We start from the raw sequence: 45,157 nt of genomic DNA on the forward strand, positions 1-45,157 counted from the left end.
CGGCACCGCAAGGCCCCCGACCGGCCCACCGTGCCGGGCTGGAAGTGGGCCATCTGCCCCAACCAGCAGTGCGGCTGGCAGGCAGACCGCGACCAAGGAGCCTGGCGGCGGATCGCCGCACGCGGCCTCGCCCACCAGACCAAGACCGTCGTAGACCGCGTCAGCGGCACCATGGTGATCCGCACCGTGGTGGACACGATGGAGGCCAAGGCCGTCATCACGGCCACCCCGAAGACCAGCCGGACGGACCGGTCCAAGACCGGTCCCACCCGGCCGCGAACCAACCGCCTCACGCCCAGGCGACGTGAGGTTCCCTCCCCAGTCAGGCCCAGCGGCCCGGCCGGCCAGCGTCCGGAGGGACACGCACCAACGGGCCGGACCCGGCTGCCCCGCGCTGCCCACCGGCACCAGGACGTGACCACGATCAGCACACCCACCACCCGCCGACACCGGCCACGCGGAGCAGCACTGGGCGCGGGATTCCATCTCCACGCTCACGCTGCCCCGCCCAGGTGGGAAGAACCCGCACCGGACCCTACGGTTCGCATGGGATCGCTTAGCTGATTAGAGACGCTCAAGGCAGTCGATGGTGGCCCGGGGTCACGGCGGCACCGCACGCAGGGCGCGCAGCACCGCCCAGACCACCGACACCAGCGGCACGGCCACGACGGCACCGATCACCCCGGCGATGATGCTGCCGGCGATCACCGACACCGCGACGACGAGCGGATGCAGCCGTACCGCCCAGCTCATCACCAGAGGATGCAGCACGTGCCCCTCCAGCTGGCCGATGACGACGATCAGGGCCAGCACGGCCAGAGCCGTCAGCGGCCCCCGCCCGGCCAGCGCGACGACGGTGGCGACGGCGAGCGCGACCGGCGAGCCCACCAGTGGCACGAACGCGGCGAAGAACTCCAGCAGCGTCAGCGGCAGCGCGAGCGGCACGCGCAGCACGAGCAGTGCGACACCGACGAGCACGGCGTTGGTCGCGGCCACGATGATGATGCCGCGGGTGTACCCGGCGAAGGCCCGCCAGGCGGCCCACCCCGCCCGGTCCCACGCAGGACGGGCGCCGATCGGCAACAGCTGGTCGCGCACCCAGCGCCACAGGCGCTCGCCGGAGTGGATGAAGAACGCCGAGGCGAACAGCGCGAGCGCGCCCCCGGTGACCAGCTCGACCAGCCGGCTCAGCCCGCTGACGGCACGGCTGAGCAGGCTGGACCGGTGTGCGGCCAGATAATGCGTCACCTGGTTCTCCAGCTCGGACAGCCGTCTAGGACTCAGCCGGAACGGCGGCCGCTGGAGCCATTGCTCGATGCGGTGCACCCCGCCCTGGAACTCGCCCGCCAGCCTGGCCGACTCGCCCGCCACGGCGTTGCCCACCAGGGCGAGCAGGGCCAGCAGGAGCAGGATGCTGCCCAGCAGCGCCACGGCGACGGACAGCGGCCGCGGCAGGAATCGGTTGAGCAGGTCCGTCAGCGGCCGCAGCACGGAGGTGACGACCAGCGCGAGGAACAGGGCCACGGCGATGAGCTGGAAGCTGCCGAGAATGCTGAAGACGCCGTAGACGACGACCCCGACGAGGATGAGCCGCCAGGCGTAGGCCGCCCCGACCCGCAGCCACGGCACCGTCCGCTCGGCCGCCGGCACCGGCTCGGTGCGCGGGACGGCCGGGAGCCGCACGGTGTACGCCGGCCGGCTGCCCAGCACCCGCCCCCCGCGGCGCCGGCCGTCCGGCCCGGCCGCCCGCCGACGCGCATCGCCCACCACCGCTCCGGCTCCTCTCCGTCACCCTTGATGACGGTCGGTCACTTGTAGAGAACCGTAAGCGGACGTCGCGAGAGGGGCGCGTGCAACGCGCCCGCGCGCGGGTTCCCCCGGACGGGGACGTTTCGCGGCCGGATCGTCGTCGTACGCGTGGCCGAGGAGCGGGACGGTCTCCGCGAGCGGCGTGCCCGGCTGCCCGACGGCGCGGCACCCTTGGCCGCCGCCTCCCTGCCGATCCCCGCCTCCACATGTCCTTCCTACGAACACCCGCTCGACACGGCGGCCCCACCTGCGCGCTCACACCACAGATCTCCGTGGTCGGCCGGCGCCGTCAGTACGCGCTCACAGGACATTCACAACCGCCGCGGATGGCCCGGCAGGGGCGGGGCACCCGGAGGGCGTCGTCGGCAGAAGGGATCAGCCAGTGATCACTGTCGCTGTTCTGCTGCTTCCCGTCCTCACGATCCTGTTGTTCGGCCTCGACCAGGTCGAGGACCGATGGATCCTGCGTCCCCCGACGGCCCGCCGCACCAAGCCCCGTCGGCACCGTCGTCTGAGGGCGGGCCGCCGCTGATCCGTTGCCGGCAGGCTCTTATCGGCCCGTCGCCGTGCCGTCGTCCAGGCCGGCGCACCGCCGGTAGCGGAGGATCGCCTTGCCGAGCTCGATCCGCTCTGGTTCGGGAAGGGTGCCGCCCTGCACGTAGTCCAGGATGTGCTCGGCGACCCTCCGCAGTTTGGTGTTGGTGCGCTGGGAGACGTCCCTGAGCGCCCGCCAGGCCTCTTCCGGGGCGATCTGTCCGACGACGACCACGGCTCCGATGGCCTGGTCGATCACCGCGTGCGAGGACACGGCGCGCTGCAACTGCTCGTTCTCGTTCACCAGCCGGTCGTACTCCGCGGCGAGCTCGGTCGAGGAGAGCAGGACCAGCGGCTGCTGCCGGGAGAGAGCGAAGAAGGCCATGGAGCACCTTTGCGGGGTCGGAAGCGTCACTGCCACGGCTGCCCTCGATGGGCGCTTGCACACCAATTGAACCAGCGGCGCGGGGCACCGTCACGCCGCTTGGTCCATGCCGCGGGGCGTGAACATCCGTGCGCCGGACCCGGCCCTGCCGCGCCGCTCGGGTGCTTGGGATTCCGGCCCGGCCGGCGCGCTTTCATCCCTCCCGGCCGATGCGGCCGCTCTCGGCCGCCCGGCCCACCGGCAGCAGGTCGCGGATGTCGGCGGGCAGGGCGCCGGCCATCCGCTCGGTCAGCTCCGGGGCCAGCGCGGCGTCGAGCACCTCCATCACCGCGGCGGCGTCCCGCAGGGCCGTGTCCTCGTCGGTGCCCGCCCGGTCGGCGATGCGTCCGGCGAAGACCGTCAGCCCGAACCGCTCGCCCGACACGCCGGAGTCTGCCCCGGCCGACGCGTCGGCCGCCTCCCGCATCGCCGCCGCCATGTCCGGCGGCAGCTGTGCGGCCACGTGCCGGGCCAGCCCGGACGGCAGCCGCTCCGACAGCGTGCTGACGACGGCGTGCGCGGCCCGTTCGGCCGAACCCCGGTCCGGCAGTTGGGCCAGCGCCTGCACCTTTCCGATCATCTCGTCGTGGTGCATGAGGCCGGTTCCTTCCTCACGAAGTCCTGACGGTGCCATGCCCCCTCGCCGCGGGCCGGGCAGCGGCCCGCTCCCGGCCGACGGCGCCGTCACCGGAGTCGGCCGGGCCTTCTACGGCCCCGGCCGAGTACCCCGGTCGCCGCGGCCGGTACCCGGCCCCAAAAGAGCGCCGGACTGCACAAGCACACCCTGGGCGGTGTCGCCGGCACGCTGATGACGGAGGTGTCCCAGCACGGGTTCACCGCGATGCTCGGGTTGCAGAACGTCTCCTTCGACCCTTTGCGTGTCGCGGCACAGATCGTCTCCGGCATCGGCTTCATCGGCGGCGGCCTGATCTTCGTACGGCGAGATGTTCGAGGCATGCCTGACCTACCGCACGGGGTCGGCGCTGCTGCCGCGGCTGAAGCAGACCCGCACGCGGCGCGGCTTGCGGATCACGCGGGTCACGGTGAACGGCTGCCCGGCCGCACGGACGACGCGGCCCGCGTGCTGCTGGAACTGGAGGGCGCCGAGGACCCGACGTGGCCGGCGGCGGGGCTGTTCCACGACGAGGGCGTGCACGACGTGGAGGTGAGCGCCGCCGCGGACGACGAACAGCGGGTTCAGCCGTCCGGCCCGCGCCGCCGGCTCAGCTCTCCGCGTTCTGCCGGGTCCACGTCCAGGCGTACTGCAGGCAGTCCGCGACCGTCAGCGCGCCGAGACCACCGCAGACCAGGCGGGTGAGCCGGGGTGCGGCCGCGTAGTTGCACACCAGGGCGCCGGCGGTCCAGGCGGAGGTACGGAACGGGCAGGAAAGCAGGTCACCGACGGCTCGCCGGAGCCCGTCGCCGCGCGGTTCTTCGACGACCTCGCTCGCCTCACCCTCGTCCGCTGCGGGTGAACGGCGCCCGCGGAAAGCTCGTGATCTTGTCCCTGGCCAGCAGCCTGGACACCTTGTACGTCGTCGCGTCCAGCAGCACGACGTCCCACGGCGGAAACTCCTGCGGCAGGCGGACACCCCGGCGGCGGGCCAGCACCGCGTACGCCCCGGCGCTCGCCGTGAAGACGGAGGCGAGAACGGCGTACCCGGCGAGAGGGACGTCGCCCTGGTCGTCGTACTGCCCTGCGTCCGCCATGCCCTGACCTCCGGTGCGTGTGCTGCCGTGGCCAGCAACGAGTTCCCCGGGGTCGGGGGCGACACGCGGCCAAGGGGCGGCGGGGCCGCGCGGCGTGGACGGCCGGCGTGGGGGATGCCACATATGACCTGGTTCGCACACCCTCCCTGTCCTGCCCGGTGTCCGGCTACCGTTGCGTCGATCCCCTGTTCCCCTTTCGCTACCCGGACGGCCCGGCTGTGCTCACTGATCTGTCCCCTCTCATCGCAGCGACGTCGCGCTGGCTGACGGTCGCCTATCCGTCGAGCGGCGGCGCGCTGGCCTCCGCGCTGTGCGAGGCGCAGGCCCGGCAGGCGGTGACCGTCGCCGCGTGGCTGCGCTACCCGACCGAGACCGACGCGGCACTGGTCACGATGGCCGGCCCCGGCGGCGCCGCCCGGCTGGACTGGGTCACGGGTGCCGAGCGCACCGGCGAGGAGGGCTCGGCGGAGGACTACGAGGACTGGGCCTGGCGGACCTGGGTGGACGAGGTCGTGGCCAGCTGGGCGGCCGGCCTGCTCACCGATCCCGAACTGGCAGGCCTGGCGGTCGCCGCACTCGCCGAAGGGGAGCACGGCCCGGGTTCGCCGGCCGAGTTCCGGCGCCTGCTCGCCCCGGACGACGGCGACCGGCGCGCCGCCGCCCTGCTGCGGCACCCAGACCTCCTCGCCCCCGTGGCCGAGCTCCACCTCGACCAGCTCCTGGACCGGCTCGGACCGGGCCGCACTCTCGCCGCCTGAGCTCGCGATCCGCCGGACAGGCCCGGTGTCGTATGCCCCCGCGGGGGTACTGCGGAGCTGATCCGGGGTCTGCGCACGGGCGGCCGGCTCCGGGCGCCGGCAGGGAGGAGAAGGCGATGCGCGTGCGAGTCGACGGCATGGCGGCCCATGCCCCAGCCGGGCCGTGGTCGAGATCGTCGGACGACGGCCCGGCGGCCCGTGGGCCGGTCCTGCCCACACCGGGGTGAGGCTCGGCCATGGCCTTCAAGAATCCCGTGCAACGCGGCGGGACGGGCCGCGGCCGGTTCGAGCAGTTCGCGGAGTACGCCTCCAACTTCACCAGCTCGCCGTTGTTCTTCCTCTTCTGCCTGCTCCTCGTAGGCTTCTTCGTCGCCGCGCACGTCGCGCACCTGCGGCTCGAACTGCTCCTGCTGGCGGGCGAGTCCATGACCGCGGTCACCCTGCTGCTCGTCGCCCTGCTGAAGAACGCCGAGATGCGGGCCGAGCACGCGGTCCAGCGCAAACTCGACGCGATCGCCGCTGCGCTGCTGGAGGCCCACGCCGGGGACGGGAGCCGGGCCTTCGAGGAACTGCGGAACGCGATCCGGATGGAGGAAGAGACCTGACGGAGGCGGACAAAAGGGCGCGGCGGTGCTTCACGGCACCTCTGCGAGGGACGACGATGCAGTGTCATGGACATTTTGCTCGTCGCCAGCGCGTTCAACAGCCTCACCCAGCGCGTGTACGCCGAACTGACGGACCACGGGCACCACGTGGACGTCGTCCTCGCCTCACAGGGCACCGAACCCGTCCGGGACGCCGTCCGGGAGCTGCGGCCGGACCTGGTCATCGCACCGATGCTCAGGACGGCGCTGCCCGAGGACGTGTGGCGCGAACACACCTGCCTGATCGTGCATCCGGGTCCGCCCGGTGACCGTGGCCCGTCCTCGCTGGACTGGGCCATCGCCGAGGGGGCGTGGGAGTGGGGCGTGACGGTCCTGCAGGCCGAGGCGGCGATGGACGCGGGCGCCATCTGGGCTGCGGAGTCGTTCCCGGTACCGCCCGTCGGCAAGAGCGACCTTTACCGCAACGAGGCCTCCGACGCCGCCGTCACCGCGGTCCTCACCGCCGTACAGCGCTACGCCGAAGGCGCCTACAAACCCCGGCCGCAGTCCGACGGCTCGGTCGGCGTGGTCTGGCGCGACGCCTTCCGGCAGCAGCGGCGCCGCATCGACTGGGAGCGGGACGACACCGAAACGGTTCTGTGCAAACTCCGCGGCGCCGACTCGCAGCCGGGCGTTCCGGACGAACTCCTCGGCCGGGAGGTGTTCCTGCACGGCGGGCACCCCGAGGACCGGCTGCGCGGCCGTCCCGGCGAACTCCTCGCGCAGCGGGCGGGCGCCGTCTGCCGGGCCACCCGTGACGGCGCGGTCTGGATCCCGGAACTCCGCCCCCGCAGGAACTCCGGCGACCCGGCGCCCTTCCGCCGCCCGGCCGCCTCCGTGCTCGCCGCCTGGCAGCCCTCCCTCGAACTCCCGGAAGCCGCCGTGCCGTTGGAGCTGCCGTCCGACCGGCGGACCTGGACCGACGTCCGCTACCGGCAGCGTGGCGACATCGGCTTCCTCGGCTTCTCCTTCCCGGGTGGCGCGATGAGCACCGACCAGTGCCGCCGGCTGCTCGCCGCCTACGAGCACGCGCTCGCCCGGCCCACTCGCGTCCTCGTACTCGGCGGGGACCGCGACTTCTTCTCCAACGGCATCCATCTGAACGTCATCGAGGCGGCCCCCGACCCGGCCCGGGAGTCGTGGATCAACCTCAACGCCATGGACGACCTGGTCGAGGCCGTGCTGCGCACCGACGACCGGCTGGTCGTGGCCGCGCTCGCCGGCAACGCGGCGGCCGGCGGCGCCATGCTCGCCCTCGCCGCCGACGAGGTGTGGTGCCGTACCGGCGTCGTCCTCAACCCGCACTACCGGCGCATGGGCCTGTACGGCTCGGAGTTCTGGACGTACACCCTGCCGCGTCGCGTCGGTGAGGAAGCCGCCCACCGGCTGACCACGGAGGCTCTGCCCGTCAGCGCCGCGTCCGCCGAGCGGCTGAGGCTCGTGGACCGACTCGTACCGGCAGCGCCCGGCGAATTTCCGGCCGCGGTCCGGCAGTTGGCTGCCGAACTCGCCTCCTCACCCTTCCTGGACGTGCGGATCGCCGCCAAGTCCGCCCGCGCCGCAAAGGACCATGAACGCCCGCTGGCCGGCTACCGCGAGGCCGAACTGGCCCGGATGCACACCATCTTCCACGACCCCGAGGCCCCCTACCACGCCCTGCGCTCCGCCTTCGTCCGCAAGACGCCGTCCGGCTCACCCCGGCCCCTGGCCGTGCCCGCCGGAGCCGTCCGGTGATGCCGCGGCTGCTGGTGGCGGGCGTCGGCAACATCTTCCTCGCCGACGACGCCTTCGGCCCCGAGGTGATCCGCGCCCTCGGCCGGCGCCCGCTGCCGCCCGTGGTGCGGGTCCACGACTACGGCATCCGCGGCATGGACCTCGCGTACGACCTGCTCGACGGGTACGACACCGCGGTCCTGGTGGACACCGCGCGGCGCGGTCACCACCCGGGCACCCTCTCCCTGATCGAGGCCGAACCGCCCGACGGCGGCGTCGTGCCCGAGGCCCACGGCATGGACCCGGTGAAGGTGCTCGCCCTCGCCACGCACCTCGGCGAGGAGCCCCTGCCCCGTGTCCTCGTCCTCGCCTGCGAGCCCGAGCTGCTGCCGACCGGCGACGAGGACCTCCTGCCGGGACTCAGCGAACCGGTCCGGGAAGCCGTCGGCCGGGCCGTGGACGCCCTGCACACCCTGATCCCGGCCCTGCTCGCCGACCCCGGCGCGCCGACGCCCCCGTTGGGCCGCCCGGTGGAATCCGGGCCCCCCCGCCCGGCTGCGCTGCCCGGCACGGCGGGCGGCTGAGCGGAAGATCGGTGGAGCCCGGGCCGCAAGGACGCGGACCGGGCTCCACCGCCGTATCCGAGGAGCAGCGCCCATGTGCCGGTCCGACGTCAAGCAGGCAGTCCTGGCGAAGAACGACGACCTGGCCGCGGAGCTGCGCGGCGATCTCGCCCGGCAGGGCGTGACCGTCGTGAACCTGCTCTCCAGCCCCGGCAGCGGCAAGACCGAACTCCTCGGCCGGGTCCTGGCCCGCGCGGTGCAGCGGGGGGTGTCGGTGGCGGCGCTGACCGCGGACCTGGCCACCGAGAACGACGCCGTCCGGCTCGCCCGGTCCGGCGCCCCCGTCCAGCAGTTGCTGACCGACGGGCTGTGCCACCTGGAGGCCCGTCAGGTGCGGGCCCGGCTGGCGGGCTGGCTGCCCGCGGACACCTCCGTGCTCTTCGTGGAGAACGTCGGCAACCTCGTCTGCCCGGCCGCGTACGACCTGGGCGAAACCCTGCGGGTCGTGCTGATGGCGGTCACCGAGGGCGAGGACAAGCCGCTGAAGTACCCGACCGCGTTCGGCTCCGCCCATCTCGTCGTGATCACCAAGACGGACCTCGCCGAGCCGGCCGGCTTCGACGAGACCGCCTTCCGGGCGAACGTGCACCGGGTCAACCCGGGCGTGGAGATCGTACGGTCCTGTGCCCGCACCGGCGTCGGTGTGGGCACCCTCCTGGACCGCGCCCTGGCCGCCCGGCACGGCGTCCCTCACCAGCCACCGCTCGCGCCGCACCCGCACGGCCACCACCACACCGCGCCCGCCCCCGCCGTATGACGGCCCCGGCGACCGGCCTGGTCCGCCGTCGGCTCACGGTGCGCGGCACCGTGCAGGGAGTCGGCTTCCGGCCGTACGTGCACCGCCTGGCCGCCGGCCTCGGCCTCGCCGGATTCGTCGGCAACACCGGCGACGGCGTGATCGTCGAGGTCGAGGGCCCGGCGGACGAGGTCGACCGCTTCTGCGCCGCGCTGGCCGAACAGCCGCCGCCCCTGGCCACCGTCAGCGGCATCGCCGGTGAGGACCTGCCCCCCACCGGCGACGCCGGCTCCTTCACCATCCGCTCCACCGAGCGGGCCAGCGGCCGCACCCAGCTGCCGCCCGACACCGCGACCTGCGCCGACTGCCTGCGTGAACTGGCCGATGCGGCTGACCGCCGGCACCGGCACCCGTTCGTCACCTGCACCCACTGCGGCCCCCGCTTCACCATCGCCACCGGGATGCCCTACGACCGGGCGGCCACGACCATGGCCGGCTTCCCGATGTGCCCCACCTGCGCCCACGAGTACGGCGCCCCCGCCGACCGGCGCTTCCACGCCCAGCCGGTCGCCTGCCCCGACTGCGGGCCGCGGCTCACCCTGATCCCGGCCCTCGGCGGCCTCCGCCCGGCCCGGGACCCGCATGCCCTCGCCACGGCACGGGCGCTGCTGGCCGCCGGGCGGATCGTCGCCGTCAAGGGCGTCGGCGGCTACCACCTGGCCTGCGACGCCACCGACGACCGGGCCGTGGCCGCCCTGCGCGACCGCAAGGAACGCGGCGGCAAGGCCTTCGCGGTGATGTGCGCCGATGTCGCCACCGCCGAGCGGATCGTGGTCCTCTCCGCTGCCGAACGGGCCGCGCTCACCAGCGCCCGCCGCCCCATCGTCCTGCTGCGCGGGCGAACTGCGCCGGACGGCCTCCGCCTCGCCGACCAGGTCTGCCCGGGCAGCCCGTACGTGGGCGTGATGCTGCCCTATACCCCGGTCCACACCCTGCTGTTCGGACTGCCCGGCGATCCGCCCGGCCCCCGGGTGCTGGTGATGACCAGCGGCAACCGCTCCGGCGAACCCATCGTCACCGACGACGCCGAGGCCCTGACCCGGCTCGCCGGTCTCGCCGACGCCTGGCTCGGCCACGACCGGCCCATCGCCTCGCCGTGCGACGACTCCCTGCTGAGGGTCCGCCCGGACGGCACCGAACAGGTCCTCAGACGGTCCCGCGGCTACGTCCCCCGCCCCGTGCGGCTCCCGGTGCCCGTACCGCCCGTGCTCGCGGTCGGCGGCGACCTGAAGAACGTCCTGTGCCTGGGCGAGGGCGACCAGGCGTGGTTCGGGCCGCACATCGGCGACATGGGCGAGCTGGCCACCCTGGAGGCGGCCGAGCGCGCCGAGCGGCACCTGACCCGCCTGACCGGAGTCACCCCGGCCGTGGTCGCGGCCGACCGGCACCCCGGCTACCACTCGACCCGCCGGGCCCGCCACCGTGCCTCCCGACTCGCGGGCGGCTTGCTGCGGCTGGTCCAGCACCACCACGCCCACATCGCCTCCGCGATGGCCGAACACGGGCTGGAGGGCACCACGCCGGTGATCGGAGTCGCGTTCGACGGCACCGGGTACGGCGACGACGGCACCGTGTGGGGCGGCGAGATCCTGCTCGCCGGTTACACCGGCTACCGGCGCTTCGCCCACCTCTCCCCGGCCTTGCTGCCCGGTGCAGACGCCGGTGTGGCCAACCCCTGCCGGCTGGCGCTGGCCCGGCTGTGGGCGGCCGGGCTGCCCTGGGCCCCGGACGTGCCGAGCGTCACCGCCTGCTCCGACGTGGAACTCGCCACGCTGAAGCGGCAGTTGGACCGTCAGGTGGCCTGTGTGCCGACGTCCAGCATGGGGCGGCTCTTCGACGCGGTGTCGTCGCTGGCGGGAGTGTGCCACCGGGCGGGATACGAGGCGCAGGCCGCGATGGAACTGGAGGCGGCGGCGCTGGAGGCCGGGGACGCGGACTCGGGGGCGTACCCCTTCGACGTCACCGGTACGGGCGTCCTCGCCTGCGACCCCGCGCCGATGCTCAGGGCGCTGCTCGCGGATCAGCGGCGCGGCACCCCCGCACCGGTCCTCGCGGCCCGCTTCCACCGGGGTGTCGCACGGGCCGTCGCCGAGATCTGTCGCCGCGCCCGCGCGGAGACCGGGCTGACCACGGTCGCCCTCACCGGAGGCGTCTTCGCCAACGCCCTGCTGGAGGGGGAGTGCACCGCACTGCTGGCCCAGGACGGCTTCACGGTGCTCCGGCACGGCGAAGTACCCCCGAACGACGGAGGGTTGGCGCTCGGTCAGCTCATGGTCGCGGGAACAGCAACCAACCACGAGACGGAGTGACCCATGTGTCTGGCAGTGCCCGGCAAGGTCGTGTCCATCGACCGGAGCGCCGACCCCCTGACCGGGCTGATCGACTTCGGCGGAGTGCGCAAACAGGCGTGTCTCGAGTACCTGCCCGATGTCCGGGTGGGGGAGTACGTCATCGTCCACGTCGGCTTCGCCCTGCAGCGCCTGGACGAGGAGTCGGCCCGGGCGTCCCTGGAGCTGTTCGAGCAACTGGGCCTGTTGGACGAGGAGTTCGGGGACGCCTGGGAGCAGGCGGCCCGGCAGGAGAGCGGGAGTGAGGCCCGGTGAAGTACATCGAAGAGTTCAACGACCCCGATCTGGCGCGCCGGCTGCTGGACGAGATCAGCGCCACGGTCACCCGGCCCTGGGCTCTGATGGAGGTCTGCGGCGGGCAGACCCACTCCATCATCCGCCACGGCATCGACCAACTGCTCCCGGAGCAGGTGGAGTTGATTCACGGCCCCGGCTGCCCGGTCTGCGTCACGCCGTTCGACGTCATCGACAAGGCCCTGGAGATCGCCGCCCGTCCCGAGGTGGTCTTCTGTTCCTTCGGAGACATGCTGCGCGTGCCCGGCACCGACCGGGACCTGTTCCGGGTCAAGGGCGAGGGAGGTGACGTACGCGTGGTGTACTCACCGCTGGACGCCCTCGACGTCGCCCGCAAGAACCCGGACCGCCAGGTCGTGTTCTTCGCCATCGGCTTCGAGACGACCGCCCCGGCCAACGCCATGGCCGTCCACCAGGCCCGCCGCCTGGGCATCGCCAACTTCAGCCTGCTGGTCTCCCACGTCCGGGTCCCACCCGCGATCGAGGCCATCATGACGGCACCGGAATGCCGGGTCCAGGGCTTCCTGGCCGCCGGTCACGTGTGCAGCGTGATGGGCACCGCCGAGTACCCCGACCTCGCCGAGAAGCACCGCGTACCCATCGTCGTCACCGGCTTCGAGCCGCTGGACATCCTCGAGGGCATCCGCCGTGCCGTCCACCAACTGGAGCGCGGCGAGCACCGGGTGGAGAACGCCTACCAGCGCGCCGTGCGCGAGCAGGGCAATCCGGCGGCCCTGCGCATGCTGGAGGAGGTCTTCGAGGTCACCGACCGCAACTGGCGCGGCATCGGACGCATCCCCGCCAGCGGCTGGCGGCTGTCCGACGCCTACCGCGCCTACGACGCCGAACACCGCTTCGACGTCGCCGGCATCCGCACCGAGGAGCCCGCCGTGTGCCGCGCCGGCGAGGTGCTGCAGGGGCTGATCAAGCCCACCGAGTGCGAGGCGTTCGGGAAGGCCTGCACCCCGCGCACCCCGCTCGGCGCCACCATGGTCTCCAGCGAGGGCGCCTGCGCGGCCTACTACCTGTACCGCCGCATGAACACCCCGACGACGCAAGGGTCGCGTATCCCGCAGGTCTCGCAGGAGGAGATGAACCCCGTTGGCTGACCTCGCCACACCCGAGGCGGCGGTCGTCGACCCCGCCGACTGGACCTGCCCCGCACCCCTGCGTGACCAGCCGGTCGTCGTCATGGGGCACGGCGGAGGCGGCGCCCTGTCCGCCGAGCTGATCGAGCAGGTCTTCGCCCCCGCCTACGGCAACCCCACCCTGGCCGCTCTCACCGACTCTGCCGTCCTCGACCTGGGCGGCGCCCGGCTGGCCTTCTCCACCGACTCCTACGTCGTACGGCCGCTGTTCTTCCCCGGTGGCAGCCTCGGCGACCTCGCCGTCAACGGCACGGTGAACGACCTGGCGATGAGCGGCGCCCGGCCCGCCTATCTGTCCACGGCCTTCGTGCTGGAGGAAGGCGTGGAACTGGACGTCGTCGGCCGGATCGCGCGGGCCATCGGCGCGGCGGCCGAGGCCGCGGGCGTCACCGTCGCCACCGGCGACACCAAGGTCGTGGAGTCCGGACACGGCGACGGCGTCTACGTCACCACCGCCGGCATCGGCCTCGTCCCCGACGGCGTCGACATCCGCCCGCAGCGCGCCCGGCCCGGCGACGCCGTCATCGTCAGCGGCCCGATCGGACTGCACGGCGTGGCCGTCATGAGCGTGCGCGAGGGCCTGGAGTTCGGCGTCGAGATCGCCTCGGACACCGCGCCCCTGGCGGACCTCGTGGCGACCATGCTGACGGTCACGAAGGACATCCATGCCCTGCGCGACCCGACCCGGGGCGGACTCGGCGCGTCCCTGAACGAGATCGCCCGCGCCTCCGGCACCGGAGTGCGGCTGCACGAGCGTGCCATCCCGGTCCCGGACGAGGTGGCGAACGCCTGTGGCTTCCTCGGTCTGGACCCGCTGTACGTCGCCAACGAGGGCCGACTGGTCGCCTTCGTGCCCCCGGAACACGCGGAGGCCGTCCTGGCGGTGATGCGGGCACATCCGCAGGGCACCGGTGCCGCCCTCATCGGCGAGTGCGTGGCGGAGCACCCGGGCATGGTCGTCGTCGCCACCGGCCTCGGCGGCACCCGGGTGGTGGACCTGCCGTTGGGGGAGCAGTTGCCCCGCATCTGCTGAGCGGACTCCCGGCCCCGCCGTCAGCGCGGGGCCGGGTCCGGTTCGACCTGAGTGATCTCCAACTCCCTCCCGCTGCGCAGCTCCTGCGAGGGCCGGTCGCAGCGCGGGCACCAGAAGAACGGCGGCATGCCCACCGCGAACTCCTCGGCGCACGGCGCGCAGTAGGCGTGTGCCGTGACCTGCTCGACGACCAGCTCGGCCGTCGCCAGCGCCGTACCCTCCCGGGCCACCTCGAAGGCGAAGTGCAGCGCGTCGGGCACGACACCGGCCAGCTCGCCCACGCGGACGGTCACCGCCGAGACGGCGTCCGCGCCGTCCGCGCGGGCGAGTTCGCCGGCCTGCTCCACGATCGCGGTCGCGATCGACAGCTCGTGCACGGCCGGCTCAGGGGTACCGGCGGTTGGCCCGCATGCCACCGGTCATCCGGTAGATGCGCAACTCGCGTACGATTCCCGGGAGTTCCTTGACGAACAGGGTCATGACCAGGCCACCGATCATGGCCGCCTGCACGACGAGCAGCTGACGTCCGGACATGCCGGACCGCGTGGTCCTTCTTCTCATGGCAACTTTCACGGCGCTCTCTTTCTGCTGTCTCATCCGGGCGAGATGTTCGGCATGTCCTGCACCAGGGCGTCATGCCGCTTCCAGTGGATACCGGTGGAGCGGCGCGCGTCGGAGCTGCCGTCCTTGTGGTGTCCGGTCTGGTCCTTGTACGGGCCCTTGTTGCCCTGGTGCAGCCCGCGCACGTGGCTCGGTGTGTCGGGCTTCGCCTGGGGGCGGCCCACTCGAATGCTGCCCATGTCGGTTCTCCTTCCGGGTCCTCAGGACCGTTCGGTCAGCTCCCTGAAGAACTGTTCTACGGCCGGCCAGACCCGGCCGCCACCGGAGAGGCCCCGCCACTCGCGGCGGACCAGGGCGATCATCCGGTAGCAGTCGTCGACCGGCACGATCCAGTGCTCGTCGAGACCGCGCACGGTGTTCACCAGCAGCGCCTCCACATCGGGTGCCATGGCGGCGAGCCGCGGAACCGTGGTGGCCAGCCGCTGCCAGGCCGCGGCATCCACCTCCCATCGCATGGCCCCGGCCGGGCTCGGCCCCTGCGCGGTGACCGTTCCGTCGGAGCGCGGCACGAAGAACACCAGACCCACCGGGACGCCGAGCACCGCCGTGTCGACCGGGGGCAGCCGCATCCGGCGCCGGGGCACGAGCCGGTAGCGGCCCTCGCCCGCCCCGTCGTCGGCGAACAGCACCGAGCAGGGGCCGCACACGCACCGCACCTCGGCGGCATCCGTGTCGTACAGGTGGGGATGTTCGACGGCCAGACGGGCGGCGCACAGCTCGCAGACCTCGGCCTCGGCCGTCGCCGCGCGGTCGGCCGTGGAGCGGATGACCCGGGCGAGTGCTCCGTCCATCCTCACCGCGCCTCCTCGGGCACGGCCCGTCGCTTGATCGTGCTCAGCGGTACGAACGCGGGTGCCGGCTTCCGCTCGGCGGCGTCCGGCACCGTCTCCACCGAGGTCAGCTCGGGAGCGACGGCCAGCACCGCTGCCCGGACCGCCTCGGTGACCTCCGACGAGCCCCCGCCACACCCGGAACCGCAGCCGCCGCCGGAGGACAGCCGCACCCGGGCCACCCGCCCGTCGACGCCGGCCCACTCCAGGTCGCCGCCGCGCTCGCGCACCGCCGGCCGCAGCTTCTCCACCGCGCGGGCGGCCCTGCGCTCCGGGGACTCCGGATGGACGTCGTGCAGCACCAGGAGATGCCCGAGCAGCTCGTCGCCGGCGAGCCGCTCCCGCAGCCCCTCGTCCGCGTGGTCCAGCACCCGGGCGAGGGCCTCGCCGTAGACCTCGGTCAGCAGCCGCACCGCCTCCAGCGCCGGGCCCGGAGCGGACTCCAGCCCGGCCAGCACCTCGTCGAGACGGGCGAGCCGCGCCTCCACCGCCGGGTCGGGCAGCCGTTGGGCGGTGTCAGCCATGGTTCGCTCCGTACGTGGGCGAGTGCACGGTGGTCAGGGTCTTGCCCTTGCCCATGTACATGTGGACACCACACGGCAGACAGGGGTCGAAGCTGCGCACGGTGCGCATGATGTCGACGCCCTTGAAGTCGTCGGGCCCGTTCTCCTCGAAGATCGGCTGGCCCTGGACGGCGTCCTCGTACGGGCCCGGGGTGCCGTAGCTGTCCCGAGGACTGGCGTTCCACGGGGTCGGCGGGTACGGGTGGTAGTTGGCGATCTTCTTGTCCCGGATCACCAGATGGTGGGAGAGGACCCCGCGCACCGCCTCGTGGAAGCCGCAGCCGATCGACTCGTCCGGCACCTCGAAGTTCTCGTACACCTTGGTGTCGCCGTTCCTGAGCATCCCCATGGCCTCCTCCAGGAACTGCAGGGCCATGGCGGCGGCGTAGGCGATGAAGTACGGCCGGGCGCGGTCCCGTTCGAGGGTGTTGCTCCACTTCGGGATGCGCCACTCCAGGGTCGTCTCCGGCAGCTTCTCGCCCTTGGGCAGGGTGATGCGGACGCTGCCGCCGGTGGCCTTGACGTACGGCGTGTCGACCAGGCCGCTGAGCGCGGTGGACCACAGCCGGGCCAGCGGCCCGCCGCCGGTGTCGAGCGCGAGATGGTCTCCGGTCTGCGGGTGGTGCCAGCGCGGGCTCATCACCCAGCTGTAGTTGCCGTCGAAGTCGCGCTTCTGCGGCACCGGGACCGTGGTCTGGTTCCACGGGTGGCGCATGTCGACCGGGTTGCCGAGCGGGTCGTGGGTGACGAACGGATCCTCGTTCACCCAGTCCTCGTAGAAGGAGCTGCCCAGCATGATGCGCAGCCCGAGATTGATGTCGATCAGGTTGTTGGTGACCAGCTTGCCGTCCACGATGATGCCCGGGGTGACGTACATCGCCCGGCCCCACTCGTTCATCGTGGCGTAGCGGTAGTCGACGACGTCCGGGTTCTGGAAGGCGCCCCAGCAGCCCAGCAGGATGCGGCGTTTGCCGACCTCCTCGTAGCCGGGCAGGGCCTCGTAGAAGAAGTCGAAGACGTCGTCGTTCATCGCCACCGCCTTCTTGATGAAGTCGATGACGCGCATCAGGCGGCTGAGGTAGTCGGTGAAGGTGTTCGGCTGCGGCATCGTGCCGACGCCGCCCGGGTACATCGTGGAGGGGTGCACGTGCCGCCCCTCCATCAGGCAGAACATCTCCCGGGTGATCCGGCTGACCTTCAGCGCTTCCTTGTAGACCTCGCCCTCGAAGGGGTTGAAGGCCTTCATGATGTCGGCGATCGTCCGGTATCCGTGGACGTCCCCGCGCGGTGCGTCGGTGCGCTCGGCGCGGGCCAGGACACCGGGGTTGGTGGCCTTGACCATCGCCTCGCAGAAGTCCACGAAGACCAGGTTGTCCTGGAAGATCGTGTGGTCGAAGATGTACTCCGCCGCCTCGCCCAGGTTGGTGATGTGCTCGGCCAGCTTGGGCGGCTTGACGCCGTAGGCCATCTGCTGGGCGTAGTTGGAGCAGGTGGTGTGGTTGTCGCCGCAGATGCCGCAGATCCGCGAGGTGATGAACCCGGCGTCACGCGGATCCTTGCCCTTCATGAACACCGAATAGCCGCGGAAGAGCGACGAGGTGCTGTGGCACTCGACGACTTCCCGGTTGGCGAAGTCGATCTTCGTGTAGATGCCCAGGTTGCCGATGATCCGGGTGATCGGATCCCAGGACATGTCGACGAGCTGGGCGGGTTTGCGTTCCGTGGGCCGGGACTCGGTGGTGGTCATCTGCGGTACTGCCCCTCGCTGTTCGGGTCGGGCGGTTGGGTGGCGGGACGGGGACGGACGGCGTCAGGCACGCCAGTGCGGGTCGTAACCGCTGGTCAGCTTGCGCTTGTTGTGGCGCCACTTGGGCTCGTGGTTCACGACGTCGTTGGTCAGGCCGCGCAGTCGGCGGACGACGGCTCCGTACGGCTTGACGAGCATCGTCGACAGCGTGCCGCCCGGGGGTTCGTCCATGAACGGCATGAAGGCGTCGGGGAAGCTGGGCATCGTGCAGCCGATGCAGATGCCGCCGACGTTCGGGCAGCCGCCGATGCCGGCCATCCAGCCGCGCTTGGGCACGTTGCAGTTGACGACCGGGCCCCAGCAGCCGACCTTCACCTGGCACTTGGGGGAGTTGTAGTCCCTCGCGAAGTCGGCCTGCTCGTAGTACGCGGCCCGGTCGCAGCCCTCGTGCACGGTCTTCCCGAACAGCCACTGCGGGCGCAGCATGTGGTCCAGCGGCGGCGGGGGAGCGGTACCGGCCGCGTGCTGGAGCACCCAGACGAGGGTCTCCATGAAGTTCTCCGGCTGGATGGGACAGCCGGGCACGTTGACGACCGGAAGCCCCGACCGCGCCTTGAACTCCCAGCCCAGGTAGTCCGCGAGACCCATGCAGCCGGTCGGGTTGCCGGCCATGGCGTGGATGCCGCCGAACGTGGCACAGGTCCCCGCCGCCACCACCGCCCAGGCCTTGGGCGCGAGCTGGTCGATCCACCAGTTCAGGGTCTGCGGCTCACCGGTGTCGGGGTCGTTGCCGAACGACGTCCAGTAGCCGTCGCCCCGGATGATGTTCTGGTTCGGGATCGAACCCTCGATGACGAGGATGAACGGCTCCAGCTCGCCGCGTGCCGCAGCACGGTAGGGAGCGAGGAAGTCCTCGCCGCCCAGGCTGGGCGAGAGCACCTTGTTGACGAGGTTCACCTTCGGCAGGCCCGGGATGAGGCCCAGCACGACGTCCTCGATGGACGGCTGTCCGGCGGCGGTCAGCGACACTGTGTCGCCGTCGCAGCTCATGCCCTCCGAGATCCAGAGGATGGTGATCTCGTCGAATCCCTTCCGCGCCTCGGCTCTGCTGGGCTCGCCGTGGACATCGGTGGTACCGCTCTGTGTGGTCATCGCTGCGACCTCCGTCGCTGCCGGTCTCGGAGTCGGTCGTAGGGGGTGGCCGGGGCCACGAGGGTCCGGGCCCGGGCGCGGCCGAGGGCGGCGGCGTGGTCGCGCGACAACCGCTCGGCCATGGGGTGGTCGTGCCGCGGCCCCTCACGGGCATCCATCGAACCGTCCCTCCTCCGGCCGGTCGGCCGGACGTTCGGGGGGCCGCGGGGGCTGCGGCCGGGGTGAGTGGACCGGACCCGGTCCGTCGGAGTCTCCGATCGGCTGGACCTCGTCGGGCCGGAAGTAGTGGAAACGGCCGTACCAGCCGTGCAGTTCGGCCGCGGGATCGTCGTCCACGGTGACGGCCAGGTGCGCGCTGCCGTCCACGTCGTGGCGGACGGCGGCGACCTGCGCGGTCCGTCCCTCCAGGAACATGTCCTGGGCGTCGGCGCCCCGGACGCGCGGACGCAGCCGGACCCGGCTGCCGCCGCCGACGGGCACGCCGTCCACGAGCACCGTGTCGGCCGCCGGGGACAGGCCGTCGTCGCCGCCCTCCTGCCACCAGGCGGGCCGCTCGGTGCCGGACCGGGTGTGTGCCGGGGTCAGGGAGCGGATGGCGCCGTGCAGTCGGGCGAAGACCTCCCGGGGCATGGTGTCGACCCGGTCGAGGATCTGTGCCGCCCGTGGATCGGTGGCCCGGGCCTCGGCCTTCTCCTCGTCGGTCAGCAGCATCGTGCGCAGGGTGAGGATCTCGTCGATCTCCGCCGCGTCGTGCAGATCGCCGGGACTCTCCGGCGCCACCTGGGGCCAGTCCGGCAGGATGATGGGAGCGGAGAGCATGACGGCGCCGGTCCTGCCCTGCTGGGGCGGGCCGGCGAGCACGGGGAACGTGAACGCGTTCCGGCAGCCCCGCGCGTGCCGCGCCAGGCCCTCGGGCGGATCGATCAGCGAGGCGAACTCCAGGCCGTCCCCGCCGACGAGGGTGTGCGTGGCGAGCAGCGCCTGCCGCAGAGCCTCGGTGCGCGGGGCCTGCGGGTCCGTCACCGCGCCGGTGTTCTCGGTGCGCACCCGCAACCGGTACAGCCCAGGCGCGAGCGGCTCGGCCTCGACCGTCGCCCCGGCCCGCAGCTCCCGGCGCCGCCGTACCGTCCGCCCGGTCCCGTCCGGCAGTTCCTCGGCATCCGTGCCGGCGGCCGCACCCACCAAGGCGGTACGACCGCCCAGCAGCAACTCCTGCAGCGGCAGCACCAGCTCGGTCTCGCGCGGCACCGCCTCCTCGAACGACAGATGCGTGGCGCCGTCGGCCGTCCGCAACGACTCGACCGGGCGGTACCGTCCGTCCGGGTCGGCGGCCTCGACCTGCTTGTCCTGCATCTGCAGACAGCGCACCCGCACCCGTACGACCGCGTCGGCGCGCGGTGCGCGCAGCAGGCACTCGGTCTGCTGGTACCAGGAGTCCGCGGAGCCGGCGATCCCCGGCGTGACCGGCACGTCCCGCTCGACCCAGTCGCGGGGCAGCAGCACGCCGAACTGCCAGCGGACCCGGTTCTTCGGCGAGGACCGGCGGTACGGGTAGAGCAGGTACCCCTCGTAGAGCACGGCGTCCGCGACCGAGCCGACCCGCTCGAAGACACCGCGGGACGTGCCGACGCCGTCCTCGTCCAACACGGCAGTGAGCCCCCCGCCGCCCACGCCGGCCCGGTCCGACATGCCGCCTCCTCGTCACCGGTTCAATCGCGCATTCCTTTCACCACCGTCACACCCGTCACGGCTTCGCGCTCGTCCGACGCACCGCCATTGCGCCGCCCAGGGGACGGCGAGCGGGTGGGCCCGCGAATCACCGGGGTCTCGCGCGCCGCGGTCGCCGCCCCGATGCTTCGAACACCGACCGGATCCGCCTTCCGCACCCCGGCGCGCGTGGGGATCATGGTCCGAAGGCGCGGAGAAGGCCGGCCCCAGAAGACCATGGAGGAGTTCGTCTCCGACAACGGGCAGGACAAGAACCGGGCGCGCGCCAAGAAGACCGCCATAGCCGCCGACGTCGCCCAGACGCTGCCGAAGGCGGGCAGGAAGCTGCCGACCACCGCCTCCGGCGGCAGCATCTCCGTCACGGTGAAGAACGACAGCCCGCACGACATCACCGTGCTCTACACCGGCCCGGTCACCGGCAGCTTCACCCTCAAGGGCTGCGGCGGCTGCGAGGCGTTCACGCCCGCCGACACCCTGATGACCGGCTTCAAGCCGTGCGGCGACAGCGGCAGGCACTACCCGCAGCGCACCATCAGCCTCCCGGCCGGCACCACCTACTTCGTGCACAAGTCGAACGGCAGCGGCACCGCCGCCCCGGCCTCCGACACGGCCGAGCTGCGGCCCGGCTACATCTACACGGAGTGCGCCTACACGACCCGGACGCTCGGGTCCGGTTACTGACCGGCGGCCGGGGCGAGCCGGTCGGTTCTCCCGCCGGCGGATCACCGCTGGCGACCGACGCCGGGTCAGGCGCTTTGTCCCGTCAGAGGAAAAAGTGTCGAGAGCTCGCGCGCAGCTTCTTCCCCAGGTTCGGCGGCCGCTGATACGTTCCCTGTCGAAAGCCCGATACTGGTAGCCGAAACTGACGGGGAGGGGCACGTGAGACGCATGACGGCTCGACCGGCGAACGCGCACCAGGCGCGCCTGCTGAAGCTGCTGCGTGACGGTGGCCCCAACTCCCGCGCCCAGCTCGGCGACCAGGTCGACCTGTCCCGGTCCAAGCTGGCCGTGGAGGTGGACCGGCTGCTGGAGACCGAACTGGTGGTGGCCGACGGACTCGCCGCCTCGCGCGGCGGCCGCCGTTCCCACAACGTCCGGCTCAACCCGGACCTCAGGTTCCTCGGCGTCGACATCGGCGCGACCTCGGTCGACGTCGCCGTCACCAATCCCGAACTGGAGATCCTCGGCCATCTCGACCAGCCGATGGACGTCCGTGAGGGCCCGGTCGCGGTCTTCGAGCAAGTCCTGGACATGGCAGGGAAGTTGAAGGCCGCAGGCCTTGCCGAGGGCTTCGACGGCGCCGGCATCGGTGTCCCCGGACCGGTCCGCTTCCCCGAGGGCGTACCGGTGGCCCCGCCCATCATGCCCGGCTGGGACGGCTTTCCCGTGCGGGAGGCGCTCAGCCAGGAGCTCGGCTGTCCGGTCATGGTCGACAACGACGTGAACCTCATGGCGATGGGGGAGCAGCACGCCGGAGTCGCCCGCACCACGGCCGACTTCCTGTGCGTCAAGATCGGCACCGGTATCGGCTGCGGCGTCGTCGTCGGTGGCCACGTCCACCGGGGCACCACGGGCAGCGCCGGCGACATCGGCCACATCCAGGCCGTGCCCGACGGACACCCCTGCGCCTGCGGCAACCGGGGCTGCCTCGAAGCCCACTTCAGCGGCGCCGCACTGGCCCGGGACGCGGTTCAGGCTGCCGCGCAGGGCCTGTCCGCCGAACTCGCCGCCCGGCTGGAGGCGAACGGCACGCTGACCGCCGTGGACGTCGCTGCCGCTGCCGCGGCCGGCGATGCCACCGCGCTCGAACTGATCCGTGAGGGTGGCACCCGAGTCGGTCAGGTCATCGCCGGACTGGTGTCCTTCTTCAACCCCGGACTGGTGGTGATCGGCGGCGGAGTGACCGGCCTCGGCCACACCCTGCTCGCTGCGATCCGCACCCAGGTCTACCGCCAGTCGCTGCCGCTCGCGACCGGCAACCTGCCCATCGTGCTCGGTGAGTTGGGCCCGAACGCCGGCGTGATCGGCGGAGCCCGGCTGATCAGCGATCACCTCTTCTCGCCCGCGTAGACCGACTCCGACCGGCTCGGGCCATGTCAGCGCGCAACCCGGCGGCCCTGCGCCGCCGACGGCCCTTATGACACGCGGGCCTCCCCGGTGTGTCCGGGGAGGCCCGCGCACGCCTGGGCGTTTCCCCGGGCGTTCGCCCTTGGGGCCGCTCCCCCGTTCCGTCTTCGGGCCCCGACTCCGCCACTGCGGCTCCTCCTGCGGGGACTTGTTGGCGGCGGTGTTCGCGTCCTGGTCGGAGACGCCGGAACCTTCCGCGTCCTTGCACAGCCGCGCCCTGCGGGTGTCGTGCTTCTTGCTGCCGGGTTCGGGCACGCCGATCACCTCCAGACCCGCCGGTCCCCAGCACTTCACGGAGGCAACAGGAGTTCCCCCACAGGGCCCGGCACCTCAGCCGGCCGCGTTGTCGACGCGCATGCGCACCTGCGCCTCCAGGCGCCGCAGACTGCCGTCGAGCGCGTCGAACACCGCCTGCTCGCCGGGATCGTCACCGGGGTCGAAGAACGACAGGTGCACGGTCACCTCGCTGGCCCCGCTGCCGATTCCGGAGACCTGCAGCCAGCCGGTGTAGCTGCCCTGCTCCCGGGTGCCCCACTCCAGGCGCATCTGGTCGGGACGGGCCCGCAGCAGGGCGGCCATGTCCTGGCCGGAGCGGTCCTCGTGCACCGTGACGGCGGGCGGTTCCTCGGCCTCCACATGCAGGGCGGCCGGTAGCCATGCGTCGAGCTGGCCCAGGTTGGACGCCTGGTCGAAGACCTGCTCGGGCTGTGCGGGCATCGTGCGGGACCATTCGTACTCGGTCATGGTGATACCGCCCTCCGCTCGGAAGTCGTACCCCGACCGCGTGCCCCTTCCGCGGCGACCGAAAAGCCCGCCACGGCCCGCGCTGCGATCCCGGCCTCACCGCCGTGAACTTGTCTGGTCAAGTTTGGTCGCGGTTCTTCCGTTGGACAGCGACGACCAGTACTCATATCCCGTTCGTTGTGCACAGTCAGGCCGTGCGGGCCCCGACCTGCACGGCACCCTCACCAACGGGACGAGGTACCACGTATGCGACTGCGCTGGAGATCCCTCGGCGGGCTTCTCGCCCTCCTCGGCGCACTGATCGTCGCCGCCCCTGCCCCCGCCGGGGCGGCCGGGAGCAGCGGCAATCTCATCGTCAACGGCGACGCGGAGAGCGGCGGCTCCTGCACCTCCGACTGGGCGGCCGCCACCACGGTCCCCGGCTGGACCACCGAGGCCGGCGGCCCGGACGTCATGTGCCACAGCGTCGCCTCCTTCGGGCTGCCGAGCGACGGCCGGACACCGGGCAAGGGGTTCTTCGGACCCGGCAACTTCGGCGACGGAGCGATGACGCAGACCGCCGACGTCTCCTCGGCCGCCTCGGCCATCGACGGCGGGGGAGTGCACTACAACCTCTCCGGCTGGCTCGGCGGCTGGACCACCTACAGCGGCTACGTCGCGGTCAGCCTGCACTTCCATGACGCGAACGGCCGCCCCGTCGGCGTCGCCGCCAAGCTGCCCACCGTCTCCGCGAGCGACCGGGGCCTGGCCACCACGTTCCTCTCGCGCAGCACCACCGGCGCGGTCCCGGCCGGCACCCGCTCCATCCAGGTCGAGGTGCAGTTCCTGTCGACGAACAGCGAGACCGGCTACCTCGACAACCTCTCCCTCACGCTGGACACCCCGGTCACCGCGCCCGCCCCGCTCGCCCCGCCCGTCTCCAAGGTCCCCGGCTATGACCATGTCTTCATGGTCATGATGGAGAACACGGACTACTCCGAGGTCATGAACGACCCGGCGGACACTCCGTACATGCACAGCCTCATGGGCCAGGGCGCCACGCTCACCGACTTCCACGGCGTCTACCACCCGAGCGACGAGAACTACCTCGCCATAGCCGGCGGCGACACCTACGCCAAGGGCGCCACCTACTTCCCGAACATCAACTCTCCCGAGCGCAACCTCGGTGACACCCTGGAGGCGGCCGGCAAGACCTGGAAGGCCTACGAGCAGGGCATGGGCACCCCCTGCAACACCAAGAACAACTACGACAGCTACTACGAGCCCGACGACGCGCCCTTCATCAACTACACCGACATCAGCGGTGACGCCCAGCGCTGCGCGGCCCACCTGGTCGACACCACGCAGCTCACCACCGACCTGAAGTCCGCGGCCACCACCCCGAACTTCTCCTGGATCGCCGCCGACGACTACTACGACGGCGAGGCCTCCGGCAACGGCAACACCACCAGCCTGAAGACCCAGGACGGCTGGCTGAAGCAGGCCCTCGCCCCGGTCCTCGCCTCCCCCGCCTGGACCCAGCAGCGCTCGCTGCTGATCCTGACCTGGGACGAGAGCCAGAACGAGGCCTACAACCACGTGGTCACCACGGTCGTCGGCTCCCAGGGCACCGTCCCGGCCGGCACCAGCAGCCCGCTCCACTACGACCACTATGGCATCGGCCGCACCATCGAGGCCGCCCTCGGCCTGCCCGGTCTCACGGCCAACGACACCTATGCGACACCGCTCGACGCCGCGTTCGCCCCGGCCACCGCGAGCACGCCGACCCTCACCGGCGACCTGAACGCGGTCTCCGGCGGCGGCAACGTCACCTTCCGCTACTCGGTGCCGTCGGCAGCCCAGGTGAACGCCAAGAACTGGATCGGCATCTACCCGGCGGGCGTCACCCCGGGCAAGCAGTCGTCGCTGACCTGGTCCTACGCCCCGAACGCCAGCGGCGCCCTGACCTTCTCGACCGGCAAGCTGAGCGGAGCGGGCAAGTACGACGTGTACTACCTCGCCAATGACGGTTACTCGGTCCTCGCCGGGCCGTTCTCCCTGACCGTCGGCTGACCGGCCACGACGGAAACGGGCCCACGCCTCATCGCCGCCCGGCGGAGCAGCCCACGGATCATCACCCCGTGGGCTGCTGCTTCCTCCGCCACCTCCACGCGGCCAGCGCGTGGGCCCGGTGGTCGTGCTCGAAACCCTCGCCCAGCGGCCCGACCCGGTCGACCGCCTCTTTGGCCTCCGGGTCCTCGCGCAGGACGAGACCGTGGGCGGCCTCCAGGCGCACGATCAGGTCGTCGTCCCCGCTCACTGACCGCAGAGCGGCGGCCCAGTGCCGCGCCAGGCCGAGCAGCCGCTCGCGGGCTTCCTGCGGAAGCCGCGGCCGGGGCTCCTTGGCCAGCACGGCGGAGAAGACTGCCGGAGAACCGCCGTCGACCGCACGCCACAGCGGAGTCGTGCCGTCCGGCAGGACCAGGTCGGGGTCCGCACCCGCCGTCCACCAGCGCCTCGGCGGCCAGCGTGTCGTACCGGGCCACGGCCTCGCACAGCACCGGAAGACCCCGCGCGTCCCGGGTTCCGGATCCGCCCCCTCCTCCAGCAGTTTCCGCACCGCCTGTGGGTCCCGCGCACTCACCGCCGCGATGAGCCGGCCCCCGAAGCCTCCCCGACGCGTGCCCCTTGATTCCCCCTGGCACCGGCCAACCCAGCGTTCCAGAAGCCGGCGCAGATGGCCCCTTGGGTCACAGGCCCATGGCGATGGCCACGCGGGTCATCTCGGCGGTGTTGGTGATGTTGAGCTTGGCCCGGATGCGGCGCAGGTAGGCGTCCACAGTGTGGGTGGAGAGGCCCATGTGGCGGGCGGTCTGGAGGTAGGTGCGGCCGGCGGCGATGTGCCGGAGCGTCTCCCGCTCGCGCGGAGCCAGCGCGGGGGCGGGGGCTTCGATGTGCGGAATGGCGAGGGTGGCGCTCATGGTGCTGTCCTCCGGCGAGGGATCTGACCGTTTAGGGCGATTTGCCCTTGTTTCTTCAGATTGCTCGCCGGACGTCATGGCCGTGTCCGCCGACTGTCACAGGCGCGTCACAGGGAAGGGGGAATGGTTTGAACCACTGGGAGGTGGCGGCGGGTGCGGGCTCCGGTGACGCCGAACGGGTGGACCGCGTCAGGCGAGACCGGCCCGGTGGGCGCACAGGGCGGCCTGGACCCGGTTCTCCAGGCCCAGCCCGGTCAGGATGCGGTTGACCCGGCTCTTCACCGTCGTCCGGCTCAGGCCCGGGTCCGCGGCGATCCGGGCGTTGGACAGGCCACGCGCGAGAAGCACCAGGACCTGGATCTCGCGCTCGGTCAGCGGGACGTCCGTCGGCACGGGCGTGGGTGCCGTCTGCAGCAGCGCGGGCTGCAGCGCGGTGACGGTGTCGAAGAGGCGCCGGGTGACGGTCGGGGCGAGGACCGACTCGCCGTCGGCCGCCGCGCGCAGGGCCTCGGCGAGCTGTTCGGGCCGGCTGTTCTTCATCTTCAGCAGGAAGCCGACGGCCCCGGCGCTCGGGGCGTCGCCGAGGGGCGTGTCCTCGCCACCTCGGACCACTTCACGACCGACCGGCAGACCATGGTGGCCGACATCCCCGTGCAGGACGTCACCACGGTCTACGACCGCGTCGGGGACACCTTCGCCTGTCTTTGCCTGGCCGCGCTCGTCTCACTCACGGTCACCGCGGTCGTCCGGCCCCGGCGCCCGGAGGACCGCTGGGGCGCTACGCGACGGCCTCGCGCGCCGTCCGCTCCACCAGGGAGACCCCGTCACTCATCGAGGCGCTGCCGTTCGACAGTACGGCCACGAGGTAGCGGTGTCCCTTCACGGTGACCTGGCCGACGCTGTTGACGTCCCAGAGACCGGTGGTGTTGCGCTGCAGCCAGCCGTTCTTCAGCGCCCGCGCGCCGCCGGAGCCGCCGACGGCCGAGACTCCCCAGGTCTGCTCGGCGATGACCTTGCCCATGAGGCCGCGGATGTAGGTCCGGGACTCCGCGTTCAGGGCGGACTTTGCGGTGGAGCCGGGCTTCGCCGTCGTGTCGCCGTCGAAAACGGCGCGCAACAGCCGTATCTGGTCGCTCGCGGTGGTCCGGGTCAGCCCCCACTTCACGCCCGGCCCGCCCGTCGTCGAGGTCAGTCCCAGCCGCTTGTTGGCCGCCGCCAGCCCGGAGGCCTGGCCGATCTCGCGCCAGAGCGCGTTGGCCGCCGTGTTGTCGCTGCGCTCGATCATCGGCTCGGCGCGGCCGCGCTCCTCGGCGGTGAGCCGCCGTCCCGCGTCCTGTGCTCGCAGCAGCAGCGCCGCCAGGATGTCGACCTTGACGATGCTGGCGGTGTCGTAGGCGCTGTCCTGCCCGTGCACCACGGGAGTGCGGCCGGTTCCGTCCAGGTCGAGCACGGCGGCCGTGGCGTGCGGGGAGGGGGTCGGAGCGGAGGCCGCCGCAGCCGGTGCCGGGTGCAGCGCGCCGACGGAGACGAGGGTCGCGACCGAGGCCAGCAGGGCGCCGGTCCGTATGCGTGCGGTGGTGGGGGAGGGGCGAGACGGCATGGCGCCGAACGTAGACAAAGCGTCCGCCGGGCGACGTGGCGGCCGTCACCTTCGGGCCCGTTCGCGGCGAATTGTGAGAAGAGCCACCAGCGCCGCCCAATGGAGCGCATCGCGACATCCGGGTCGGTCAGGTGGCGGCGTGTACGCGCGGGCCGTGCGCCCCGCTTGTCGTCGGCCAGACACCGACATCCGGAGTGATCATGGAACAAACGGATGAACTGGTCGGCGTGGCCGCGGGTGTGACGGTCGTCGCCCTCGGATGCGCCGTCCGGACGCCGCATCCGGCCGCGGCCGCCCGGTGCCGCCCTCGTGGTCGCGCTCGGTGCCGTCGCCGTGCTCGTCCTCGCCGGCGCCCAGTGGCTGAACCAGCCCGCCGTCCAGGCCTGGCGCACCGTGTGCCTCGCCATCACCGTCCAGGCACTCCCCTTCCTGCTCCTCGGCACCGCCCTGTCCGGCGCGATCAACTCCTTCGTGCCGGCCGACCTGTTCACCAAGGTCCTGCCGAAGCGGCCCGCCCTCGCCGTGCCCGTCGCCGGAGCAGCGGGCGCGGTGCTGCCCGGGTGCGAGTGCGCCTTCGTCCCGGTCGCCCACAGCCTGATCCGACGCGGTGTCACCCCGGCCGCCGCCTTCGCCTTCCTGCTCTCCGCGCCCGCCATCAACCCCGTCGTGCTGACCGCCACCGCCGTCGCCTTCCCGGGCACCCCGCGATGGTCGCCGCCCGGCTGCTCGCCTCCCTCGCCACGGCGGCGGTGATGGGCTGGCTCTGGCTCTGGCTGGGCAAGGAGCAGTGGCTGCGGCCGATCCTGCGGCACCGGCACACGGGCCACCGGCACGGCCGCAGCCGCATGCGCGAGTTCCGGATCGGCCTCCAGCACGACTTCCTGCACGCCGGCGGCTTCCTCGTCCTCGGCGCCATGGCCGCCGCCACCTTCAACGTCGCGGTGCCGCGCTCCGTCCTCGACGCCTTCTCCGGCTCACCCTGGCTCTTGGTGCTCTTCCTGGCCGGGCTCGCCGTACATCATCTTCACGTGCTGTGCGGCGGACTCGCAGACCGTCAAGATCCGCGTGCACGGAACCGAGGTCTCGCCCGCGAACACCTGGCTCGCGGTGACCGGCACCTGGAACCCCCAGGGCACCCTCGGCACCAGGACCGCGCGGGCGGCCCTCGACGTCAAGGAAACCCGCCCCATCGCCCAGCCGGTGAACGCCTACACCGATGACCAGCCGCTCACACCGTCCTAGCCCTCGTGCCGGAACGACCCGGCGTCCGGGGCGCCCGCCGCACGGAGCCCTTCGCGGGCCCGGCAGGTGTGTCGGTGAGGAGCACGCCCGTCACCAGAGAGGGGCGGATGCGTACGGCCTGGTCCATGCCCTCCTCCGGCGCCCAGGGGGCGAGCAGCGTCCGGACCCGGGCCAGGTCCGCGGGATCCGTGACAAGCCGGGCGTAGCCCGTGACCACCACGCTCCAGCCGAGATGCGTGTCCGGGTCGATCGCGTCGGCCTCGTAGGCGACCACCACGCCCTCGCCTCCGCCCTGCTGCGTGTGCGCGGTCAGCGCGGCGCCCTCGTGGGTGCGGATCACGATGTCGCCGCCGTCGAGGACGTGGTTGACCGGGCGGACGGTGGGCAGCGCCTGCCGGGTGAAGACGATCCGCCCGAGGGACACGCTGTCCAGCAGCCGCAACGCCTCCACGGGGTCGAGGTCGATGCGCCGGTGCGCCGGATTGCCGTTACGGATCATGGCTGGCTTCTTCGCGAGTGCGTGACACTCCCCGTCTCTCGCCGGCCCCCGGCGCGCGGCGGCGATCCCGGGGGCGGAGCGACACCGCGGGGGATCGGTGCCGCTCCTGACCCCCCACTCTCGCGCGTCCCACGCCGTCCACCCAGTGTCCTTCGGCCCACGGCGGGAGGGCCGGACGTCCCGATTCCGACGGTCGGCAGGGTGCGCCGCGAAGCCGTCACGAGCCTCTTTTCCTCTCACCCCGCCGACTTCCGGATTGAGGTGCACGATGGTGTGGTGACACTCGACGGCCGGGTCCGGGAGACCGCCCCGAGCCCGCTCGCCGCCCGCCCGGCGCGATCCTGCCCGGCGAGAGGTGCGTGGAGTGGGTGCGGCGAAGCCGACGGTGCGCGAGAGGAGGCGGTGACGATGAACCGGACACCTCCCACGACGGTCACCCAGGTACGGCTGTGGCGCTGGCGACGCAATCCGCTCAGGCGGCACAGCGATGTCGTCGAGGCCTGGATCGTCCTCGTGACCTGGGCGCTCGCCGTCCTCGGCGGAGTCGCCGCCGGCCTCGTGGCGGCCCAGACCGCCGGCGCGGCGTTCTCCGCCCGCGAGGCCCAGGTGCACGCCGTGTCCGCCGTGCTCACCGACGCCGGGGCGCGGACCCCGGCCTCGGGGACCGGCTACGACGACGGGCGGGTGTGGGCCACCGTGCGCTGGACGGACGCCCACGGAAGCGTGCACACCGACCGGGCGAAGGTCCTGCCGGGCGCCCCCACCGGATCCCAGGTGACCGTGTGGACCAACCGCGCGGGCCACGTGGTCTCCGCGCCCGTCACCGGCGCTGCCGCCGATCTGCAGGCGGCCCTCACCGGCGTCCTCGTCGCCCCGTCGGCAGGCGCGGCGGTCTGGGGCGCGGGCTGGGTGGTGCGCAGCCGGCTGATCAAGCGGCGCATGGCCGAGTGGGACGAGGAGTGGAAGCAGATCGGTCCCCGGTGGGGGAACCTCAGCGGCGGACGGGGCTGAGCACCCGACACCGAGCGCCGCCGTCGGCGCAGCGCTCCGAGCACCGGATTCACCGACCGCCTCCGCTGGCCGGGGACGCCAGGGGCCGGACCTCGCTCCAGGGCGTACCTGCGCACGGCCGCGGGACGGCCGGTGCGAGGAGACGGGACGACAGGGCGGGAAGGGCCATCCGCTTCTCGCGGATCCGGATTGCGCGGTGCACGGCTCCGGGCCGTTTCCCCGCGTCTGTTCTCGGTCCTTCCCGCCGCTACCAGCACACCACGGAAACCGCCGTCCCACCAGGCCCTGCAGCACTCCGCCTTCGCACTCCCGGTTCGCCCTGTCACCCGAAAGGGGTCGTTCCCGCACCTCACGGGCCTCCCGGCGCAGGACAGGACCCGCCGGTCACACATCGCTCAAAGAGACAGACTCCCGGCGACTCGCTCCCGGGTCCCCGCCCCCCGCTCGGCACGAGGTCGTGTTCACGGCGGACTTCGGCTCCGCCCGGCAATGGCCGGCGGGCCCTTCCTGGGCGTATCCGGACGGAGGCCCGGTGAACCCGGGCGACGACAAGCTGGACCACCTGGTACCCGACGCCTCCTACGCGCGCTCCGGTGTCTTCGGGGCCACCCGCCGGCCCGACGGCTAGCGGGACACCGGCCTGCTGACGACCGAGGGCGGCGAGGAGGCGTTCATGGTCCGCTCGGGAGACGTGCTGGAGGCCCGGGCACGGCTGCCCGGCGAGATCGGGGCGCGGCCGGCGATCTGGACCTGGCGCGACGGCGACCAGGAGAGCGACGTGTTCGAGTACCACCCGGACCTCCTGGAGTTCAGCAACCATGTCCGCGGTGCCGGCCACGGCTTTCGCGACGACGCGGTCCGCCCCGGCTCCTGGGTCGACCTGCGCACCGAGTTCGGGGCCCGCTCGGTCGTCTGGTCGGTGAACGGCGTTCAGGTCTTCGCGGACCGGCGTGGAGTGGGGCACCGCTGGCACGCCTTCCCCATCGTCAACCTCTCGGTCTGCGCGGGCCGCTATCACCCGGCGCCCGCCGCGCAGACGACCGAGATGTCCTTCGAGGTGAGCAGTCTCGTCGTACGACGCCCGGCTCCGCACGGACACCCACCGGGCGGGGCGGCTTCCGCTCCTCGGCGGGACTCTCGGGTCCCGCGTGCCCGTACGACCTCCGGGGCTTTCGAGTGTCCAGTACATGATCAGCCGGCCGGCAGGGCGCGGCATGCCCTGTGCCCCCGAGGAGAGACCCGTCGTGCGCCCAGCCTTCCGTCCCGCGGCGACCTGTGTGGCCGCCGCCGCGATCGGCATGGGCTTTCCGTGTTCGCCGCACCCGTGGCGCACGCCGAGGACCCGGCCCCCGATCTGGTGGTCTCGGGTACGTCGGGCGCGACTGCGACCGGCGGTTGCGCCGGCACCGGCGGCAGCCTCGCGGCCACGGGCAGCGACGCCATGCCGATGCCGGCCACGGGCGCGGTGGCCGCGACGGGCCGGCGCTGGTGGCCGTACGCCGCAGGCCCACCGGGAAGTGAGCCGGGCTCCCGCTCACGCCCTGTGCGGTACGACGGTTGAGGCCGCGCGCGGCACGACCGCTCAGGCCTTGCGCAGGACCACGAGGAGCACCAGCAGCACGGTGGCGCCGGCGGTCGTGCCGTGGGCGACCACGGCCGTGAGCGGGAAGTGTCGTTCGGCCGTGGCGTCCCCGTGGGAGTGGCGTCCGGAACTGGGCAGCCAGCGCAGCAGCATCATGAAGCCGAACGCGGCCACGATCAGCACGACCGCGCACGCGGTCCAGGCCGAACTCCGCACCCCTCCCACCACATAGGCGGTCCAGGCGGCGAGTCCCGCCACGGCGAGGGCCACATGCCCGAGCACGAGCCACAGCGGCAGCCGCGTCACCCCGGGCGTGCGCTGCCGCAGTCCGCCGTACCGGACCCACACCGTGCCGAGGTATCCGCCGAGCCCGGCGGTCAGCAGCCACGCGCACAGAACGAAGACTCCCATGCGTCCCGCTCCCCCCTGTCCTGGATACGGCCGGGCCCTGTGACGGCATCAGGGTTGCCGGCTCAGCACACCGCACAGGGCGGGCGGAGTCCGGACGTCCATCCACCGATTCACCCGTTGGGATGAAAAGGGGCCTGGCTGTCCCACGGGCCGCCCGAAGGGTGCAAGAGCGTGCGTGCCGTTCAGGCCACGGTGTCCCGCTGGGCGCGCGGCACTGCCGGTGCGGCGGCCGCAGCCGAGGCCTTCAGCGCCGGGATCAGGCCGGCGACCCGTTCGAGCTGCTCTCGCTGGGAGGCCAGGCCGAGAGTGCCCAGGCGGACGACGAGGTGCCGGGCGCCCGCCTCGACGAACCGGGTGAGCTGTGCGCGTACCTGCTCGGCGGAGCCGGTGACGACCGCCTGGATCCGTTCCAGCTCCGCCAGCGGCATGCCGTAGACGGCCCGCACGTACGCGTCCAGCTCGTGTCGGCCGCCGTCCGTGTCCTCGCCCTCCTCGGTGATCCGCAAGGAGACGAAGAGCGCCGGCGTGACGTCCTGCGCCAGGCGCCCGGCGCCGGTCGCCGCAGCGCGCACGTTCAGCAGCCCGGAGGCGTAGTCGGCCGGGTCGGGCGGGTACGGCAGCCAGCCGTCGTAGAGCCGGCCGGTACGGGCCTGCGCCGCCGGGGTCCCGCCGCCTAGCCAGACCGGCGGGCCGCCGGGACGGTACGGCGCGGTCGCCGGCGGGATGCCGTCGAACCGGAGGATCCCGCCATGGAAGGAGTCCGCGCCGGTCCACAGGGCCCGCCACAGCGCCACGGTCTCGTCCAGCCGGGCGAAGCGGCGCTCCCAGGGAACCTCGGACAGGTCGTAGAGGGGCCGTCCGAAGCGGCCGGGAAAACCCGCGCCGACGGCCACGGTGAGCCGGCCGCCGGACAGCAGGTCGAGGGAGGCCAGGGTCTGCGCTGTCTGCACCGGCCGGCGCAGGAACGGCATCAGGGCCGCCGTTCCCAGGGTCACGCTCTCGGTCGCCGGGGCCAGCGCGGCCAGCATGGTCAGTGCCTCGATGCGCGGACTGATCAGGGAGTCGTTGACGAAGAGGGAGGAGAAGCCCGAGCGTTCGGCCCGGCGGCCGAAGGCGACCAGCTCACGCGGGTCGTCGCCCGGACCCCACTGCGCGGTGCCGGTCGGAAGGAGTACGCCGATGTCCATGCCGACGATGCTCCGGTGCGGGCTCGCGGCGCGACAATTCCCCGCAGGGAATGGCCGGGACGCCACGCCGGGCGCTAGAACGGGCGCGTGGACTTCCCCCGCGCCCTGCGCGCCCGCCGTACCAGCCGTCGTCTCAGCCAGCTCGACCTCGCCCTGCGGGCGGGCACCACGCAGCGCCACCTGAGCTTCATCGAGTCCGGCAGATCCGCCCCCGGCCGCACCATGGTCGTACGCCTGGCCGAGTCGCTGGAACTGCCGTTGCGGGAACGCAACGAGCTGCTGCTGGCCGCCGGGTACGCGCCCGTCTACCCCGAGAGCTCCCTCGACGACCCCGAACTGGCCCCGGTGCGTACGGCGATCGACCACATCCTGCGCGGGCATCTGCCGTATCCGGCGCTGGTCGTGGACCGGCGCGGTGATCTGGTCGCCGCGAACGAGGCGTTCGGCGTGCTCACCGAGGGCGCGGCCCCCGAACTCGTCGGCCCCGGCACGAACGTCTACCGGCTCGCGCTGCACCCGCGGGGGCTGGCCCCGCGCATCGGCAATCTCGCCGAGTGGTCCCGGCACATCCTGGCCCGCCTCGGCCACCTGCCGGAACTGCGGGACGAACTCAGCGATTACACACCCGAGTTGGAGCCGTCCGCCGATCACCTCGGGTTCGCCGTCCCGTTGCACCTGCGCACCCCGTACGGGGAACTACGGCTGATGACGACCGTGACGACCTTCGCCACCGCCGTCGACGTGACCCTGGCCGAGCTGAGACTGGAGGCGTTCCTGCCGGCCGACCCGGCCACCCAGCAGGCCCTGACGACGCTCGCGGCGCACCGGGACGTCCAGGAGCCCGACCAGCCCGCCGCGGGCTTGTCCCCGGGGCGCCCCACCCACTTCAATGCTCCTACCTCCCACAGGAGAACACCTGTCCCACACACCCAGTGAAGGGGTTCTTCTTGACCGCTCTACGCGTCACCGCCGGCACCGCAGCGGCCTGCGCCACCGTGCTCGCCGTCGCGCTGCCCTCCTCCGCGATCAACTCGTACAACGCCACGCCCGCACCCGAACGCACCGAGGTAGGAGCGCTCGTGGCCACCTGGGACGCCGACAACGACCCGGCGACCCCGGACCGGGTCGACTGGGTGTGTTCGGGCACGATGATCGATGCCGACACCTTCCTGACCGCCGCGCACTGCACCAGCGACTGGCCGGCCGGCGTCCGGTTCTATGTCTCGCTCGACCAGGACGTCCAGGCCGGGCTCGACGCCGCCGCGAAGAAGTACCCGGGTGACCCGGCCGCCCAGGCGAACGCCGTGGCCGTCGAGGGTGTCGCGCACACCCACCCCGACTACCCGGGCCCCGCCTCCGACCCACACGACATGGCGGTGATCGAACTGCCCGCCGCCAAGGTCGCCTCCCGTTGGTCCTTCACTCCGGCCACCCTGCCGACCGAGAACCAACTCGGCGCGCTCGCCCCCCAGGGCCTGAACTCCACCGACTGGTTCGTGGCCGGGTACGGCACCCAGGAGGCCACCAACGGGCCCGGCGGCCACACCCACCCCGGCGGAGGCATCCGCATGAAGGCACCCGTGACCTTCAACGCCCTCAACAAGGCCTGGGTCCACCTCGCCATGACAGCTCCCCAGGGCAACGGCGGTGCCTGCTACGGCGATTCCGGCGGGCCCAACTTCGCGGTCATCGGCGGCAAGAACGTCCTCGCCGCCACCACCATCACCGGCGACACCCCCTGCTACGCCACCAACGTCACCTACCGCCTCGACACACCCGAAGCCCGAGCCTTCCTGGCACCGTTCGTTAAACTCCCCTGAGCGTGAACGGCCCGCCTCTGGCGGGCCGTTGGCGGACCTCGTGCGGCAGCACGCCCTCGCGCGCCCCGGGATCCGACCAGCCGTCCGGCAGCGGATTTCCGGGCGGTTGGGCCGTGCCGACCACCAGCGGCAGGTCCAGGCACACCGTGCTGCACAGCGCCAACACCGTGGGGAGGGCGGTCAGCAGCCGGGTGGCGGTGCGCGGATGGAGACGTTGCTCGGCCAACGGTGTGATCGGCCACGCGAGCACCCGTGTTTCCAGCGCTTCCTGCGCCCTGCGCCGACGGCGCTGACCGGACGGGTAAGTCGCGGGAGTTGCCGAACAGGATGCGGTAACCGATGAGCAGCACCAGGGAGCCGGCGATGGCCGCGCCCCAGGTGTAGAGGTCGAAGAAGTGCTTCTCCACCGGGCGGTCGAGGAATCGGGTGGAGAGCCAGCCGCCGATGAAGGATCCCGCGACGCCGATGAGGGTGGTGCCGATCAGGCCGCCCGGGTCGCGGCCGGGCAGCAGGATCTTGGCGATCACTCCGGCGAACAGGCCGAGGATGATCCAGCCGATGATGCCCATGGTGTTGTTCCTCCCATCGGGTCGGGATCCGCGCCGAGTGCGCCGGAGACCGACACTTCGTCTGCCTGCTTGCGCAAGCCTAGGGGCGGGTCGAGCCGGCCTGACAAGGGCTGTTGGCCTCCGGCGGGCCTCTGGTGATGTCCCGTCGAGGTTCTGCTACATGACTAAGACATTGCGCAATCGAGGACCTCAGAGTGGCCCGGGGGCGTTGATCACGATGGACGCGGGAAGTGCGAGCGGCTGCGGAGGACGTGGATGAGTGCGTCCCTGACCAAGGGTGGCAATGTGTCGCTGAGCAAGCAGGCCCCCGGTCTGACTGCTGTGACGGTCGGGCTGGGCTGGCAGGCGAACACCGGGTAGGAACTGGACGCCGGAGCGCTGCTGTGCGCTCTGTCGGGCAAGGTGCCGTCCGACGAGCGCTTCGTCTTCTTCAACAACCTGACCAGCCCCGACGGTTCGGTCCGCCACTCGGGCGGTGGCGCTCCGGTCGACGGTGACGACCAGCGGATCGAGATCGACCTGTCCGGGGTCCCGGACGGGATCGAGAAGGTCGTCTTCACCGTGTCGCTGTACGAGGGCGCGAGCCGCGGCCAGGCCTTCGGGCAGCTCCACCGCGCGCACATCCGGGTCCTCGACCGGGAAAACGGCACGGAACTGGCCCGCTACGACCTCGCTCCGGCGGCCTGTCGACCGAGACCGCGCGCGTCTTCGGCGAGCTGTACCGGCACGGCTCGGAGTGGAAGTTCCGCGCGGTCGGGCAGGGTTACGCCGCGGGACTCGCCGGCATCGCCGCCGACTAAGGCGTCTCCGCCGCACCGCAAACGGGCGCCGCCACGTATGTGCCGCCCGCCCGACCGAACCCTCCGGTCGCCGCTCCGCCCGCCCCGCCGAAGCCTCCGGTCGCCGCCCCGCCGGCCCCGGCGTTCCCCGCATCCCCGCACCACCGGGAGTTCCAGCGTGACCTGCTTCTTCGACCCCGACCACGGCCCTGGCGTGACGACCGTGACCTGGTCGCCGCAGTGGGGCGTGCCCCGGCCCGTGCAGACCTGCGGCGCCTGCGCGCAGCGCGTACAGACCACGGTGCCGCCGTTCTACACCCCGCCTCAGCCGGGCTATCCGCAGCCCGTGCCGCAGCCCGTGCCGCAGGGCTATCCGCAACAGGGTTACCCCCAGCAGGGATACGGCCAGCCCTAGGCGGACCACGACCATCATCACGAGGCCGGCGGCCGGCGCTTCGGTGCCGGCGCGCTCATCGGCGCCGGTGCGGCAGGCCTCATCGGCGGCGCGCTGCCCAACGAGGCGTTCGACGACGAGCCGGAGGTGATCAACAACTTCTTCGAGGAGTGAGTCCTCGGGAACGAGACGGACGTCTCCCGCCGCTCCGCGAGCATGCGCCCGGTCCCGGCGAGGCAGGCCGGGCCGTCCCGACGGCGCCCGGGCGCCGGAGCCGGACGCCTACACTGGGTGGGCGCATGTGCGTCGGCTGTGCCGAGGGCGGGGACGGGAGGGGACTGTGACGGAGAGCGCCGCTGGCTTCGGGGACCCGCCCGCCGACGTGCTGGCCGAGGCCGCCGCGGCGTACGGCCTGCTCGCCTCCTCCGCCCGGCTGCATCTGATGTGGACCCTGTCGCAGGGGGAGAGCGATGTCACGCGTCTCGCCGGCCGGGTGGGCGGAGCGCTCCCCGCGGTCAGTCAGCACCTGCGCCAAGCTCAAGCTTCACCGGACTCGTCCGCTCGCGCCGTGAGGGTCGACGGCAGGTGTACTTCATCGATGACCCCGACGTCGTGACCTTGGTCCGGGTGATGGTGGGACAACTGGCGCGCTCGACGCACACCGCCGCCCCTGTCCACGGCCTGCGCAGGATCGGCGGCTGAGAGCGCCGCGCGAACCCGCCGGCACTGTCCCGATCCCTTCTGCATGTCGCGTATGTACCGTGCTTGCGCAAGGCCCATATGTCGCTCTTATGTGAGGCGCGTAGACTCCCGCTCCCGTACCGCGCCGGGCCCGCGCGGCGGTCCATGAGATGCCTCACCTATGAATCATGTGTGTATCTGTGCAGTTCGGGCCACAGGTTTGTTAGATTGCGCAACCACGCAAGCAAGGTGGAGCGGCGCGCTCCGCCCCCCGTACATCGCCGCGCGGGTCGGGCCGTTCACCCCACGGCCCGGCCTGACGGGCCCGACCGTTCATGGGAGTGGGAGATGAGCGACCCGTGGGACGGGCCCACCGGGCAGGCCACGCGCAGCCATAGCGCGCGGGTGCCCGGACAGCGAACGGCCGAACCCGACGGGTTGCCTCGGCCGGGCGGCCGGGCCGCGGCCCGGGCGGCTGCCCGCGGGGGCGGAAGGCGGGGGCGCCGTGGCCGCCGGGTGGGCCGCGGCAGGAGGGCGCTGAAGATCCTCGGGATAGGCCTGTCCGTGCTCATCGTGGTCACGGCGGGTGCGGGCTGGTGGTTCTACGAGCACCTGAACGGCAACATCCACAGCGTCGCGCTCGACGGCAAGGGCGGCAGCGAGAAGGCCGACGCCTTCGGCCGCACCCCGATCAACATCCTGGTCATGGGCTCGGACGGCCGTACCAGCCAGGCCGACTGCAAGCTCGGCGGCGGCTGCTCGCAGACGGGGGTGCAGAGCGGCAGCAACGCGGACGTGGAGATGGTGCTGCACATATCCGCCGACCGCTCCAACGCGACGGTCATGAGCATCCCGCGCGACACGATGACCCAGGTCCCGGCCTGCCAGGACACGGAGACGGGTCAGTCCACGTCCGGCTACTACGGCCAGATCAACAGCGCCCTGCAGTACGGCCCCGCCTGCCAGGTGGCCACCGTGCACCGGCTCACCGGCATCCCGATCGACCACTTCGTCAAGCTCGACTTCTCCGGCGTCGTGAAGATGTCCGACGCCGTCGGCGGCGTCTCCGTCTGTGTCAGCGACAACGTGTACGACACCTACTCCCACCTGAAGCTGTCCAAGGGCTCCCACACCCTCAAGGGCGAGGCGGCGCTGGAGTTCGTCCGCTCCCGCCACGGCTTCGGCGACGGCAGCGACCTCGGCCGTACGATCTCGCAACACATCTTCCTCAGCTCGATGATCCGCAAGTTCAAGAGCGCCGGGACGCTCACCGACCCCACCGCGGTCTACGGGCTGGCCGACGCCGCCACCAAGGCGCTGACCGTGGACGACGGCCTGGGCAGCGTGCAGAAACTGATCTCGCTCGCGTCGGACGTGAACAAGGTGCCGACCAAGCGGATGACGTTCACGACGATGCAGACGGCCCCCGACCCGAACAACAAGGACCGGGTGGTCGTGGGCCAGGGTGCCAAAACCCTGTTCTCCACCATCGCCAACGACCAGTCGCTGACCACCGGCTCCGGCAAGAAGTCCGCCGCGGCCTCGGCGACCGCGAAGGCCACCGCCTCGGCCGTGCCCGCGTCGCAGATCGCCGTCACCGTCGAGAACGGCACATCGGTCACCGGCCGTGCCTCGGCCATCGCGACCGCGCTGACCGACCAGGGTTTCAGCTCCGGCACGACCACGGCCAACGCACCGAGCCCGGCGACGACCACCACGCTGACCTACGGCGCCGATCAGAAGGCGCAGGCCACCACGGTCGCCAAGGCGCTCGGTCTGCCCTCCTCGCACGTGAAGCAGGGCACCGGCGGCGGCCTGACCCTGGTGATCGGCAGCGACTGGCCCAGCGGCACCGGCTTCCCGGGCGGCACCTCCTCACCCGCGCCGGCCGACACCCAGGCCGCCGTCGGAGGCGCCCACGCCTCCACCGCGGACCAGGCCAAGACCTGCGCCAAGGTCAGCCCCTACAAGACGGTCAACCTCAACGGCGTCGCCATGACACCGGCCCAGGCGTACGCCGCGGCGAGGAGCAAGCCCGACTCCGACGCCTGACCCGCCGGGAGCGGGCCGGCCGACTGAGCCGCGTCCACCGTGCGGATCAGGGGCTGGCGATGTCGAAGCCGTACCGCAGGGGCTCGCTGGTGACGGTGTAGTCGCGGCGGTACAGATGCACCGCCTCGGCGCGTACGCCACCGGGCGGTGCGGCCTCGACCCGGCAGGGGTACGTCACCTGGATCACGCGCGGGCGGTCGGAGACCTTCATCCGCAGCCCGTCCGCCGGCCCGCCGTCGAGCACGGCGGTCTCCCAACACGTCACCTCGGTACTCTCCACGGCGGAAAGTTTAAGGGTTGCGCAAGTTTCGGGCCCGTGAGCCGGGTCACGGGGGCACGCGGCATGCGAGGCCGCTTCTGCGCAGGTGGTCAGCCGCACCTTGGCGATGAGTCCGCGGTGGCGTCCGGCTTCACCGGCGCGCGTGCCGGCTCGCCGAAACCCCGGCCGGGCTACGCGGGTCGCTGGGAGGCGGCCGCTTCGGGGCGCAGGTCGGAGAGGGTCAGCGGGTACGCCGGTGGGTCGGACACGGCGATGCGGGAGGTCACCCGCAGATCGGCGGCCACGTGCAGCAACTCGCCGGGAGACATGAGCTGCCACTGCGGGCTCTCGTCCATGGGCTCGCTGGCCACCACGACCGCCGGACGATCACCCAGATGCGCGGAGCGCACCCGCAGATGACCGTGCCTGCCGGCGTGGTCGAGAGGCCGCGATCCGTGGTGACCGCCTGCCGGGCGCCGTAGGACGTACAGCTCGTGGGTGGCGGGATAGCGCAGCGCCCAGAGCTCTCGCGCGGTGACGAGGACGATGTTGAGGGCGTACAGCGGCAGGTTCCCGGCGACCCAGCGTGCCGCGGACACGATACCGGCGGACACGTCCCCGCCGTGCGCCGCCGTCTCCCGCGTGACCAGGGCGAAGAAGCGCTCGGAGTCGGTGTCCCCGTGCACCAGCGAACGGTCCTCGCCGAGCTGACGGTCGAGCCTGTCCAGCCCCTCGATCACACCGTTGTGCGCGAACAGACGTGCGTCCTGCTCGAAGGGATGTGTGTTGCGCACATCCAGCCCTCCGGTCGAGGCATAGCGGATGTGCGCGAGGAAGGTGGCCGACTCGACCTCCCGGGCCTCCCGGGCGAAGGCGCGGTCCTCGTACGCGGCTATCGCCGCCTTGTGCACCTCCGGCGTACCGGCCGCGTCGAAGAACCCGAGCCCGGTGCCGTCGGGCTCGCGGCGACTCTGCACGCTGAGACTGTCGGGGGCGTCCAGCAGCCAGAACGTGGCGTGCGTCCGCAGCGGGGAGCTGATCAGCCCGAACAGCCGGCACACGGCATCCTCCTCGTCGCCCGTCCTCCGCCGAGCCCGGTCGTCCGGCGACCCACCCGGACGACCATGGTCCCGCGCGCCGGACGTTCCCGCACTCGCGCCACGGACGGCGTCCGGCCCGCCCTCGGCTTCCTTCGGCCGCGTCGACGGCCTCCTCAAGCGGCCGGTCGCAGCACCGAGCCGAGCGCTCCGTCGATCGTCGGATGAGCGAAGGAGAAACCCGCCTTGTGCAGGGCGGCCGGTCCGACGCGTGCGCTGCACGTGATGCTCGCGGCGAACTCGCCGAGCGCCGCGCGCAGGGCGAAGGCCGGCACTGCGGCGAGCGCCGGACGGTGCAGGGCGCGGCTCAGTGCCCGGGTCACGTCGCGGTTCGTGAGCGATTCGGGGGCCGTGAAGTTGACCAGCCCGGAGAGTCCCTCGGTGTCGAGGGTGAAGCGGAGCGCTGCGATGTGGTCCGTCAGGGAGATGAACGGCCCGTACTGGTCGCCGGAGCCGAGCCGGCCGCCCAGGCCGAAGCGGAAGAGCGGGAAGAGCCGGCCGAATGCGCCGCCCTCGGCGGAGACGACCAGGCCGGTACGCGGGTGCACCACGCGGATGCGGCTCGCCGAGCCGGATCGGCGGCCGCCTCCCAGTCGGCGCAGACGGAGGCCAGGAAGTCGTCGCCGGCCGGCTCGCTCTCGTCGACGATCCGTTCACCAGTGTCGCCGCAGTAACCGGTCGCGGACGCGGACACCAGGACACGCGGCGGGTCGGCGGACGCGGCGCAGGCTCGCGCGACGGTGTCGGTGCCGCGCACCCGGCTGTCGCGGATCTCCCGCTTTGTTTCAAGTAAACCGACGAAGCCGGCCTGCCCGGGGCCGCGACGACCTGGCCCGCCGCACAAGATCCACAGCGGCCGGCTGCCACTCGGGATACGCGAAGTCGAACCCAGCCGCCGACAGCCGGCCCGGTACCACCCGGCGGCTTTTGAGCAGCAACTCCGTGTCCGAGCGCAGCGCGAAGGCCCCCAACTCCGCCATCCACCGGGTCGCAGGCAGCCCCACGGGGACGCCCCGGGCCGCGCGTAGCGTCCGCATGAACTCCCGCTGCGGGAGCGGGCCGGGGGAGGCGAGGTTGACCGGGCCGTCGATGTCGTCCCGGTCGATCAGGAACTCCACGGCGCGTACGAAGTCCTCGTCATGGATCCAGGAGACGTACTGTGCACCACCGGCGACCGGCCCGCCCAGCCCCAGCCGGGCCAGTCCCAGCAGTACGTCGAAGACGCCGCCCCGGTCCGGGCTCATCACCATCGCCGAGCGCAGCGCCACCTTCCGCGTCGCCGGTGCCGGTGCCTCGGCCTGGGCGTGTTCCCAGTTCCTGGCGATGTCGACGCTGTAGGCCCAGTAGCCCGGAACTCCGGCCTCGCAACCGCCGATCACGCCGGTCGCCTCGTCGTTCGCCGCGTCGAAGCGATGGGCGTAGATCGTCGCCGTACTCATCTGCAGCCAGGCCCGCGGCGGTTGCGCGGCGGCGGCGATCGCCTGCCCCACCACACGCGCCGAGTTCACTCGCGAATCCATCATGGCCCGCAGGTTCTCGGCGGTGTAGCGGCAGGAGACGCTGCGTCCGGCCAGGTTGACGACCGCGTCGCTGCCGTCGATCACCTCGGCCCAGCGGCCGAGCGTGGCCCCGTCCCAGCCGACCTGCCGCTCTCGCGTCGGACGCCGGGTCAGCACGGTGACCTCATGACCGGCTGCCGTCAGCGCACGATCGAGAATCGCGCCGACCTGTCCGGTTCCCCCAGGCAGTACAACCTTCATCGAGCCCCCTCGGTTCGGTGCGCAAAGCGTAGCCGCATATTTGAACGCGTTCAAAAGAGTGAGTCGGGGGGTTCAGGCAACTGCCGCAGAGCGCCTTTTCGTTGACAGGCGCTGCGGTAAGGTACGAGCTGGTTGGTTTAATTTTCAGCTTGAGGAGGGTCCATGGCTCAGCAGGAGCGAGCTGTCCGGACCCGGCGTGCTGTTCTGGAAGCCGCCGCCGCGGTGTTCGCCGAGCGCGGCTACGCGGCCGCCACCATCGCCGAGATCCTCAACCGGGCCGGCGTGACCAAGGGCGCCCTGTACTTCCACTTCGACTCCAAGGCGGCGCTCGCCCGGGGTGTGCTGCAGGAGCAGTTGACCACCGAGTACCACGTCCCCAGGGAACTGAAGTTGCAGGAGTGGGTGGACGCGGGCATGACACTGGCCGAGCGGCTGCCCCGGGAGCCGATGCTGCTCGCGGGGGTCCGGCTCTCGGCCGACCTGCAGGGCCGCGATGTGTTCGGCAGCGCCTGGCCGGTCTGGGCCGAGCTGACGGGCTCTCTGCTGGCGGTGGCCAAGGAACGCGGTGAGGTACTGCCGCACGTGGTGCCCGAGGAGACCGCCCAGGTCTTCCTCGGCGGGTGGATCGGCGTGCAGTTCGTCTCCCAGGCCGTCGCGAACTGGGCCGACCTCGACCACCGTATGTCGGCCCTCTTCAGCCATCTGCTCCCCGCCGTCGCCGCGCCGGCCGTCCTCGTCCGCCTCGACACCGCACCGGACCGGGGTGCCAGGGTGATCGCGGAGGTCCGGAGGAAGCCGGAGACGTCTTGGGCCGGCGTCAACGGCTGAGTCCTGGTGCGGCGCGCATGTGGCACCAGGTGATGGCAGCCGTTACCAAACCGCTGGGTCGGTTTCCTGGCTGCGCCCTGACCACCGTGCCAGTAGGTTGAGCGAATGACGCCGATGCCCGTGATCCTGTTGCTGTCCGGGAGCCTGCGGAAGGGCTCCACGAACGAGGCCGTGCTGCGTACGGTGCGGGCCGTGGCGCCGTCCGTGGGTGTGGACACGGTCATGTACGAGGACCTGGTCCAGCTTCCGCATTTCAACCCCGATGACGACACCGACGCGTTGCCGGCCCCGGTGGCCGCTCTGCGAGCGACGCTGGACCATGCGGACGCCATCCTGATCTGTACCCCCGAGTACGCGGGCACGCTGCCGGGCTCGTTCAAGAACCTGCTGGACTGGACGGTCGGGGGCACGGAGATCTGCGACAAGCCGACTGCATGGATCAACGCGGCCGCCCCTGGCCGTGGCCAGGGCGCGGAGGCCACGCTGCGGACGGTTCTGGGATACACGGGCGCGTCCGTCGTGGAGTCGGCCTGTGTGCGGATCCCGGTGGGACGGGACATCCTCGACCAGGACGGACTCGTCGCCGATCCGTCGGTACGCCGCCAACTGGGCGAGGTGCTCGGGCTGTTGACTCGGACGGCTGGTTGAGCCGGACGTCCGCGTTCTGGTGGACGCCGTCGAGGCGCAGCCCGGCACGGCATGCACCGCCGTCGGATCGCTCGTGCCGGTCCCGTCGGTAAACGAAACGCAGACAGGCGGTGTCGCGACTCTGGTTGTCCCGGTGCGGTCCGGGGCAACAGGGTCACGGCGGTGAGCGGGAACGGTGTTGCGCGGGCGGCCTGTCGGCGCGGTGATCCCGTGCGACGGGATGCGGCCTGGGCGGGGAGGCCGTCCGTCACCGTCAGAGCCGCGGCGGTCGCGCCGGCCACGGTGAGGCAGGATCGTCTGCCGAGGGGTTGTGAACAGCTGCCGCGGAACAGCGTATGAGTGTGTTCTGGCGCGGATGAGTGAGTGTTCGGGCTGTGGTGGGCGTACGGGGAACGATAGTTCTCTCATCGAATGGGTGACCTCGGCGGGTGG

The 45,157-nt window shown here is 72.2% G+C and carries 47 protein-coding genes and 11 pseudogenes; 28 read left to right on the forward strand and 30 right to left on the reverse strand.

Translation table 11 applies throughout. The annotated features are described in order from the left end of the window. Positions 1-564 (forward strand): annotated as a pseudogene (locus AB0M27_RS35205) (transposase); the annotation flags it as partial. Positions 565-600: 36 nt separating this feature from the next. Here the strand turns inward: AB0M27_RS35205 and AB0M27_RS35210 are convergent. Then, positions 601-1,770, reverse strand: coding sequence for an AI-2E family transporter (locus AB0M27_RS35210; RefSeq protein ID WP_365727986.1), 1,170 nt, complete (start codon positions 1,768-1,770; stop codon positions 601-603). 421 nt (positions 1,771-2,191) lie between these two features. Here AB0M27_RS35210 and AB0M27_RS35215 point away from each other — a divergent pair, with 421 nt between their 5' ends. After that, positions 2,192-2,341: a hypothetical protein gene (locus tag AB0M27_RS35215; RefSeq protein ID WP_365727988.1), complete on the forward strand. Its 150-nt coding sequence runs from the start codon at positions 2,192-2,194 to the stop codon at positions 2,339-2,341. An 18-nt stretch (positions 2,342-2,359) separates the two neighbouring features. Here the strand turns inward: AB0M27_RS35215 and AB0M27_RS35220 are convergent, their stop codons facing one another. Next, the gene (locus AB0M27_RS35220; RefSeq protein ID WP_365727990.1) at positions 2,360-2,728 is read right to left on the reverse strand and encodes an ANTAR domain-containing protein; all 369 of its coding nucleotides are present in this window, start codon (positions 2,726-2,728) and stop codon (positions 2,360-2,362) included. A gap of 193 nt (positions 2,729-2,921) precedes the next feature. Further along, the gene (locus AB0M27_RS35225; RefSeq protein WP_365727992.1) at positions 2,922-3,362 is read right to left on the reverse strand and encodes a DUF2267 domain-containing protein; all 441 of its coding nucleotides are present in this window, start codon (positions 3,360-3,362) and stop codon (positions 2,922-2,924) included. Between the two features lie 171 nt (positions 3,363-3,533). Here AB0M27_RS35225 and AB0M27_RS35230 point away from each other — a divergent pair. Next, a pseudogene (locus AB0M27_RS35230) lies at positions 3,534-3,710 on the forward strand (MgtC/SapB family protein); the annotation flags it as partial. Between the two features lie 21 nt (positions 3,711-3,731). On the opposite strand, the gene AB0M27_RS35235 reads toward AB0M27_RS35230, so the two are convergent. The 3 genes and pseudogenes from AB0M27_RS35235 to AB0M27_RS35245 all read right to left on the reverse strand — a co-directional run bounded on the left by AB0M27_RS35235 (position 3,732) and on the right by AB0M27_RS35245 (position 4,477). Continuing rightward, on the reverse strand, positions 3,732-3,923 hold the full coding sequence (locus AB0M27_RS35235) for a hypothetical protein (protein WP_365727993.1): 192 nt from the start codon (positions 3,921-3,923) through the stop codon (positions 3,732-3,734). Positions 3,924-3,990: 67 nt separating this feature from the next. Beyond that, a pseudogene (locus tag AB0M27_RS35240) lies at positions 3,991-4,167 on the reverse strand (DUF1360 domain-containing protein); the annotation flags it as partial. 52 nt (positions 4,168-4,219) lie between these two features. Beyond that, positions 4,220-4,477, reverse strand: a complete 258-nt coding sequence (locus AB0M27_RS35245; RefSeq protein ID WP_365727994.1) for a DUF1360 domain-containing protein — start codon at positions 4,475-4,477, stop codon at positions 4,220-4,222. Between the two features lie 218 nt (positions 4,478-4,695). Here AB0M27_RS35245 and AB0M27_RS35250 point away from each other — a divergent pair, with 218 nt between their 5' ends. From AB0M27_RS35250 to hypE, 9 genes are all read left to right on the forward strand, one after another. After that, a complete protein-coding gene (locus AB0M27_RS35250) occupies positions 4,696-5,235 on the forward strand; it encodes a hypothetical protein (RefSeq protein WP_365728076.1) in 540 nt (179 codons plus the stop codon). Between the two features lie 236 nt (positions 5,236-5,471). Further along, positions 5,472-5,840 carry a low affinity iron permease family protein gene (locus AB0M27_RS35255; protein ID WP_365727996.1) on the forward strand — a complete coding sequence of 123 codons (369 nt, stop codon included), beginning with the start codon at positions 5,472-5,474 and terminating at the stop codon, positions 5,838-5,840. A 66-nt stretch (positions 5,841-5,906) separates the two neighbouring features. Next, the gene (locus tag AB0M27_RS35260) at positions 5,907-7,613 is read left to right on the forward strand and encodes a hydrogenase maturation protein (protein ID WP_365727998.1); all 1,707 of its coding nucleotides are present in this window, start codon (positions 5,907-5,909) and stop codon (positions 7,611-7,613) included. Continuing rightward, positions 7,613-8,176, forward strand: a complete 564-nt coding sequence (locus AB0M27_RS35265; protein WP_365728000.1) for a hydrogenase maturation protease — start codon at positions 7,613-7,615, stop codon at positions 8,174-8,176. Before AB0M27_RS35260 ends, AB0M27_RS35265 begins: the two co-directional genes overlap by 1 nt. A 73-nt stretch (positions 8,177-8,249) precedes the next feature. Then, positions 8,250-8,972, forward strand: coding sequence for a hydrogenase nickel incorporation protein HypB (hypB, locus tag AB0M27_RS35270; RefSeq protein ID WP_365728002.1), 723 nt, complete (start codon positions 8,250-8,252; stop codon positions 8,970-8,972). Continuing rightward, the gene (gene hypF / locus AB0M27_RS35275) at positions 8,969-11,320 is read left to right on the forward strand and encodes a carbamoyltransferase HypF (RefSeq protein ID WP_365728004.1); all 2,352 of its coding nucleotides are present in this window, start codon (positions 8,969-8,971) and stop codon (positions 11,318-11,320) included. Before hypB ends, hypF begins: the two co-directional genes overlap by 4 nt. A 3-nt stretch (positions 11,321-11,323) precedes the next feature. Further along, the gene (locus tag AB0M27_RS35280; RefSeq protein ID WP_365728006.1) at positions 11,324-11,614 is read left to right on the forward strand and encodes a HypC/HybG/HupF family hydrogenase formation chaperone; all 291 of its coding nucleotides are present in this window, start codon (positions 11,324-11,326) and stop codon (positions 11,612-11,614) included. Then, a complete protein-coding gene (gene hypD / locus AB0M27_RS35285) occupies positions 11,611-12,762 on the forward strand; it encodes a hydrogenase formation protein HypD (RefSeq protein WP_365728008.1) in 1,152 nt (383 codons plus the stop codon). Before AB0M27_RS35280 ends, hypD begins: the two co-directional genes overlap by 4 nt. Further along, positions 12,755-13,834: a hydrogenase expression/formation protein HypE gene (gene hypE, locus AB0M27_RS35290; RefSeq protein WP_365728010.1), complete on the forward strand. Its 1,080-nt coding sequence runs from the start codon at positions 12,755-12,757 to the stop codon at positions 13,832-13,834. Before hypD ends, hypE begins: the two co-directional genes overlap by 8 nt. A 20-nt stretch (positions 13,835-13,854) precedes the next feature. Here hypE and hypA read toward each other — a convergent pair whose 3' ends face one another. The 10 genes from hypA to AB0M27_RS35340 all read right to left on the reverse strand — a co-directional run bounded on the left by hypA (position 13,855) and on the right by AB0M27_RS35340 (position 20,654). Beyond that, positions 13,855-14,211: a hydrogenase maturation nickel metallochaperone HypA gene (gene hypA / locus AB0M27_RS35295; RefSeq protein ID WP_365728012.1), complete on the reverse strand. Its 357-nt coding sequence runs from the start codon at positions 14,209-14,211 to the stop codon at positions 13,855-13,857. Between the two features lie 7 nt (positions 14,212-14,218). Continuing rightward, positions 14,219-14,368, reverse strand: a complete 150-nt coding sequence (locus AB0M27_RS35300; protein WP_365728013.1) for a hypothetical protein — start codon at positions 14,366-14,368, stop codon at positions 14,219-14,221. A gap of 59 nt (positions 14,369-14,427) precedes the next feature. Beyond that, positions 14,428-14,634 carry a hypothetical protein gene (locus tag AB0M27_RS35305; protein ID WP_365728015.1) on the reverse strand — a complete coding sequence of 69 codons (207 nt, stop codon included), beginning with the start codon at positions 14,632-14,634 and terminating at the stop codon, positions 14,428-14,430. Between the two features lie 21 nt (positions 14,635-14,655). Next, positions 14,656-15,252 carry a DUF5947 family protein gene (locus AB0M27_RS35310; protein ID WP_365728017.1) on the reverse strand — a complete coding sequence of 199 codons (597 nt, stop codon included), beginning with the start codon at positions 15,250-15,252 and terminating at the stop codon, positions 14,656-14,658. Continuing rightward, entirely contained in the window at positions 15,249-15,809 is a 561-nt protein-coding gene (locus AB0M27_RS35315) for a NifU family protein (protein ID WP_365728019.1), read from the reverse strand. Before AB0M27_RS35315 ends, AB0M27_RS35310 begins: the two co-directional genes overlap by 4 nt. Then, complete coding sequence (locus AB0M27_RS35320) at positions 15,802-17,595, reverse strand: nickel-dependent hydrogenase large subunit (RefSeq protein ID WP_365728021.1); 1,794 nt, start codon at positions 17,593-17,595, stop codon at positions 15,802-15,804. Before AB0M27_RS35320 ends, AB0M27_RS35315 begins: the two co-directional genes overlap by 8 nt. Positions 17,596-17,658: 63 nt before the next feature. Continuing rightward, positions 17,659-18,747 carry a hydrogenase expression protein HypE gene (locus AB0M27_RS35325; RefSeq protein WP_365728023.1) on the reverse strand — a complete coding sequence of 363 codons (1,089 nt, stop codon included), beginning with the start codon at positions 18,745-18,747 and terminating at the stop codon, positions 17,659-17,661. Beyond that, positions 18,744-18,905, reverse strand: coding sequence for a hypothetical protein (locus AB0M27_RS35330; protein WP_365728025.1), 162 nt, complete (start codon positions 18,903-18,905; stop codon positions 18,744-18,746). The genes AB0M27_RS35325 and AB0M27_RS35330 overlap by 4 nt, the downstream gene beginning before the upstream one ends. Further along, positions 18,892-20,436 (reverse strand): hypothetical protein, encoded by a 1,545-nt coding sequence (locus AB0M27_RS35335; protein WP_365728027.1) that lies wholly within the window; start codon positions 20,434-20,436, stop codon positions 18,892-18,894. The genes AB0M27_RS35330 and AB0M27_RS35335 overlap by 14 nt, the downstream gene beginning before the upstream one ends. Before the next feature lie 20 nt (positions 20,437-20,456). Further along, entirely contained in the window at positions 20,457-20,654 is a 198-nt protein-coding gene (locus tag AB0M27_RS35340) for a hypothetical protein (protein ID WP_365728078.1), read from the reverse strand. Positions 20,655-20,688: 34 nt separating this feature from the next. Here AB0M27_RS35340 and AB0M27_RS35345 point away from each other — a divergent pair. Both AB0M27_RS35345 and AB0M27_RS35350 read left to right on the forward strand, forming a co-directional pair. Next, positions 20,689-21,156, forward strand: a pseudogene (locus AB0M27_RS35345) (hypothetical protein); the annotation flags it as partial. 207 nt (positions 21,157-21,363) lie between these two features. Then, entirely contained in the window at positions 21,364-22,545 is a 1,182-nt protein-coding gene (locus AB0M27_RS35350) for an ROK family protein (protein WP_365728030.1), read from the forward strand. 387 nt (positions 22,546-22,932) lie between these two features. Here AB0M27_RS35350 and AB0M27_RS35355 read toward each other — a convergent pair whose 3' ends face one another. Further along, on the reverse strand, positions 22,933-23,346 hold the full coding sequence (locus AB0M27_RS35355; RefSeq protein WP_365728032.1) for an SRPBCC family protein: 414 nt from the start codon (positions 23,344-23,346) through the stop codon (positions 22,933-22,935). Between the two features lie 246 nt (positions 23,347-23,592). Here AB0M27_RS35355 and AB0M27_RS35360 point away from each other — a divergent pair, with 246 nt between their 5' ends. Then, on the forward strand, positions 23,593-25,398 hold the full coding sequence (locus AB0M27_RS35360; protein WP_365728034.1) for an alkaline phosphatase family protein: 1,806 nt from the start codon (positions 23,593-23,595) through the stop codon (positions 25,396-25,398). A 61-nt stretch (positions 25,399-25,459) separates the two neighbouring features. Here the strand turns inward: AB0M27_RS35360 and AB0M27_RS35365 are convergent, their stop codons facing one another. The 4 genes from AB0M27_RS35365 to AB0M27_RS35380 form a co-directional block, all read right to left on the reverse strand. Further along, entirely contained in the window at positions 25,460-25,945 is a 486-nt protein-coding gene (locus AB0M27_RS35365; RefSeq protein ID WP_365728037.1) for a hypothetical protein, read from the reverse strand. Between the two features lie 130 nt (positions 25,946-26,075). Beyond that, positions 26,076-26,306 carry a helix-turn-helix transcriptional regulator gene (locus tag AB0M27_RS35370; protein ID WP_365728040.1) on the reverse strand — a complete coding sequence of 77 codons (231 nt, stop codon included), beginning with the start codon at positions 26,304-26,306 and terminating at the stop codon, positions 26,076-26,078. Positions 26,307-26,495: 189 nt separating this feature from the next. Then, positions 26,496-26,918 carry a response regulator transcription factor gene (locus AB0M27_RS35375; protein WP_365728042.1) on the reverse strand — a complete coding sequence of 141 codons (423 nt, stop codon included), beginning with the start codon at positions 26,916-26,918 and terminating at the stop codon, positions 26,496-26,498. Between the two features lie 166 nt (positions 26,919-27,084). Continuing rightward, positions 27,085-27,906 carry a serine hydrolase gene (locus AB0M27_RS35380; RefSeq protein WP_365728043.1) on the reverse strand — a complete coding sequence of 274 codons (822 nt, stop codon included), beginning with the start codon at positions 27,904-27,906 and terminating at the stop codon, positions 27,085-27,087. Between the two features lie 309 nt (positions 27,907-28,215). Here AB0M27_RS35380 and AB0M27_RS35385 point away from each other — a divergent pair. After that, positions 28,216-28,922, forward strand: a pseudogene (locus AB0M27_RS35385) (permease); the annotation flags it as partial. Between the two features lies 1 nt (position 28,923). Beyond that, a pseudogene (locus AB0M27_RS35390) lies at positions 28,924-29,148 on the forward strand (TIGR03943 family protein); the annotation flags it as partial. On the opposite strand, the gene AB0M27_RS35395 reads toward AB0M27_RS35390, so the two are convergent. After that, on the reverse strand, positions 29,135-29,647 hold the full coding sequence (locus AB0M27_RS35395) for a pyridoxamine 5'-phosphate oxidase family protein (protein ID WP_365728045.1): 513 nt from the start codon (positions 29,645-29,647) through the stop codon (positions 29,135-29,137). The pseudogene AB0M27_RS35390 and the gene AB0M27_RS35395 sit on opposite strands and share 14 nt — an antisense overlap. 408 nt (positions 29,648-30,055) lie before the next feature. On the opposite strand from AB0M27_RS35395, the gene AB0M27_RS35400 reads away from it, so the two are divergent. The 3 genes from AB0M27_RS35400 (at position 30,056) to AB0M27_RS35410 (ending at position 32,219) form a co-directional block, all read left to right on the forward strand. Next, positions 30,056-30,658, forward strand: a complete 603-nt coding sequence (locus AB0M27_RS35400) for a hypothetical protein (RefSeq protein ID WP_365728047.1) — start codon at positions 30,056-30,058, stop codon at positions 30,656-30,658. Positions 30,659-31,115: 457 nt separating this feature from the next. After that, positions 31,116-31,286 (forward strand): hypothetical protein, encoded by a 171-nt coding sequence (locus AB0M27_RS35405; protein ID WP_365728049.1) that lies wholly within the window; start codon positions 31,116-31,118, stop codon positions 31,284-31,286. A gap of 45 nt (positions 31,287-31,331) precedes the next feature. Then, positions 31,332-32,219: a hypothetical protein gene (locus AB0M27_RS35410; RefSeq protein ID WP_365728051.1), complete on the forward strand. Its 888-nt coding sequence runs from the start codon at positions 31,332-31,334 to the stop codon at positions 32,217-32,219. Between the two features lie 21 nt (positions 32,220-32,240). Here AB0M27_RS35410 and AB0M27_RS35415 read toward each other — a convergent pair whose 3' ends face one another. Further along, positions 32,241-32,651: a hypothetical protein gene (locus tag AB0M27_RS35415; RefSeq protein WP_365728053.1), complete on the reverse strand. Its 411-nt coding sequence runs from the start codon at positions 32,649-32,651 to the stop codon at positions 32,241-32,243. Positions 32,652-32,833: 182 nt separating this feature from the next. Next, positions 32,834-33,838, reverse strand: coding sequence for an LLM class flavin-dependent oxidoreductase (locus AB0M27_RS35420; RefSeq protein ID WP_365728055.1), 1,005 nt, complete (start codon positions 33,836-33,838; stop codon positions 32,834-32,836). Between the two features lie 87 nt (positions 33,839-33,925). Between AB0M27_RS35420 and AB0M27_RS35425 the strand changes: the two genes are divergently transcribed. After that, positions 33,926-34,774 (forward strand): helix-turn-helix transcriptional regulator, encoded by an 849-nt coding sequence (locus AB0M27_RS35425; RefSeq protein ID WP_365728057.1) that lies wholly within the window; start codon positions 33,926-33,928, stop codon positions 34,772-34,774. A gap of 11 nt (positions 34,775-34,785) precedes the next feature. After that, complete coding sequence (locus AB0M27_RS35430; RefSeq protein WP_365728059.1) at positions 34,786-35,658, forward strand: trypsin-like serine protease; 873 nt, start codon at positions 34,786-34,788, stop codon at positions 35,656-35,658. Between the two features lie 67 nt (positions 35,659-35,725). Here the strand turns inward: AB0M27_RS35430 and AB0M27_RS35435 are convergent. Together AB0M27_RS35435 and AB0M27_RS35440 are read right to left on the reverse strand one after the other, a co-directional pair. Further along, positions 35,726-35,920, reverse strand: a pseudogene (locus AB0M27_RS35435) (M56 family peptidase); the annotation flags it as partial. A gap of 43 nt (positions 35,921-35,963) precedes the next feature. Further along, a pseudogene (locus AB0M27_RS35440) lies at positions 35,964-36,227 on the reverse strand (GlsB/YeaQ/YmgE family stress response membrane protein); the annotation flags it as partial. 255 nt (positions 36,228-36,482) lie between these two features. Here AB0M27_RS35440 and AB0M27_RS35445 point away from each other — a divergent pair. The 4 genes and pseudogenes from AB0M27_RS35445 (at position 36,483) to AB0M27_RS35460 (ending at position 40,133) form a co-directional block, all read left to right on the forward strand. Beyond that, positions 36,483-37,027: pseudogene (locus AB0M27_RS35445) on the forward strand (TerD family protein). 157 nt (positions 37,028-37,184) lie between these two features. After that, positions 37,185-37,421, forward strand: a complete 237-nt coding sequence (locus tag AB0M27_RS35450; protein ID WP_365728060.1) for a hypothetical protein — start codon at positions 37,185-37,187, stop codon at positions 37,419-37,421. Between the two features lie 319 nt (positions 37,422-37,740). Next, positions 37,741-38,102, forward strand: a pseudogene (locus AB0M27_RS35455) (metalloregulator ArsR/SmtB family transcription factor). Between the two features lie 327 nt (positions 38,103-38,429). Continuing rightward, on the forward strand, positions 38,430-40,133 hold the full coding sequence (locus tag AB0M27_RS35460; RefSeq protein ID WP_365728062.1) for an LCP family protein: 1,704 nt from the start codon (positions 38,430-38,432) through the stop codon (positions 40,131-40,133). 46 nt (positions 40,134-40,179) lie between these two features. Here AB0M27_RS35460 and AB0M27_RS35465 read toward each other — a convergent pair whose 3' ends face one another. The 4 genes and pseudogenes from AB0M27_RS35465 to AB0M27_RS35480 form a co-directional block, all read right to left on the reverse strand. Continuing rightward, positions 40,180-40,413, reverse strand: coding sequence for a hypothetical protein (locus AB0M27_RS35465; protein ID WP_365728064.1), 234 nt, complete (start codon positions 40,411-40,413; stop codon positions 40,180-40,182). A gap of 170 nt (positions 40,414-40,583) precedes the next feature. Next, positions 40,584-41,453, reverse strand: a complete 870-nt coding sequence (locus AB0M27_RS35470; protein WP_365728066.1) for a class II glutamine amidotransferase — start codon at positions 41,451-41,453, stop codon at positions 40,584-40,586. 152 nt (positions 41,454-41,605) lie between these two features. Continuing rightward, a pseudogene (locus AB0M27_RS35475) lies at positions 41,606-42,270 on the reverse strand (TIGR01777 family oxidoreductase); the annotation flags it as partial. A gap of 4 nt (positions 42,271-42,274) precedes the next feature. Continuing rightward, positions 42,275-43,249: a TIGR01777 family oxidoreductase gene (locus AB0M27_RS35480; protein WP_365728068.1), complete on the reverse strand. Its 975-nt coding sequence runs from the start codon at positions 43,247-43,249 to the stop codon at positions 42,275-42,277. A 162-nt stretch (positions 43,250-43,411) separates the two neighbouring features. Here AB0M27_RS35480 and AB0M27_RS35485 point away from each other — a divergent pair, with 162 nt between their 5' ends. Further along, on the forward strand, positions 43,412-44,077 hold the full coding sequence (locus AB0M27_RS35485; RefSeq protein WP_365728072.1) for a ScbR family autoregulator-binding transcription factor: 666 nt from the start codon (positions 43,412-43,414) through the stop codon (positions 44,075-44,077). A 105-nt stretch (positions 44,078-44,182) separates the two neighbouring features. After that, a complete protein-coding gene (locus tag AB0M27_RS35490) occupies positions 44,183-44,725 on the forward strand; it encodes an NADPH-dependent FMN reductase (RefSeq protein WP_365728074.1) in 543 nt (180 codons plus the stop codon). The last annotated feature ends 432 nt before the right edge of the window (positions 44,726-45,157 follow it).

The organism is Streptomyces sp. NPDC052107, assembly GCF_040680215.1.
In the GTDB taxonomy this organism is placed as follows: domain Bacteria; phylum Actinomycetota; class Actinomycetes; order Streptomycetales; family Streptomycetaceae; genus Streptomyces.

Excerpts from the sequence above, each read along its gene's own strand:
- AB0M27_RS35220 (WP_365727990.1), bottom strand. The coding sequence starts at position 2,728 with ATGGCCTTCTTCGCTCTCTCCCGGCAGCAGCCGCTGGTCCTGCTCTCC.
- AB0M27_RS35225 (WP_365727992.1), bottom strand. The coding sequence starts at position 3,362 with ATGCACCACGACGAGATGATCGGAAAGGTGCAGGCGCTGGCCCAACTG.
- AB0M27_RS35245 (WP_365727994.1), bottom strand. The coding sequence starts at position 4,477 with ATGGCGGACGCAGGGCAGTACGACGACCAGGGCGACGTCCCTCTCGCC.
- AB0M27_RS35255 (WP_365727996.1), top strand. The coding sequence starts at position 5,472 with ATGGCCTTCAAGAATCCCGTGCAACGCGGCGGGACGGGCCGCGGCCGG.
- AB0M27_RS35260 (WP_365727998.1), top strand. The coding sequence starts at position 5,907 with ATGGACATTTTGCTCGTCGCCAGCGCGTTCAACAGCCTCACCCAGCGC.
- AB0M27_RS35265 (WP_365728000.1), top strand. The coding sequence starts at position 7,613 with ATGCCGCGGCTGCTGGTGGCGGGCGTCGGCAACATCTTCCTCGCCGAC.
- hypB (WP_365728002.1), top strand. The coding sequence starts at position 8,250 with ATGTGCCGGTCCGACGTCAAGCAGGCAGTCCTGGCGAAGAACGACGAC.
- hypF (WP_365728004.1), top strand. The coding sequence starts at position 8,969 with ATGACGGCCCCGGCGACCGGCCTGGTCCGCCGTCGGCTCACGGTGCGC.
- AB0M27_RS35280 (WP_365728006.1), top strand. The coding sequence starts at position 11,324 with ATGTGTCTGGCAGTGCCCGGCAAGGTCGTGTCCATCGACCGGAGCGCC.
- AB0M27_RS35300 (WP_365728013.1), bottom strand. The coding sequence starts at position 14,368 with ATGTCCGGACGTCAGCTGCTCGTCGTGCAGGCGGCCATGATCGGTGGC.
- AB0M27_RS35305 (WP_365728015.1), bottom strand. The coding sequence starts at position 14,634 with ATGGGCAGCATTCGAGTGGGCCGCCCCCAGGCGAAGCCCGACACACCG.
- AB0M27_RS35315 (WP_365728019.1), bottom strand. The coding sequence starts at position 15,809 with ATGGCTGACACCGCCCAACGGCTGCCCGACCCGGCGGTGGAGGCGCGG.
- AB0M27_RS35320 (WP_365728021.1), bottom strand. The coding sequence starts at position 17,595 with ATGACCACCACCGAGTCCCGGCCCACGGAACGCAAACCCGCCCAGCTC.
- AB0M27_RS35325 (WP_365728023.1), bottom strand. The coding sequence starts at position 18,747 with ATGACCACACAGAGCGGTACCACCGATGTCCACGGCGAGCCCAGCAGA.
- AB0M27_RS35330 (WP_365728025.1), bottom strand. The coding sequence starts at position 18,905 with ATGGATGCCCGTGAGGGGCCGCGGCACGACCACCCCATGGCCGAGCGG.
- AB0M27_RS35335 (WP_365728027.1), bottom strand. The coding sequence starts at position 20,436 with ATGTCGGACCGGGCCGGCGTGGGCGGCGGGGGGCTCACTGCCGTGTTG.
- AB0M27_RS35340 (WP_365728078.1), bottom strand. The coding sequence starts at position 20,654 with ATGATCCCCACGCGCGCCGGGGTGCGGAAGGCGGATCCGGTCGGTGTT.
- AB0M27_RS35350 (WP_365728030.1), top strand. The coding sequence starts at position 21,364 with ATGACGGCTCGACCGGCGAACGCGCACCAGGCGCGCCTGCTGAAGCTG.
- AB0M27_RS35355 (WP_365728032.1), bottom strand. The coding sequence starts at position 23,346 with ATGACCGAGTACGAATGGTCCCGCACGATGCCCGCACAGCCCGAGCAG.
- AB0M27_RS35360 (WP_365728034.1), top strand. The coding sequence starts at position 23,593 with ATGCGACTGCGCTGGAGATCCCTCGGCGGGCTTCTCGCCCTCCTCGGC.
- AB0M27_RS35370 (WP_365728040.1), bottom strand. The coding sequence starts at position 26,306 with ATGAGCGCCACCCTCGCCATTCCGCACATCGAAGCCCCCGCCCCCGCG.
- AB0M27_RS35380 (WP_365728043.1), bottom strand. The coding sequence starts at position 27,906 with ATGCCGTCTCGCCCCTCCCCCACCACCGCACGCATACGGACCGGCGCC.
- AB0M27_RS35395 (WP_365728045.1), bottom strand. The coding sequence starts at position 29,647 with ATGATCCGTAACGGCAATCCGGCGCACCGGCGCATCGACCTCGACCCC.
- AB0M27_RS35400 (WP_365728047.1), top strand. The coding sequence starts at position 30,056 with ATGAACCGGACACCTCCCACGACGGTCACCCAGGTACGGCTGTGGCGC.
- AB0M27_RS35410 (WP_365728051.1), top strand. The coding sequence starts at position 31,332 with ATGGTCCGCTCGGGAGACGTGCTGGAGGCCCGGGCACGGCTGCCCGGC.
- AB0M27_RS35415 (WP_365728053.1), bottom strand. The coding sequence starts at position 32,651 with ATGGGAGTCTTCGTTCTGTGCGCGTGGCTGCTGACCGCCGGGCTCGGC.
- AB0M27_RS35420 (WP_365728055.1), bottom strand. The coding sequence starts at position 33,838 with ATGGACATCGGCGTACTCCTTCCGACCGGCACCGCGCAGTGGGGTCCG.
- AB0M27_RS35460 (WP_365728062.1), top strand. The coding sequence starts at position 38,430 with ATGAGCGACCCGTGGGACGGGCCCACCGGGCAGGCCACGCGCAGCCAT.
- AB0M27_RS35480 (WP_365728068.1), bottom strand. The coding sequence starts at position 43,249 with ATGAAGGTTGTACTGCCTGGGGGAACCGGACAGGTCGGCGCGATTCTC.
- AB0M27_RS35485 (WP_365728072.1), top strand. The coding sequence starts at position 43,412 with ATGGCTCAGCAGGAGCGAGCTGTCCGGACCCGGCGTGCTGTTCTGGAA.
- AB0M27_RS35490 (WP_365728074.1), top strand. The coding sequence starts at position 44,183 with ATGACGCCGATGCCCGTGATCCTGTTGCTGTCCGGGAGCCTGCGGAAG.